We start from the raw sequence: 56,579 nt of genomic DNA, 5'->3' as shown, positions 1-56,579 counted from the left end.
GACAGGATGCGGCCGCCTTGCTTGGTGTGGGTCACTTCCGGGTGGAACTGCACGCCGTAGTAGCGACGCTCGTCGCTGAACATGCCGGCGATCGGGCAGCTCGGGGTGCTGGCCAGGATGTGGAAGTCTTCCGGCATCTTGGTGACCTTGTCACCGTGGCTCATCCACACGTCGAGGCCGAACAGGCCGTCGGCGTCAACGTGGTCTTCGATGCCGTCCAGCAGGCGGCTCTTGCCGACCACGTCGACACGGGCATAACCGAATTCACGCAGCTCGGAACCTTCAACCTTGCCGCCCAGTTGCTCGGCCATGGTCTGCATGCCGTAGCAGATACCGAAGACGGGCACGCCCAGGTCGAACACGGCTTGCGGGCAACGCGGGCTGTTGGCTTCGTGCACGGACTCGGGGCCACCGGCGAGGATGACGCCTTTGGGTGCGAATTCGCGGATCGCTTCGTCGTCCATGTCGAACGGATGCAGTTCGCAGTACACGCCGATTTCACGCACGCGGCGGGCGATCAGCTGGGTGTACTGGGAACCGAAGTCGAGGATCAGGATGCGGTGGGCGTGAATGTCGAGGGCCATGAAGTCAGTCTCGTCTAATGAATCAGAAACAACTCGGGGCTGAAGAACAGCCCCGGTTACTTAACATTTTGCTGGAAGCATCAACCTACGCGGTAGTTTGGCGCTTCCTTGGTGATCTGCACGTCGTGGACATGGGATTCAGCCATGCCGGCGCCGGTGATCCTTACGAACTCTGGCTTGGTGCGCATTTCTTCGATGTCGGCGCTGCCGGTGTAACCCATCGAGGAACGCAGGCCGCCCATCAGTTGGTGGATGATCGCACTCAGGGTGCCTTTGTACGGCACACGGCCTTCGATGCCTTCCGGGACGAGTTTCTCGGCGCCTGCCGAGGAGTCCTGGAAGTAACGGTCGGAAGAACCTTGCGCCTGGGACATGGCGCCCAGCGAACCCATGCCGCGGTAAGCCTTGTAGGAACGGCCCTGGAACAGTTCGATCTCACCTGGCGCTTCTTCAGTACCGGCAAACATCGAGCCCATCATCACGCAGGAAGCACCGGCAACGATGGCCTTGGACAGGTCACCGGAGAAACGGATGCCGCCGTCGGCGATCAACGGAACGCCAGTGCCTTCAAGGGCAGCGGCAACGTTGGCGATGGCGCTGATCTGCGGCACGCCCACACCGGCAACGATACGGGTGGTGCAGATCGAGCCAGGGCCGATACCGACCTTGACCGCATCCGCGCCCGCTTCGGCCAGGGCCTTGGCGGCAGCGCCGGTGGCAATGTTGCCGCCGATCACTTGCACTTCAGGGAAGTTCTGCTTGACCCAACGCACGCGGTCGATCACGCCTTTGGAGTGACCGTGGGCAGTGTCGACCACCACCACGTCAACGCCAGCAGCGACCAGCGCGGCAACGCGGTCACCGGTGTCTTTACCGGTGCCGACCGCAGCGCCAACGCGCAGACGACCTTGGTCATCCTTGCTGGCCAGCGGGTAAGCCTTGGCTTTTTCGATGTCGTTGACGGTCATCATGCCTTTGAGGGCAAATTTGTCGTCGACGATCAGCACGCGCTCGATGCGGTGCTTGTGCAGCAGTTCGCGCACGTCGTTCTTGTCGGCGCCTTCCTTGACAGTGACCAGACGCTCTTTGGGCGTCATCACTTCACGGACGGTGACTTCAAGACGGTTTTCGAAACGCACGTCACGGGAAGTGACGATGCCGACCAGGTCGCCATCATGCAGCACCGGAACACCGGAGATGTTGTGCAGGCGGGTCAGGTCGAACAGGTCACGCACGGTGGCGTCGGCTTCGATAGTGATGGGGTCTTTGACCACACCGGCTTCGTAACGCTTGACCTTGCGCACTTCGGCAGCTTGCTGCTCGATGGTCATGTTCTTGTGGATGATGCCAATGCCGCCTTCCTGAGCCATGGCGATTGCCAAACGGGCTTCGGTGACGGTGTCCATGGCAGCGGAAACCAGAGGAATATTCAGCTCGATGCCACGGGTTAGGCGGGTCTTGAGACTGACTTCGTTAGGAAGCACCTCGGAATAACCGGGCACTAGGAGAATGTCGTCGAATGTCAGAGCTTCTTGGCTGATACGCAGCATCGCGGGGGCTCCCGAGCGGGAAAATGGAAGCGCGCCATTATATACATGCGCCCTGCCGGGCTCAATGTAAAACTCTGACAAACTTGGTAATACTGATAGATGGATTAAAGTTCGCCCTGTGATCGTTCCCACGCTCTGCGTGGGAACGCCGCTCTGGACGCTCCGCGTCCCGCATTTAAATGTAGTGACGCGGAGCGTCACAAGATGCGTTCCCACGCGGAGCGTGGGAACGATCAGGATTAGAGTTCGACTTTGACCCAACTCATCTTCTGGTCCAGCCAATCGGCAAATTCGTCGATAAAGCTCTGCTTGAACCCCGCCTCCGCCCAGTTGTTGAAGATGAAGCCCAGGTTGGAAAACCCGCATTCCTGCAGGAACAGGAAACCGTTGATGTCGTCTTCATGCCCACACAGCGGGCAGGTGAAGTTGTCGGTGTGGCCGGGCATCCAGTCTTCGAGGCTTTCGAACAGCGCCTCGCCGACCTCCTTGCGGCATTCCGGGCAGCCGGCTTCTTCGAGAAAGCCCTTGGCCGGCGTATAGATGCAGCGTTTGTAGATGATCTCCAGGCCGTTGATCGGCTCGTTGAACGGCAGCGCCTGCGGATGCAGCACTACGGCGCGGGCACCGTCGGCCAGGGCATAGCCCATGCGGTTGCCGGTGCGCCCGCACGTGGTGAGTTCTTCCTTGATGATGTTCTTGCGCACCAGCCACCGCACGATCGCCCGGGCGCGGGGTTCGTGGACGGGCAAGGTGGAGATTTTCGGGACAAGGATGCTTTGGGAGTTCATGGGGCCTGAGAGTCCTGCGGTGTGCCGTCTGGCGCCTTCGCGAGCAAGCCCGCTCCCACATTCGACCGTATTCCTACAGGAAGAATGCGGCCGAATGTGGGAGCGGGCTTGCTCGCGAAGAGGCCCTGAAGGCTGGCAGCTTAATCCCTGAAGAAATCAGGTCAAGCGCTCAAGTACCGCCCGATCAATGCGATGCCGCTGGCCAACACTAACCAGGTCACCAATCGCACAAAAGTTTCACGCGACAGCCGCATCGTCAACCGGCGCCCACACCACAACCCCAACCCCATCGCCGGCAACAGGCACAGCGCCAACATCAACAGCGGCAAATCCGCATACACCCCCGCAATCAGGAACAAACTCAAGCGCACCACCGTGCTGCAACTGATCAGCGCACTTTGGGTGGCGCGCGCCGCATCCTTGGGCAAACGGCTGTTCAGGTAGATCGCATATAAAAAGCCACCACTGCCAAACAGTGCGCCAAACAGCCCACCCACGGTGCCCATCGGGATCGACCACCCCGCCGCCAACTGCGCCGGCCGTGCGTTTACCAGCAGGCTGTAGAGCGCATAGGCACTGATAAACAGCCCCATCAGCAGTAACAACACATCCGAATGCAGGTTAAGCAAAAACACCACGCCCAGGGTGCAACCGATGGCCATGCACGGCAGCAATCTCAGCAGCTCGGGCTTGTTCACATCGCGCCGCGATTGCAGCAGGTTGCCAAAGGCCGCGACAAAATCCAGCAACACCAACAGCGGGATGATTTTTGACAGCGGCATAAACAGAATCAGGATCGGCCCCGCCACCAACGCCGTGCCAAAACCGGCAATGCCAAACACGATGTAGGCCACCACCACGCTCACGGCAATCACCAGCCAATCCACACCGCCAAACGACCACTGGCTTAACAGCTCAACCGCGCCCATGGGTTATTCCTTGAAAGAGATGACCTTCACTTTAGCCATCGGCGAGAGTTGCGACTAATATCTTCAAAGCCATCCACCTATCTCGAAAAGGCATGACGCGTGATCTCCACCCGCCAACTGCGCTACTTTGTCGAAATCGCCGACAGTGGCAGCTTCAGCGCCGCCGCCGAGCGTTTGTTTGTCGCCCAATCGGCGTTGAGCCGGCAGATCAAGGAACTGGAAGCCCAGCTGCAAACCCCACTGTTCGAACGCACCGCGCGCCAGCCCCGGCTCACTGCGGCGGGCGAAGCGTTCTACCCGCGGGCGCGCACCCTGCTGAGCGAGCTGCTCAAGGCCAGCGAGATGGCCACACAAGTGGGCAACGGCCAACTCGGCACGCTGCGCTTGAGCCATTCGAGCACCGTGCCAATGAGCGGCGCGTTGCTGCAAGGGATCAGCACCTGGCTGGAACGCTGCCCCGGCGTGTCGATGGACATCGTCAAATTGTCCTCGGAAGCGCAGCTGGAGGAAATCGCCGACGGACGCCTGGACGTAGGATTGTTGCGCCTGCCCGTGCTGCGCCAGCGTGAAGGCGTGCGTGTAACGCCTTTATATAGCGAGCAAGTTTTGCTGGCCGTGCCGCCGGATCATGCGCTGGCTCGCAGCAATACGCCGGTGGAGTTGGCGCAGCTCAGGGACGAAGCGTTTATTTCGATCCCCCACCCTCAGCGCGGCGGCTTGAGTTATCTGTCAGCCGAGTTGTGCATGCGCGCAGGATTTTTCCCCAAGGCCGCGCGGGTGATGTCACGCAAGACCACCCAGTTGCAGCTGATCCAGGCCGGCTTTGGTATTGCCTTGTTACCAAAATCCATGCAGGACATCGCTCCCGCCAGCGTGCGTTTTTTGCCGCTGGCCGACCCGGACTGCCTGAGCACCGTGGCCCTGGCCTGCGCGCAAGCGCCCAGCGCACTGGTGGAGCAATTCTGCCAAACCTTGCAGGAATGCCTATAAACTGCCGCCCATGATTAAAGATCCCTTTGCCCGCCTGGGCCTCGACCGCGAAGTCCTCACTGTCAGCCAACTCAACGGCCGCGCGCGGGTGTTGCTGGAAGACGTGTTCACCAATATCTGGGTCGAAGGCGAGATCTCCAACCTCGCCCGCCCGGCCTCCGGCCATGTGTATTTCACCCTCAAGGACAGCGGCGCCCAAGTGCGTTGCGCGTTGTTTCGCAATAACGCCGCGCGGGTGCGCCAGGCCTTGAAAGATGGCCTGGCGGTGAAGGTGCGCGGCAAGGTCTCGCTGTTCGAGGGCCGTGGCGACTACCAGTTGATCCTCGACACGGTGGAACCGGCCGGTGACGGCGCGCTGCGCCTGGCCTTCGATGCGTTGAAGGAAAAGCTCAGCGCCGAAGGCCTGTTCAGCGCCGAGCGCAAGGTGCCGCTGCCGGCCCATCCTCGGCGCATTGGCATTATCAGTTCGCCGACCGGTGCGGTGATCCGCGACATCATCAGCGTGTTCCGCCGCCGTGCGCCGAACGTTGAACTGACGCTGATCCCCACTGCCGTGCAAGGCCGCGAAGCGATACCTCAGATTGTGCGGGCGTTGAAACTGGCGGATGCCCGTGGCTTTGATGCGCTGATCCTGGCGCGTGGCGGCGGCTCACTGGAAGACCTCTGGTGCTTCAACGAAGAAGCCGTAGCCCGTGCCGTGGATGCCTGCGTTACGCCCATCGTCAGCGCCATCGGCCATGAAACCGATGTGTCCATCAGCGACTTTGTCGCCGACGTACGCGCACCTACTCCGTCCGCCGCCGCCGAATTACTTGCGCCAGACGCCAGCCATCTGGTGCGCCAGGTTGAAAACCTGCATCGCCGCCTGGTGATGCTGATGCGCAACCGCCTGAGCCACGACCGCCTGCGCCTGGAAGGCATGGCCCGGCGCCTGCGCCATCCCGGCGAACGCCTGCGCCAGCAAGCCCAGCGCCTGGACGACCTGGACATGCGCCTGCGCCGCGCCTTCGAGCGCAGCCTCAATACCCGTCGCGAGCGCCTGATCCGTCTGGAAACCCGCCTTGCCGGCCAGCACCCCGGCCGCCAACTGGCCCTGCTGCGCCAGCGCCTCGACAGCCTTGCCGAACGCCTGCCCCGCGCCATGCGCGAAGGCCTCAAGGCGCGCCGCCTGCAACTGCAAAGCCAGGTGCAGACGCTGCACGTGGTGAGCCCGCTGGCGACCTTGGGTCGTGGCTACAGCATCCTGCTGGACGAACGCGGCCAGGCGATTCGCAATGCCGCACAAACCCACACCGGCCAGCGCCTGACCGCACGCCTCGGTGAAGGCCAACTGCAAGTGCGGGTGGAAGACAACCACCTCACCCCCGTCACCCTTTCGTTATTGGATTGATTGATGCCACGTTTATTCAGCCTGTTGATGTTGTTGTGCCTTGCCGTTAACGCCCACGCCGACAGCTACATCACCCGCACCTTGAACAAGCCGGTGCCCGGCGGCGTTGCCGTCGTCGATCTGGGCCCGGCGGCAACTGCACCGAAGGCCAGCTACCAAGGCAAACCGGTGTTGGTGGTAAAGGAACAGGACAACTGGCTGGCAATTGTCGGCATCCCGCTGACGGTCAAGCCGGGCAACGAGCGCATCAGCAGTGGCGGGCGCAACCTGCCGTTTATCGTCGGCTACAAGAAGTACCCGGAACAACGCATCACCTTGAAAAACAAAAGCCAGGTAAACCCCGAGCCGGCACAGCTCAAGCGCATCGAGGCGGAGTTGGCGGTGCAGATCAAGGCTTACCGCAGTTTCAGCCCCAACCTGCCAAGCAACCTGGTACTGGATAAACCGGTGAACGGGCCGTTGTCGAGCAAGTTCGGTGTGCGCCGGTTCTTCAACGGTGAAGAGCGCAATCCCCACTCCGGCCTGGACTTCGCGGTGCCGGCCGGCACGCCGATCAAGACCCCGGCGAATGGCAAGGTGATCCTGGTGGGCAACTACTTCTTCAACGGCAACACCGTGTTCGTCGATCACGGCCAGGGCTTTATCAGCATGTTCTGCCACATGTCGAAGATCGATGTGAAAGTCGGTGATCAACTGACCCGCGGCGCCGTGGTGGGCAAAGTCGGCGCGACCGGCCGTGCGACGGGGCCGCATATGCACTGGAACGTCAGCCTCAACGATGCGCGGGTCGACCCGGCGATCTTTATCGGCGCCTTCCAGCCCTGATTGATTCGATTGCGCGCCAGCCAAATGGCGCGCAATAAAAAATAGACGTGCGACAATTCCCAACCATAAAATCTTGTTTTCTGCGCCAATAGCAGAACTTATCTCAATTTTCCCCGACTGCTTGCCATCTTTCACCCCGGCGGTTAGGGTTGAGCTTATGAAAACCTCTCACACCCTCATTCAGCTCCGCCAGCACCGCAGCCTGTGCCTTGTCAGCGCACGACTGCCAAGCTGAATCGATCTGCCTCGTCCCGCGTTTTGTCCCCAATAACAGTTCCACGGCAGGCCGCCTTTTCTCGGCCCCTACAACAAAGGATTTCCCGATGAGCATGCTCAAAGACCCGTCTTCGAAGTACCGCGCGTTCCCGACCATCGACATCCCGGACCGCACCTGGCCTTCGAAAACCATCACCACTGCGCCGATCTGGTGCAGCTCCGACCTGCGTGATGGCAACCAGTCGCTGATCGAGCCGATGGACGCCGCGAAGAAGTTGCGTTTCTGGAAGACCCTGGTGTCGGTAGGCGTGAAGGAAATCGAAGCGTCGTTCCCGGCCGCGTCGCAAACCGACTTTGACTTCGTGCGCACCCTGATCGAAGACAACCACATCCCCGCGGACACCACCATCCAGGTGCTGACCCAGGGCCGTGAAGACTTGATCGCGCGCACCTTTGAATCCCTGCGCGGTGCCAAAAAGGCCATCGTGCACTTGTACAACGCCACTTCGCCGTCCTTCCGCCGCATCGTGTTCAACCAGGACAAGGACGGCATCAAGGCCATCGCGGTCAACGCGGCCAAGCTGTTCGTCAAATACGCCGCCCAGCAGCCGGAAACCCAGTGGACGTTCGAGTACTCCCCGGAGACCTTCAGCGCCACTGAGCTGGAGTTCGCAAAGGAAGTCTGTGACGCGGTGATCGAGGTGTGGAACCCGACGCCTGAGCACAAGATGATCCTCAACCTGCCAGCCACCGTTGAGTGCGCCACACCGAACATCTATGCCGACCAGATCGAGTGGTTCGGTCGCCACATCAACCGTCGTGACAGCGTGATCATCAGCCTGCACACCCACAACGACCGTGGCACCGGCGTAGCCGCCACCGAGCTGGGCCTGATGGCCGGCGCCGACCGTGTCGAAGGTTGCCTGTTCGGCAACGGCGAGCGTACCGGTAACGTCGATCTGGTCACCGTGGCATTGAACATGTACACCCAGGGCCTCGACCCGCAGCTGGACTTCTCCGACATCGACGGCGTGCGCAAAGTCGTCGAAGAGTGCAACCAGATCCAGGTACACCCACGTCACCCGTACGTTGGCGACCTGGTGCACACCGCGTTCTCCGGCTCCCACCAGGACGCGATCCGCAAGGGCTTCGCCCAGCAGAAAGACGACGCCCTGTGGGAGGTGCCGTACTTGCCGATCGACCCGGCCGACATCGGCCGCAGCTACGAAGCCGTGATCCGCGTGAACAGCCAGTCGGGCAAAGGCGGCATCGCCTACCTGCTGGAGCAGGAATACGACATCAGCTTGCCACGTCGCATGCAGATCGAGTTCAGCCAGGTGGTACAGGCCGAAACCGACCGCGTGGGCCTGGAGATGACGGCACCACAGATCTACGCCTTGCTGCAGCGTGAATACCTGCAAGCCAATACCCCGTACGCGTTGGTCAGCCATCGCTTGCAGGAAGAGAACGGCAACAGCAGCGTGGAAGTGGAAGTGTCGGGCAAGGGCCAGGGCGAAACCAACCTGCGCTGGCAGGGCAAGGGCTACGGCACCCTGGAAGCCTTGGTCGCCGCGCTGCCGATCAAGGTGGAGATCATGGACTACAACGAACACGCAATCGGCGCGGGCACCAATGCCAAGGCTGCGGCCTACATCGAACTGCGTGTGAATGGTGAGCGTCCGGTGCATGGCGTGGGTATTGATGAAAACATCACCACGGCCAGCTTCAAGGCGGTGTTCAGTGCGCTGAATCGCTCGTTGAGCCAGTTGGAAGCGAAAGCGGCGTAATCGGCTGCTGAAATGTGGAAGGCCCCTGGGTGTGAGTCCAGGGGCCTTTTTTGTTGGTTGTGAGGGTCTCATCGCGGGCAAGCCCGCTCCCACATTTGACTGTGTTCACAAGTTGAAATGTGCAAACCCAATCCAGTGTGGGAGCGGGCTTGCTCGCGAAAGCGGTCTATCAGACAAACTCAAAAGTATCGGCGTCCAGGTTCGCCGGAAATCGTGTGCGATACGCCGCCAGCTCCGACGCACTCAGGCATACCTGAAACACCCCATCCGCCTCCCCCGCACTGAGCAGGGTCTCACCCTGGAAATCCAGCACCTGGCTGTCCCCGGTGTAGGCAAAACCCTTGCCGTCCGTGCCCACCCGATTCACCGCCGCCACGTAGCACAGGTTCTCGATGGCCCGCGCCGGCAATAGGCGGTTCCAATGCAAACGCCGTGCTCCGGGCCAGTTCGCGGTGTACAGCAGCAGGTCCGTATCCTGGGCATCGCGACTCCACACCGGGAAGCGCAGGTCGTAGCAAATCAGCGGGCGAATGCGCCAACCCTTCAACTCGAACTGCACCTGGCGCTCGCCGGGGGTGTAGTGATTGTGCTCGCCGGCCATGCGGAACAGGTGGCGCTTGTCGTAGTGCCACACCTCGCCGTCCGGGCGCGCCCACAGCAAGCGGTTGCGGTGGCTGCCATCGGCGGCCTCGATAATCACGCTGCCGGTAATCACGGCGTTGTACTTTTTCGCCTGGGCCTGGAGCCAGTGATGGGTCGGACCGTGTTCCGGCTCGGCCAGGGTGGCCGACTCCATCGAGAAACCGGTGGTGAACATCTCCGGCAAGACGATCAGGTCGGCGCCCTTGGCCTGCTCCAGCAACAGCTCGAAGTGATCCAGGTTGGCCTGGCGGTCATGCCAGGCCAGGGTGGTCTGGATCAGGGCGATGCTCAGGTCCGGCAGTGCACTTAGATCACGCATAGTTTTTCAGCTGCTTGGCGCAGCGTCTCCTCGCGTTTGGCAAAGCACAGGCGCACCAGGCGCTGGCCTTGCGGTGGGTTCTGGTAGAACACCGAGACCGGGATCGTCGCCACGCCGTGCTCGCGGGTCATCCACAAGGACATGGCGACGTCATCCAGGTCCGGGCGGATCTGTGAGTAATCCACTAGTTGGAAGTAGGTGCCAGCTACTCGGCTAAAGCTGAAACGCGACGGCGCCAGCAGGTCGCAGAACAGGTCGCGCTTGGCCTGATAGAACGCCGGCAGTTCCTCGACATGTTCCGGGTGATCGGCCATAAAGTCAGCCAGGGCGAACTGCAACGGCGTCACGCCGCAGAAGTTGACGTACTGGTGCACCTTGCGCAACTCGGCAGTGAGGGCCGGTGGTGCAACCACGTAGCCGGTTTTCCAGCCGGTGACGTGATAGGTCTTGCCGAAGGAGCTGACCACGAATGCACGCTGATACAGCTCTTCGTGGGCCAGCACGCTCACGTGAGGCACGCCGTCGAACACCAAGTGTTCGTAGACCTCATCGCTGACCAGGTAGATATCACGGTCGCGGATCAATTCGGCCAACTGGTCCAGCTCGGCGCGGCTGATCAGCGCACCTGTGGGGTTGTGTGGGGTGTTGAGGATGATCATGCGTGTACGCGGCGACAGCGCCGCCTTGATCCGCTCAAAATCCAGCGCAAAGCCTTGCAGGCTCAACTGCACATGCACACAGCGACCACCGGCCAGCTCGACCGAGGGCTCATAGCTGTCGTAGCAAGGATCGAACACAATAACTTCGTCGCCGCTGCGGATCACCGCCTGGATGGCGCAGAAGATCGCGGCAGTGGCGCCCGGGGTGATGGTCACTTCGCTGTCGGCATTGACGGTGGCGCCATAACTGCGGGCGATCTTGGCCGCCACTTGCTGGCGCAGGGCCGGCAGGCCGGTCATTGGGGAATATTGGTTGTGCCCGCTGGCAACGTGCTTGCCCACTGCATCGAGCAAGCCTTGGGGGCCGTTGAAGTCGGGGAAGCCCTGGGACAGGTTGAGCGCGCCCGTTTCGGCAGCGAGTTGCGACATGGTGGTGAAAATGGTCGTGCCGACATTCGGCAGCTTGCTGGTGATCATCGAAAGGCCCCTGCAGGTGAGCCCCAAGTTTTAAGCTGCCAACTGCACCGGGTCAAGGCACAAACCACCGCGCACAAAAAAGGGCTCCAAAGGAGCCCTCTCTCACAACGTGAAGCTGCCGTTATTTCTTGTCACGGCGCTTCTTGTCGGCTTTCTTGTGGTGAGTCATCAAACGACGCTTCTTGTTCACCTGACGGTCGGTCAAGGTGTTCTTGTTGCCTTCGTACGGGTTATCGCCACCCTTGAACTCGATGCGGATCGGCGTACCGACCAGCTTCAAGACACGACGGTAGGTGTTTTCCAGATAACGCACGTAGGACTTTGGCACCTTCTCGATCTGGTTACCGTGGATCACGATAATCGGCGGGTTGGCACCACCCAAGTGGGCGTAACGCAGTTTGATCCGGCGGTTGTTGACCATCGGCGGCGCGTGCTCGCCTACCGCGTCTTCCAGGATCTGGGTGAGGCGGTTGGTCGGCCAGCGGGTGACCGCAGACTTGAACGAGTTCTGTACGGATGCGTAGAGGTTGCCCACGCCAGTACCGTGCAGTGCCGAGATAAAGTGGATATCGGCGAACTCGACGAAGAACAACCGGCGTTGCAGCTCGATCTTGACGAAATCGCGCTCGCTCGGCGTCATGCCGTCCCACTTGTTGATCGCAATCACCAGTGCCCGACCGGCCTCCAGGGCAAAGCCCAGCAGGTTGAGGTCGTGGTCCACCACACCTTCGCGGGCGTCCATCACAAAGATCACCACGTTGGCGTCTTTGATCGCTTGCAGGGTTTTCACCACCGAGAACTTTTCAACTTCCTCGTGGATCTTGCCGCGCTTGCGCACACCGGCGGTGTCGATCAGCGTGTACTTCTCGTCGTTACGCTCAAACGGGATGTAGATACTGTCGCGGGTGGTGCCAGGTTGGTCATAGACGATGACTCGGTCTTCACCGAGCATGCGGTTGACCAGCGTGGACTTGCCCACGTTAGGACGGCCGATGATGGCGATCTTGATACCGTCTTTTTCGCTCGGGCCAGGAATGCGCTTGGCTTCCTCGCCTTCGGCGACGATCTCTTCTTCGCCCTCTTCTTCCTCGGCGTCATCCTTAGGGAAATCGCGCAGGGCGATTTCCAGCATCTGGGTGATACCACGACCGTGGGCGCCGGCGACCGGAATCGCATCGCCCAGGCCCATCGGGCTGAATTCGGCACGGGCTGCTTCAGGATCGATGTTGTCGATCTTGTTCGCGACCAGATAGGAACGCTTGTTGCGCTTGCGCAGGTGCTCGCCAATCATTTGGTCAGCAGCGGTGTAGCCCGCACGGGCGTCCACCAGGAACAACACGACATCGGCTTCTTCAATGGCGAGCAGCGACTGCTCGGCCATTTTTTCGTCCATGCCATGTTCGTCACCGGAGATACCACCGGTGTCGACAATAATGTAGGAGCGCCCTTGCCACTTTGCCTCACCGTATTGGCGATCACGGGTCAGACCGGACAAGTCGCCGACGATGGCGTCACGAGTCCTGGTCAGGCGGTTGAACAAGGTGGACTTGCCGACGTTAGGTCGGCCCACCAGGGCGATTACGGGAACCATGCGGCTCTCCACTTCGTTATTTCAGAAAATACAAAAGCCGCTGCAAGGCAGCGGCTGGTGCTCGGGGCAGCATCGTCAGATGCCGCATGCCCCGCCGAAGCGGGGCCGCCTGGGTGTTACCCCAAGCATAGTTCTTACTTGATGGTCAGGGCTTCCAGCTTGCCGCTGTTGCCAAACACATAAAGCATGTTACCCACGACCAGCGGACGAGCACGCAGGCCGTCGCTGTCGATACGCTCGCGACCAACAAAGCGACCGTCAACCTGGCTCAGCAGGTGCAGGTAGCCTTCGAAGTCGCCAACCGCTACGTAGCTGGAGAAGACTTCCGGTGCCGACAGTTGACGGCGGGCCAGGGAGTCGTTGCTCCACAGTGCAGTGGTGGAACGCTCGTCGACACTTTCAACGGTGCCAGACGCCAGGCTTACGTAGACGCTGCCAAACCCTTGGGCGACACCGGCGTAGCTGGAAGCATCACGCTGCCAGTTCACACGACCGCTCTGCAGGTCCAGTGCCGCAACGCGGCCCTGGTAAGTGGCGACGTAGAGGGTTTCACCCGACAGCAGCAAGCCGCCGTCGATGTCCACTACGCGATCCAGTTCGGAACGACCTTGCGGGATAGCCACACGGGTTTCCCAGGCCGGCACGCCGTTCTGGGTATCAAGGGCGACTACTTTACCGGTGGACAACCCTGCAACGGCCAGATTGTTGGTCACAACCGGACCACTGGTACCGCGCAGCGTCAGCACCGCAGGGGTGCTGTCGTATAACCAGCGCTGCTCGCCGGTGCTGGCGTCGAGGCCGATCACACGGTCGTCCTGGGTTTGCACCACGACGATATCGCCGTTGGTGGCAGGCGGTGCGAGCACTTCACTGGTCACGCGAGCGCGCCATTTCTCTTCACCGGTGCTGGAATCCAGGGCCACGACTTCGCCTTTCAGCGTGCCGAGCATCACCAGGCCATAACCTACGCCAACGGCGCCGGAGACGGGCAGTTCAAGGTCTTTCTTCCACTTCACGTCGCCGTTCATGCGATCCATCGAGATCACAACGCCGGTGACGTCAGCGGCCACAATATTGTCACCGTCAATTGCCGGTACCAACATGTTGTAGGTGTCACCCTGGCCGTCACCGATGGAGCGGCTCCACTGCTTTTGCAGGACCACTTCTTCCTTGAAGCTGGTCAGCTCCGCAGGCGGCAGTTCTTTTTTACTGTTGCTGCTGCAACCCGCGGCCAGAACGGCCAGAGCCAGCAATGCTGCATGTTTCCAACGGATCACGTCACGCATCCCCTTTGGCCAAGTCGTCCAGCTTGATTTGTAAGCCACCGACCGCCGCTTCATCAGACAGCGCCGCCTTGGCTTTTTGGTACGCAGCATTGGCTTCGTCGGTACGACCCAATTGGACCAACAGGTCGCCCTTGAGCTCTTCGCGAGTGGCTACAAATGCCTTGTCAGCATCGCCTTCGAGCAGTTTGAGTGCTTCGTCGGCCTTGTTCTGTGCCGCCAGTACCTGAGCCAGGCGCTGACGTGCGATTTCACCCAGGGTCGGGTTGGTCGGCTTGTCAGCGATGGCCTTCAGCTCTGCAGCCGCGTCATCCAGCTTGCCGGTATCGACCGCGACTTTCGCGACGAACAGGCTGCCGTATTGGGCGTAGGTGCTACCGCCAAATTCGTTTTTCAGCTTGCCGGCCAAGTCTGCAACCTGCGCTGGGTCGGGCTTGCCGTCCGGCGTCAGGGTGGTTTCCAGCAATTGCTGATAGAGGATCGAGGCGCCCTGGGATTGGTTGGCCTGATACTTGTGCCAGGCTTGCCAGCCGAACACCACCACTAAAGCCAGCAGGCCGCCAGTAACCAGGGGCTTGCCGTTACGCTGCCACCAGTCCTTGAACTCGGCCAGTTGATCATCATCAGAACTCGACACCCCAATACTCCTTAATCGCTAAATTCGGCTGTTCGACAGCTTCAACCCTGCACGACGCAGGTGGCCAAGTGCGCAGCGAGCGCATCAAAGGCAATGTTCTGTTGCTCGCCCTGGCCACGCAGGGGTTTGAAACCTATCACTTGCTGGGCCAGTTCGTCATCGCCGAGGATCAGTGCATACAGCGCACCGCTCTTGTCGGCCTTCTTGAACTGGCTCTTGAAGCTGCCGGCGCCGGCATTGACCTGCAGGCGCAGGTTCGGCAGTTGGTCGCGGACCTTTTCGCTCAAGGCCAGGGCGGCCAGTTCGGCGGCCTCGCCAAAGGCGCAGAGGTACACATCCACCTGACGGGAGATTTCTTCCGGGACCTTTTCCAGGGTTTCCAGCAGCAGGATCAGCCGCTCGATGCCCATGGCAAAGCCCACGCCAGTGGTCGGCTTGCCGCCCATCTGCTCGACCAGGCCGTCGTAGCGGCCACCGGCACACACGGTGCCCTGGGCGCCGAGTTTGTCGGTGACCCACTCGAACACGGTCTTGCTGTAGTAGTCGAGGCCACGCACCAGCTTGGTGTTGATCACGAACGGGATACCGGCCGCATCCAGGCGAGCCTTGAGGCCCTCGAAGTGGATGCGTGACTCGTCGTCCAGGTAGTCGGCCATTTTTGGCGCGTCCACCAATACGGCTTGGGTATCGGCGTTCTTGGTATCGAGGACGCGCAACGGGTTGGTTTTCAGACGGCGCTGGCTGTCTTCGTCCAACTTGTCCAGGTGGGCCGACAGGTATTCGACCAGGGCCACTTTATAGCGGCCGCGGGATTCGCTGGTGCCCAGGCTGTTGAGTTCAAGCTTGACGGCGTCGCGGATACCCAGCAGGCCCCACAGGCGCCAGGTCAGCACGATCAGCTCGGCGTCGATGTCCGGGCCGTCGATATTGAAGACTTCCAGACCGATCTGGTGGAACTGGCGATAACGGCCTTTCTGTGGACGCTCGTGGCGGAACATCGGGCCGATGTACCACAACTTCTGCGGCTGGCCAGCACCGGTGAGACCATGCTCAAGCACGGCGCGCACGCATGCGGCAGTACCTTCCGGGCGCAGGGTCAGGGAATCGCCGTTGCGGTCTTCAAAGGTGTACATTTCTTTTTCGACGATGTCGGTCACTTCACCGATGGAGCGCTTGAACAGCTCGGTGAACTCGACGATCGGCATGCGGATCTGCTTGTAACCGTAGTTATCCAGCAGGCGCGCGACGGTGCTTTCGAAGTAGCGCCACAGCGGCGTCTGCTCCGGCAGGATGTCGTTCATGCCGCGAATGGCTTGCAGAGACTTGCTCACATCAAATCCTTAAATTCGTTCAATCAGCCGCGCGCGATCAGCGCTGCGTCAGCCGCGACCTTTTCGGCCGCTTTCTCGCGGATCAGTCTTTCGAGCTCATCCACCAGATTGTCATTCGTTAACTTCTGCGCCGGCTTGCCGTCGATGTAGATCAGGTTCGGTGTACCGCCGGTCAAGCCCACGTGGGCTTCCTTGGCTTCGCCCGGCCCGTTGACCACACAACCGATCACCGCGACATCCAGTGGCACCAGCAGGTCTTCGAGGCGCAATTCCAGGTCGTTCATGGTTTTCACCACGTCGAAGTTCTGCCGCGAGCAGCTCGGGCAGGCAATGAAATTGATACCACGGGAACGCAAACGCAGGGATTTGAGAATGTCGTAACCGACTTTCACTTCCTCAACAGGGTCTGCCGCCAGCGAGATGCGGATAGTATCGCCAATCCCTTCGGCGAGCAGCATACCGAGACCCACCGCAGATTTCACTGTGCCTGAGCGTAAACCGCCGGCTTCGGTGATACCCAGGTGCAGCGGTTGCACGATTTCCTTGGCCAGCAGGCGGTAGGCTTCCACCGCCATGAACACGTCGGAGGCCTTTACGCTGACCTTGAAGTCCTGGAAATTCAGGCGTTCGAGGTGTTCAACGTGACGCAGCGCGGACTCAACCAGCGCCGCCGGGGTAGGCTCGCCGTATTTCTTTTGCAGGTCTTTTTCCAGGGAACCGGCGTTCACGCCGATGCGGATTGGAATGCCACGGTCGCGGGCGGCATCAACCACAGCGCGCACACGGTCTTCGCGACCGATGTTGCCCGGGTTGATCCGCAGGCAATCCACGCCCAGTTCGGCTACGCGCAATGCGATTTTATAGTCGAAGTGAATGTCGGCAACCAACGGCACCTTGACCAGTTGCTTGATGCGGCCGAAGGCTTCGGCGGCGTCCATGTCCGGCACGGAGACGCGCACGATGTCGACGCCGGCCGCTTCCAGACGGTTGATCTGGGCAACAGTGGCAGCCACGTCATTGGTGTCGCTGTTGGTCATGCTCTGCACGGCGATGGGGGCATCGCCACCCACCGGCACGGAGCCGACCCAGATTTTGCGCGATACGCGACGTTTGATTGGAGATTCGCCGTGCATGACTATTGTCCCAACTTCAGGCGAGCGGTCTCGCCACTGGTGAACGGCGCCACGTCCACAGGCTGGCCGTTGTAGGCCACTTGCGCGCCACGGGCAAAGCCCAGACGCAGCGTCAAAGGAGGCTTGCCGCCCTGGTCGAGCGTATCTCCCTTACGCTTCAGACCGCTAAACAGCACTTTGCCGTTGCCATCGGTGACTTGCGTCCAGCAGTCAGCGATGAAGGTAATCTGTACGCGGCCATCACCGGCGATCAGCGCTGGGGTGGTCGGCGGGAAAATGGCTGGAGCGGCCGGAGTAGCTGGAGCAGGCGCTTGTACCGGTGCGGCTGGCGTAGGTGCCTGGGCAACGGCGGCAGCCGGGGTGTGAGCGGCTGCGGCCGGCGTCACTGGGGCTGGCACGGCAGCAGTGGCGGCAGGCGCCACTTCCGGTGCCGGTTGCTCGGCAGTGACCGGCGTTTCAGGTGCAGCCTGGCCTTGCGCGACGGCCTGGTCTTCCGGCTCGTCCAACGGATGAATCTGCGTGGTGCCGTCGGCGCTTTCGACTTCGACGTGCTCCATGGCGTTGCTGGTCAGGTCCTTGGTGCGCTGGGAGGTCTGGTCTTGCCACCAGACAAAACCGCCGCCAACCACAGCGATCAGCAGCAACAGGCTGACAATGCGCAAAATCGTGTGGGAAACCCGTACAGGCTCCTCGATACGGCCCAGGCCATGAACGTTGCTGCCCTGGGAGTCGGTACCGGTGAACTGGTCGAACTCCTGGACCAGTACGGCCTGGTCGATGCCCAGCAACTTGGCATAGGCGCGGATGTAGCCACGGGCGAAGGTATGCCCAGGCAACTTGTCGAACGCGCCGGCTTCCAGGTTGCTCAGGGACGTGGTGGTCAAATTGAGCTTGAGGGCCACTTCTGCCAGCGACCAACCATTGCTTTCGCGGGCCTGACGCAAGGTGTCGCCTGGGTTTACGCGATTAGCTGCTACAACTTCCGGGTGCGCCGCTTTCATCATTGCTCCGACAGGTATTGCTGATATTCCGGCGTACCGGGATAGAGTCGTTCGAGTTGCTGGCCAAAACGTGCGGCCGTGTCGTGTTCTTCATGAACCGTCGCCAGGCGCACGCCGAGCAATAGACTACGTGCATTTTGCCCGCTGAGCAGGCTAAAACGCTCGTAATAGTCACGTGCCGGCACATAATGCCTGTCATCAAAGGATATCTCAGCCATTTCGAGCAGTGCCCGAGGCTGACGACCATTCAAATGCAGGGCTTTTTCCAACTGTTGGCGAGCACTGTCGCGCTGACCGAGGCGCATCGAGGTCACCCCAAGGTTCTCGAATACACGGGAACGCTCAGGATAAAGGGTATCGGCGCTGGCTTGCTGGAAATAAAGGGCGGCCTGGTCAAAACGTTTCTGCTCGAACAGGAAGCTGCCGTAGTTGTTCAGCAGCCGTGGGTCGGCAGGTCGGGAGGCCAGCGCCTTGCGGAAATAGTGGTGGGCCAGATCAGGCTCGGCCTGGGCCTGGAACACCAGGGCCAGCGCCGCATTGGCGTCGGCATCGTCGCTGTCGAGCTCAAGGGCCTTCTTCAGCGGCACCTTGGCCTGCTCGCTCATGCCTTGTTGCAGGTAACCCAAGCCCAGTTGCACATAGGCAACCCGCGCCTCATCACGGCCTTTACCGGTTTGCATAGGGCTGTCATGGCCCGATGAAACACAACCGGCCGCGAGACCGGTAACAAGCAAAAGCAGCGCAAGGCGCAAGGGCATAGAGATCCTCTCTCAGATTCGATTCACAGCAATCAGCGGCAAATCGTCGGCGGCATTCGCTTCGCGCCCGGCGATGTAACGCTCACTGCGGCGGGTGCGGTCCATCACCTGCCCGACCAATTGGCCACAGGCGGCGTCGATGTCTTCACCACGGGTGGTGCGGACGGTGACGTTGTAGCCAGCCTGGTGCAGTTGATCCTGGAAACGGCGGATGGCGTTGTTGCTCGGCCGCTCGTAGCCAGAATGGGGAAACGGGTTGAACGGGATCAGGTTGATCTTGCACGGGGTGTTCTTGAGCAACTCGATCATCTCGACAGCGTGCTCAACCTTGTCATTGATGTCCTTGAGCATTGTGTACTCAATGGTCAACACGCGTTTCTCGCCCAAGGTCGCCATGTAACGCTGGCAGGATTCGAGCAGCATCTTAAGCGGATACTTCTTGTTGATCGGCACCAATTGGTTACGCAATGCGTCATTGGGTGCGTGCAGCGACAACGCCAGGGAGACGTCGATGTGCTTGGCCAGCTCATCGATCATCGGTACCACGCCGGAGGTCGACAGGGTCACGCGGCGCTTGGAGATGCCGTAGCCCAGGTCGTCCATCATCAGGTGCATGGCCGCGATGACGTTGTCGAAGTTCAGCAGCGGCTCACCCATACCCATCATCACCACGTTGGTGATGGCACGGTCGACGGTTGCCGGGACGCTGCCAAAGGATTTGTTGGCAATCCACACCTGGCCGATGACTTCGGCTGCGGTGAGGTTGCTATTGAAGCCTTGCTTGCCGGTGGAGCAGAAACTGCAATCCAGGGCACAGCCTGCCTGGGACGAAACGCACAAGGTGCCACGTTTGCCCTGGGGAATGTACACGGTCTCGACGCAGCTGCCGGACGCCACGCGCACCACCCACTTACGGGTGCCGTCGCTGGAGATGTCCTCGCTGACCACTTCAGGACCACGGACCTCGGCAATGGCCTTGAGCTTGTCGCGCAAGGCCTTGCTGACGTTCGTCATGGCATCGAAATCGTCGACGCCAAAGTGGTGAATCCATTTCATTACCTGACCGGCACGGAAACGCTTCTCCCCGATTGAGTCGAAGAATTTCTCCATTTCCGGCTGGGTCAGACCCAGCAGGTTGGTTTTAACAGTCGATGTAGTCATGGATTCACCCTCACTCTTTAAGCCAATGCTTAGCGAGCGGTTACTTCAGTAGCAGCGAAAAAGTACGAGATTTCGCGAGCAGCGGCGGCTTCGGAGTCCGAACCGTGTACAGCGTTGGCGTCGATGGATTCAGCGAAGTCAGCACGGATGGTGCCGGCAGCAGCTTCTTTAGGGTTGGTAGCGCCCATCAGCTCACGGTTCAGAGCGATAGCGTTTTCGCCTTCCAGAACCTGAACAACAACAGGACCGGAGATCATGAAGGCAACCAGGTCGCCGAAGAAACCACGAGCGCTGTGCTCAGCGTAGAAGCCTTCAGCTTCAGCTTTGGACAGTTGCTTGAGTTTCGAAGCTACAACCTTCAGGCCGGCTTTTTCGAAACGAGTGGTGATCTCGCCGATGACGTTTTTTGCAACAGCGTCAGGCTTGATGATGGAGAAAGTACGTTGAACAGCCATGGTGTAACTCCAGAAACGGTAATTTACGAAAAATTAAACCCGCGAATTATACGCGGGTTATTGGGTATTGCCTAACCTGCGGGGACGATCAGTCGATTTCTTCGATCCAGAGCGCCTGGACCGCTTCCAAGACCTTCTCGCCACAGCGACCAGAAGTATTGTCGAAATCCGGCAGCTCCATGATCCAGCGCTGCAGATCAACGAAGTTGACCGTCAGCGGGCTCACGTCCGGCTTGGCTTCAGCGAGTTCTTCAGCAATACGCTGTACATCATTCCAACCATAACTCATGACAGTTCTACCAATCAGTGCGGCGCTTCGGCCGCATGGTTGAGCGAATATTTCGGAATTTCGACGGTGATGTCTTCGGTCCCGACCTTTGCCTGACAGCTTAGGCGCGAATGTGCCTCCAGGCCCCATGCGCGATCAAGAAAGTCCTCTTCCAGCTCGTCAGCTTCTTCCAGGGAGTTGAAGCCCTCGCGGATGATGCAGTGACACGTGGTGCAGGCGCAGACGCCGCCGCAGGCACTTTCGATCTCTATGTGGTTGTCATGGGCGACTTCGAGGATGGACTTGCCGGTCTCAGCCTCCACGACCATACCGTCCGGGCAATGCTCGGCGTGTGGCAGAAAAATGACCTGCGGCATTAATTATTCCTCGATTTCATTCAGGTTGCGTCCCGCCAGGGCGGCTTTCACCGTCTGGTCCATGCGGCGGGCAGCGAAGGCATCGGTCACTTGCGACAGGCGCTTGGTCTGTTGCTCGATGGCATAACCATCGGTGCCTTTCATCAATTCGGCCAGTTCCTGCATCTGCAGGTCGATGACCATGCGCTCTTCAGCGTCCAGCAGGCGCTCGCCATCGACTTCAAGGGCGCCCTGCACCGCTTCGAGCAGGCGCTGGGCATCCACTTGTTGCTCACGCAGAACGCGGGCGACCTTGTCGTCACCGGCGTACTGGAACGAGTCCTTGAGCATCTTGGCGATCTCGCCATCGGTAAGACCGTAGGACGGCTTGACCTGGATGCTGGCTTCAACGCCCGAAGCCAGCTCACGCGCCGCAACGCTGAGCAGGCCATCGGCGTCGACCTGGAAGGTCACGCGAATCTTCGCCGCACCGGCCACCATGGCCGGAATGCCGCGCAATTCAAAGCGCGCTAGGGAGCGGCAGTCGCTGATCAGCTCGCGTTCGCCTTGCAGCACATGAATCATCATGGCCGTCTGGCCATCTTTGTAAGTGGTGAAGTCCTGGGCGCGGGCGACGGGGATGGTGGTGTTGCGTGGAATCACCTTCTCCATCAGGCCACCCATGGTTTCCAGGCCCAGGGACAACGGAATCACGTCGAGCAGCAGCAGCTCGCCACCGTCGCGCTTGTTGCCGGCCAGGGTGTCGGCCTGGATCGCGGCGCCGATGGCGACCACTTGATCCGGGTCGATTTCCGTCAGCGGCTGGCGACCAAAGGCCTCGGCCACGGCGTCACGAACCCGCGGCACGCGGGTGGAACCGCCGACCATGACCACGGCACCGACATCTTCCAGCTCGATACCGGAATCACGTACGGCGCGGCGACAGGCTTTCAGGCTGCGGGCGACCATCGGCTCGATCAACGCATCGAAGGCTTCGCGGGTCAGTTGGGCCGACCAGTTGCCGTAGGAAACTTCAACGGACGCAGCATCGGTCAGCGCTTCTTTGGCGGCGCAGGCGGTTTGCAGCAGGTTGCGCTGCGCGCCCGGATCCAGGTCAGCGGACAGACCGGCACTGGTGATGATCCAGCCAGCGATGGCGTGGTCGAAGTCATCGCCACCCAGGGCGCTGTCGCCGCCGGTGGCCAGCACCTCGAAGACACCGCCGGTGAGGCGCAGGATCGAAATATCAAAGGTGCCGCCGCCGAGGTCGTAGATCGCGACCAGGCCTTCGGCGTGCTGATCCAGGCCGTAAGCCACTGCAGCAGCCGTCGGCTCGTTGAGCAGGCGCAGCACGTTCAGGCCGGCGAGTTTTGCCGCATCCTTGGTAGCTTGGCGCTGGGCATCATCGAAATAGGCTGGAACCGTAATCACCGCCCCTACCAGCTCGCCGCCCAAGGTGGATTCCGCACGCTGGCGCAGCACCTTGAGGATATCGGCCGACACTTCCACCGGACTTTTCGGGCCCTGGACGGTGTCGATGAACGGCATATGGGATTCGCCGCCGACAAAGCGGTACGGCAGCTGCTCGCCCAATTGCTTGACGTCGGACAAACCACGACCCATCAAGCGCTTGACCGACAGCACGGTGTTCAAGGGATCGGTAGACGCGGCCAATTTGGCCGACTCACCGACTTCGGTGCGATCCGCGTGATAACGCACGGCGGACGGCAGGATCACCTGGCCATCGGCGTCGGGCAGCGGCTCGGACAGGCCGCTGCGCAAGGCAGCAACCAGGGAATTGGTGGTGCCCAGGTCAATCCCGACCGCCAGGCGACGCTGGTGCGGTTGTGGGCTTTGGCCGGGTTCGGCGATTTGCAGTAGGGCCATGGTAATCAGGTCTTATCTGTCTATCAGGCGTGCATCACGGGCAGCACACTGGGTTAATCGTCGAGGCGCTCTTCTAGCTGGCGCACTTCGTAGGTGAGCTTGTCGAGGAACTGCATGCGCCGCATCAGGCGTTCGGCCTGTTCACGTTGCGCTGCATCATCCCAACAGGCTGCGAAGCTTTCGTTGAGCTCATCCTGGGCCGTTTTCAGACGACGCTTGAAGACTGCGACACCGGCCAGGTCGGCTTCGTCCTGCAAGTCTTCGAGTTCTTCGCGCCACTGCATCTGCTGCATCAGGAAGTCTGGATCGTGAACCGTGACTTCCAAAGGCAACTCTCCACCGTTCATCGCGAGCAGATAACGCGCGCGCTTGGGCGGATTTTTCAGGGTCTGATAAGCCTCGTTGAGGCTGGCCGACTTCTCCAGAGCAACACGTTGCTCGCGCTCGGAGGCGTCAGCAAAGCGGTCTGGATGCACCCCACGCGCCAACTCTCGGTAGCGCGTGGCAAGCTGCTCAAGGTCCAGCCGAAAGCTCGGCTGCAGCTCGAATAAAGCGAAATGACAAGGAGTACCCACGAATAGCCTCAGATGTTGAAGCTTTCGCCGCAGCCACACTCACCGCGTACGTTGGGGTTGTTGAACTTGAAGCCTTCGTTCAACCCTTCCTTGACGAAATCGAGCTCGGTGCCGTCCAGGTAGGTCAGGCTTTTAGGGTCGATGATCACTTTCTCGCCGTGACTTTCGAACACCTGGTCTTCCGCAACCACCTCGTCGACGAACTCCAGCACATAGGCAAGGCCGGAACAGCCCGTGGTGCGTACACCCAGACGAATCCCCTCACCTTTACCGCGCCCATTCAGGGAGCGGCGAATGTGCTGCGCAGCCGCTTCTGTCATGCTGATAGCCATCGTTGACTCCTTACTCGTCGCCAAATGCTTAGATCAAGCCTTTCTTCTGCTTGTAGTCGCGAACGGCCGCCTTGATGGCGTCTTCAGCGAGTACGGAGCAGTGGATTTTCACTGGCGGCAGGGCCAGTTCTTCGGCCAGCTGGGTGTTGCTGATGGTGACAGCCTCATCCAGGGTCTTGCCTTTCATCCATTCGGTCGCCAGGGAGCTGGAGGCGATGGCCGAACCGCAGCCGTAGGTCTTGAACTTGGCGTCTTCGATAACGCCCGCTTCGTTGACCTTGATCTGCAGGCGCATCACATCGCCGCACGCCGGGGCGCCGACCATGCCGGTGCCGACATCTGGGTCTTCCGCGTCCATCTTGCCGACGTTACGCGGGTTTTCGTAGTGGTCGATGACCTTTTCGCTGTAAGCCATGGTACTGAATCCTCACTCATCAGGGCCGCTCTGGAACCCTGTAGACACGCCTGCGTTTTCCGCCACGTGCCTACAGAGCTGGGGTGGCGGCTTCTATATTTAGTGTGCCGCCCACTCGATCTTGGAAATATCGACACCGTCTTTGTACATGTCCCACAGTGGCGACAGAACGCGCAGCTTGTTAACGGCTTCGCAGACTTTCTGCGCGGCGTAGTCAACTTGCTCTTCGGTGGTGAAACGGCCGAACGTAAAGCGGATCGAGCTGTGTGCCAGTTCGTCGTTGCGGCCCAGGGCGCGCAGCACGTAGGACGGCTCAAGGGACGCCGAGGTGCAGGCCGAACCAGACGAAACCGCCAGGTCCTTGAGCGCCATGATCAGCGACTCGCCTTCGACGTAGTTGAAGCTCAAATTCAGGTTGTGCGGTACACGGGCGGTCATGCTGCCGTTGATGTACAGCTCTTCAAGGTTCTCGACCTGCTTGTAGAAGCGGTCGCTCAGAGCCTTGATACGAATATTTTCGGCAGCCATGTCTTCCTTGGCTACGCGGAAGGCTTCGCCCATGCCCACGATCTGGTGGGTCGCCAGGGTGCCCGAACGCATGCCGCGCTCGTGACCGCCGCCGTGCATGGTGGCTTCGATGCGCACGCGCGGCTTGCGGCTCACGTACAGCGCGCCGATGCCTTTAGGGCCGTAGGTCTTGTGGGCAGAGAACGACATCAGGTCGACTTTCAGCTTCGACAGGTCGATATCGACCTTGCCAGTGGACTGAGCAGCGTCGACATGCAGCAGGATGCCCTTGGAACGGGTCAGCTCGCCGATGGCCGCGATGTCGTTGATGGTGCCGATTTCGTTGTTCACGTGGATCACGGAAACCAGGATGGTGTCTTCACGCAGCGCGGCTTCGATCATGGCCGGGGTGACGATACCGTCGGTGGTCGGCTCGAGGTAGGTCACCTCGAAACCTTCACGCTCCAGTTGGCGCATGGTGTCGAGGACAGCCTTGTGCTCAATCTTGGTGGTGATCAGGTGCTTGCCTTTGGTCGCATAGAAATGCGCCGCGCCCTTGATTGCCAGGTTGTCGGATTCGGTAGCACCGGAGGTCCAGACGATTTCGCGTGGATCGGCGTTAACCAGATCGGCGACTTGGCGACGAGCGTTCTCGACCGCTTCCTCGGCTTTCCAGCCAAACACGTGGGAACGGGAGGCCGGGTTGCCGAAGTTTCCGTCAACCAGCAGGCATTCGCTCATCTTTTGCGCGACACGCGGATCAACCGGGGTGGTCGCAGAGTAATCAAGGTAAATCGGCAATTTCATGGACTTTCTCCTAAATCAGGCTGGCTGGCGTGCCGTTAGCTCTTCGGCTGTCACTCGACGGCGGACGCTTCAATCTTGTCCAGACGCGGCGCCTTGGTGTTGCAACGGCGCTGGTCCTGACGCTGGGCTACTTCTTGCACCTCACGGCGAGTCACAAGATCAGCCAAGCTGATACCACTCAAAAACTCATGGATCTGCAGGCTCAAGTCACACCACAGGTGGTGTGTCAGGCAGGTGTCGCCGGCGTGGCAATCACCCAGGCCCTGGCACTTGGTGGCATCGACGGATTCGTTGACCGCATCGATCACCTGGGCGACCTGGATGCCTTGCATGTCGCGGGACAGCTGATAGCCACCCCCTGGCCCACGCACGCTGGAAACCAAATTGCTGCGGCGCAGCTTGGCGAACAGTTGCTCAAGGTAGGACAGGGAAATGCCTTGGCGCTCGGAGATATCGGCCAGGGACACCGGCCCAGTTTGCGCGTGCAAAGCCAAGTCGAGCATGGCAGTCACCGCGTATCGGCCTTTTGTAGTCAGTCTCATGGACAAGTACCAAGGTGTTTCAGAATGGGAGCGAGTATGCGATTCCCGAGTATTTAAGTCAACTATAAGACCTAGTACTTTAGTCAGGATTACCCGTAAAAAGGGCGCGCGAATCATAGCAGGATGGGGTGGGGAGGAACAGCGGGAAGGCTGCAGGATTGGGACAGGGAGACCAATGGAGATCAAATGTGGGAGCTGGCTTGCCTGCGATAGCAGTCTGCCAGCCACCTCTTGGGTTACTGGCCTACCGCCATCGCAGGCAAGCCAGCTCCCACAGGGTTATGTATCGGCCTTTGGAACTAACCAGCCTTGGTAGCCGCTTCGTCCTTGATTTCGGCGAAGTCTTCTTCGCGCAACTCAGGCAGATCTTTCGCACAGTAAGGACTACCCAGGTCTTTCAACGCGCCGCACATACCATCCAGCTTGCCGTCGACCGCTTGCAGATGATCGAGCAACTGGCCAATGGCACGCGCCACAGGGTCGGGCATGTCTTCGCTGACGCCGTAGGCATCGAAGCCGATCTTCTCGGCCATGGCCTTGCGCTTGGCTTCCTGCTCGTCGCCGACTTCGGGCTTGACGATAATCCGCCCAGGAATGCCGACCACCGTTGCGCCAGGCGGCACGGCCTTGGTCACCACGGCATTGGACCCCACCTTGGCACCTGCACCGACCGTGAACGGACCGAGCACCTTGGCGCCCGCCCCCACCACCACGCCATCCCCCAGCGTCGGGTGGCGCTTGCCTTTGTTCCAGCTGGTACCGCCAAGGGTTACGCCCTGATAGAGCGTTACGTCGTCGCCAATTTCGGCAGTCTCGCCGATCACGATGCCCATGCCATGGTCGATAAAGAAGCGGCGCCCGACTTTGGCGCCCGGATGGATCTCGATCCCGGTCATCCAGCGGCCAAAGTTCGACACCAGCCGCGCCAGCCATTTCCAGCCCATGCCCCACAGGGCGCCAGACAGGCGGTGAATCCAGATGGCGTGCATGCCCGGGTAGCAGGTCAGCACTTCAAAGGCGTTGCGCGCCGCCGGGTCACGATGGAAAACACTCTGGATATCTTCTCGCAGACGCTCGAACATTTTTAATCCTTCCGCTTTAGAAGCTCGCCACGGGCCGCTTTCTGGGTTTCCGTGAGGATGCCACGCAATATATTCATTTCAGCCCGGCTGACCGAGCTACGCCCGTACAAGCGACGCAGGCGCGCCATCAAGTGCCGTGGTTTTTCAGGATCGAGGAACTCGATGGCCACCAGGGTTTGCTCCAGGTGCTCATAGAAGCGCTCCAGCTCGTCCATGGTGGCCAGCTCGCCACTTTTGGTCGAAGCCACTTCGTCCTTTTCCACTTTGCTTGGCTGGCCTTCGGCGGCCAGCCAGGCCATGCGCACTTCGTACGTCAATACCTGCACCGCTGCCCCGAGGTTCAGCGAGCTGAACTCAGGGTCTGATGGAATGTGCACGTGGTAATGACATCGCTGCAGCTCGTCGTTGGTGAGGCCGGAGTCTTCACGGCCGAACACCAAGGCGATTTCAGCGCCACCAGCGGCTTCCTCCACCACTTTGGTGCCGCACTCACGCGGATCCAGCAGCGGCCAGGGAATGCGACGGTCGCGGGCGCTGGTGCCCAGCACCAGGTTGCAGCCGACCAACGCATCTTCCAAGGTGGCAACAACTTGGGCTTTTTCCAGGATGTCATTGGCGCCGGACGCGCGGGCATCGGCCTCGTGATGCGGGAACACGCGTGGTTCGACCAGCACCAGGCGCGTCAGCCCCATGTTTTTCATGGCTCGCGCCACCCCACCGATATTGCCGGGATGACTGGTATTGACCAAGACGACACGAATGTTTTGCAGCAAGGGAGGCGCTCTCGGACACGGGAAAGGGGAGCAAATCTTACAGAACCGCCTAAGGTTATGCCATGAAAGCTAACGTCGTCCTTCACCTGAAGAAAGTTTCTGCTAGAATGCTCGGCTTTCTTTAACAACCTTAGGTGACACATCCATGCAGCCCATGCTGAATATCGCGCTGCGCGCCGCCCGCAGCGCCAGTGAATTGATCTTCCGCTCCATCGAGCGCCTGGATACCATCAAGGTCGACGAAAAAGACGCCAAGGATTATGTATCCGAGGTGGATCGCGCCGCCGAACAGAAAATCATCGACGCGCTGCGCAAGGCCTACCCGACCCACGGCATCCTCGGCGAGGAAACCGGCCTGCACAAAGGCAGCGGCGAAGGCGAAGACTACCTGTGGATCATCGACCCACTGGATGGCACCACCAACTTCCTGCGCGGCATCCCGCACTTTGCCGTGAGCATCGCGTGCAAATACCGCGGTCGCCTGGAACACGCCGTTGTTCTGGACCCGGTTCGCCAGGAAGAATTCACCGCCAGCCGTGGCCGTGGCGCCCAGCTGAATGGTCGCCGCCTGCGCGTGAGCGGTCGCACCAGCCTGGACGGCGCCCTGCTGGGTACTGGCTTCCCGTTCCGTGACGACCAGATGGACAATCTGGAAAACTACCTGGGCATGTTCCGCGCCCTGGTTGGCCAGACTGCTGGCATCCGTCGCGCTGGCGCAGCTAGCCTGGACCTGGCTTACGTTGCCGCCGGTCGGTTTGATGCGTTCTGGGAATCGGGCCTGTCCGAGTGGGACATGGCTGCAGGCGCCCTGCTGATCCAGGAAGCAGGCGGTTTGGTGAGCGACTTCACCGGCGGTCACGACTTCCTTGAAAAAGGCCACGTGGTTGCCGGCAACACCAAATGCTTCAAGGCAGTACTGACGGCGATCCAGCCGCACCTGCCGGCTTCGCTGAAGCGTTAAGCGAGCGAGCACAAAAAAAGCACCCTTCGGGGTGCTTTTTTTATGCCTGGGATTTGGGTTATGCCGCATTTTCCGCCACAGCACATACCGAATGCGGGAGCGGGCTTGCTCGCGAAAGCGCTGGGCCAGCCGCCTAATACATTGACTGTCACACCGCCTTCGCGAGCAAGCCCGCTCCCACATTTTGAATTGCGTCTGCCTGCGATTATTGCGGCTGGTTCTGACCGAGAATCAGGCGACCTTCTTTATCGACCGGAATCTGGCTACCAGGGTCACGCTCCATACGCACGGAGCCTTCCTTGCCATCCAGGTTGTAACGCACGTCATAACCGACAACCTTATCGCTGATGTCGTTCACAGTGTTACAACGGGTTTGCGTGGTGGTGTAGGTATCACGGTTCTGCATGCCTTCCTGAACCTTGTTACCAGCATAACCACCACCCACCGCACCGGCTACCGTCGCCAGCTTCTTGCCATTACCGCCACCCACCTGGTTGCCCAGCAGGCCACCGGCCAGCGCACCGACCACGGTACCGACGATTTGATGCTGATCCTGCACCGGCTTCTGCCGGGTCACGGCGACGTCCTTGCAGACTTCCCGTGGCGTCTTGATCTGGGTTTTCACCGGCTGTACTGCCAGCACTTGCGCATACTCAGGGCCGCTTTTTACCAGGCTATAGGTGGCAAAAGCACCCCCGGCAGTCACACCGACAGCACCCAATACCGCACCCACCAGCAACGACTTGTTCACATGAACCTCCTGACCATCACAAACGGGCGGAAACGTCCGCGCTATACCCAGCCTTGGAGCAAAAAAAAAGGCACGAGTTCAATACTCGTGCCTTTCTTGTAACAGCCGATCAACAACGCCCCATCAAGGGCGGTCGTCGACCTCCTTGCCGGTAGCAGCAGGAGGGATCAGGTCTTCGCCGTTGAGGTTCAGCCAGATCAGCACCACGTTGGCGATGTAGATCGACGAGTAGGTACCCGCCAGAACACCAATGAACAGCGCCAGGGAGAAGCCCCACAGGTTGTCGCCACCAAAGATCATCAGCGCAGCAATCGCCAGCAAGGTGGAGATCGACGTCGCCATGGTCCGCAGCAAGGTCTGGGTGGTGGAGATATTGATGTTCTCGATCAACGACGCCTTGCGCAGTACACGGAAGTTCTCACGAACCCGGTCGAATACCACGATGGTGTCGTTGAGCGAGTAACCAATGATCGCCAGCACGGCCGCCAATACGGTCAGGTCGAAGGTGATCTGGAAGTACGCCAGGATACCCACGGTGACGATCACGTCGTGGATCAGCGAAACAATCGCGCCGACGCCGAACTTCCACTGAAAGCGGAACGCCAGGTAGATCATGATGCCAACCAGCGCCATCAGCATGCCAAGGCCGCCTTGGTCGCGCAGCTCTTCACCCACTTGCGGGCCCACGAACTCGACACGCTTGACCGACGCCGGGTTGTCGCCGCCGACCTTCTGCAAGGCCTCGGCTACCTGGTGACCCAGTTGCGGGTCTTCGCCCGGCATACGCACCAGCAGGTCGGTGGTTGCACCGAAGCTCTGCACGATGGCTTCGTGATAGCCGGCCTTGACCAGCTCGTTGCGCACCAGGGTAACGTCGGCAGGCTTCTCGTAGGTCAGCTCGATGAGCGTACCGCCGGTGAAATCCAGACCGTAGTTCAAGCCCTTATGGAACCAGCTGAACAACGCCAGAACGGTAAGGAGCACAGTGACGCCGAACGCAACGTTGCGAACGCCCATGAAGTTGATTGTACGTAACATGGCAGCCCCTTAAATCCACAACTTCTTGAAGTCACGCCCGCCATAAATCAGGTTGACCATTGCGCGGGTCACCATGATGGCCGTGAACATCGAGGTAAAGATACCGAGGGACATGGTTACCGCAAAACCCTTAACCGGGCCGGTACCCATGGCGAAGAGAATCCCGCCGACCAGCAAGGTGGTCAGGTTGGAGTCGAGAATCGCGGTAAATGCCCGGCCGAAGCCTTCGTTGATTGCACGCTGTACGGTCATGCCGTTGGCGATCTCTTCACGGATCCGCGAGAAGATCAGTACGTTGGCGTCTACGGCCATACCCATGGTGAGTACGATACCGGCGATACCTGGCAGGGTCAGCGTAGCACCGAGCAGCGACATCAGAGCCAGCAGCATCACCATGTTGCCCGCGAGGGCCACGGTGGCGATGATGCCGAAGAAGCGGTAGATGGCGATGATGAACAGGGACACGAACAGCATGCCCCACAAAGCTGCGTCGATACCTTTGGTGATGTTGTCAGCACCCAGACTCGGGCCGATGGTGCGTTCTTCAGCGAAGTACATGGGAGCGGCCAGGCCACCAGCACGCAGCAGCAGTGCCAACTCGGACGACTCGCCCTGGCCGTTCAGGCCAGTGATGCGGAATTGAGCACCCAGCGGCGACTGGATGGTCGCCAGGCTGATGATCTTTTTCTCTTCCTTGAAGGACTGCACCGGCACGTCTTTCTCGACGCCGTTGACGATCTGCTTGGTGTAGGTGGTCACCGGGCGTTGCTCGATGAAGATCACCGCCATGCTGCGACCGACGTTGCTGCGCGTGGCGCGGCTCATCAGTTCGCCGCCATGGCCATCCAGACGGATGTTCACTTCAGGGGTACCGTGCTCGCCAAAACCGGCCTTGGCATCGGTCACCTGGTCACCCGTGATGATCAAGCTGCGCTCGATCAGTGCAGGCGGACGGTTGCCTTCGCGGAATTCGAATTCCTCAGAGGTCGCCTTGGAAGCACCCGGCTCAGCCGCGAGGCGGAACTCCAGGTTGGCAGTCTTGCCCAGGATACGCTTGGCTTCAGCGGTGTCCTGCACACCCGGCAGCTCAACCACGATGCGGTTGGCACCCTGGCGCTGAACGATCGGTTCGGCCACACCCAGCTCGTTGACGCGGTTACGTACCGTGGTCAAGTTCTGCTTGATCGAGTATTCGCGGATTTCCGCCAGCTTGGCCGGGGTCATCGCCAGACGCAGTACAGGTTGACCGTTGAGGTCGGCCGGTACGATGTCGAAATCGGTGAAGTTCTTGCGGATCAGCGCACGAGCCTGTTCGCGGGAAGCTTCATCAGAGAAGCCCAGCTGAATGGCACCGTTGAGCTGCGGCAGGCTGCGATAACGCAACTTCTCTTTGCGCAGCAGGCTCTTCACGTCGCCTTCGTAGACTTTCAGGCGCGCGTCGAGGGCTTTGTCCATGTCGACTTCCAGCAGGAAGTGCACACCACCGGACAAGTCCAGACCCAGCTTCATCGGGTGCGCGCCAATGCTGCGCAGCCATTTTGGCGTGGTCTGTGCCAGGTTGAGCGCGACAACGTAGTCGTCACCCATGGCCTTGCGCACGACATCCTTGGCCGGCAGTTGGTCTTCTTGCTTGGTCAGGCGCAACAAGCCGCCCTTCGCATCAGCCGCCAACGTTGCCGCCTTGACCTGGATACCCGCGTCGGTGAGCGCTTTGCTCGCGCGTTCCAGATCAGCCTGATTGACCTGCAGCGAAGTGCTGGCGCCAGTGATCTGGATCGCCGGGTCATCAGGATAGAGATTGGGAGCGGAATAAATAAAACCGATCGCCAGCACCGCCAGGATCAGTACGTATTTCCACAGAGGGTATTTGTTCAGCATCACGCCGCCCGCTTATGACGCGGGGCGCCTTGCGCGCCCCGTCGATTGGTAAAGGTTGTTGCTCAGATCGCTTTCAGCGTGCCTTTTGGCAGCGTGGCGGCGATGGCGCCCTTCTGGAACTTCATTTCTACGGTGTCGGAGACTTCCAGCACGACGAAAGCGTCGGAAACCTTGGTGATCTTGCCGGCGATGCCGCCAGTGGTCACGACTTCGTCACCTTTCTGCAGGCTGCCCAGCAGGTTTTTCTGCTCTTTGGCGCGCTTGGCCTGTGGACGCCAGATCATCAGGTAGAAGATGACCAGGAAGCCGACCAGGAAAATCCACTCGAAACCACCGCCCATAGGACCGGCAGCAGCAGGCGCAGCGGCGTCAGCCATGGCGTTAGAGATAAAAAAGCTCATTTAGCACTCCAGTTGCAAATAGTGAATCTTAGGGTCGGAAAACTCAGTCCAAGGGCGGCACAGGAAGCCCGCGCTTGGCATAGAAGGCATCGACGAAGGCGGCCAATGTACCCTGTTGAATAGCCTCGCGCAAACCAGCCATCAGGACTTGGTAGTGACGCAAATTGTGGATGGTATTCAACATGCTACCCAGCATTTCCCCACACTTGTCCAGATGGTGCAGATAAGCACGGGAGAAGTTCTGGCAGGTGTAGCAATCACAGGTGGGATCCAGCGGCGAATCATCATGGCGATGGAACGCGTTACGGATCTTCAGCACGCCTGTATCAATGAACAGATGCCCATTGCGGGCATTACGGGTTGGCATCACGCAATCGAACATGTCCACACCGCGGCGCACACCCTCTACGAGATCTTCCGGTTTGCCAACGCCCATAAGGTAACGAGGTTTGTCAGCCGGCATCAGGCCCGGCAGGTAATCCAGCACCTTGATCATCTCGTGCTTGGGCTCACCCACCGACAAACCGCCGATGGCCAGGCCGTCAAAGCCGATTTTGTCGAGACCTTCCAGCGAACGTTTGCGCAGGCTTTCATGCATGCCGCCCTGGACGATGCCGAACAGCGCCGCGGTGTTGTCGCCGTGGGCGTTCTTCGAGCGCTGGGCCCAACGCAGGGACAACTCCATGGAGATCCGCGCGACGTCTTCATCGGCCGGGTACGGCGTGCATTCGTCGAAGATCATCACGATGTCGGAACCCAGGTCGCGCTGCACCTGCATCGATTCTTCCGGGCCCATGAACACTTTGGAACCGTCCACCGGCGAGGCGAAGGTCACGCCCTCTTCCTTGATCTTGCGCATGGCGCCCAGGCTGAACACCTGGAAACCACCGGAGTCGGTGAGGATCGGGCCTTGCCACTTCATGAAGTCATGCAGGTCGCCATGCTTCTTGATGACTTCCGTGCCCGGGCGCAGCCACAGGTGAAAGGTGTTGCCGAGGATGATTTCGGCGCCGGTAGCGACGATATCACGTGGCAGCATGCCCTTGACGGTACCGTAGGTGCCAACCGGCATGAACGCCGGGGTCTCCACGGTGCCGCGCGGGAAGGTCAAGCGGCCGCGACGGGCTTTACCGTCAGTGGCGAGCAATTCAAACGACATACGACTCATAGTTATTCCTCTGGGCCGCGTGGCGCCGGGTTACGGGTGATGAACATCGCATCACCGTAGCTGAAAAAACGGTACTCGTTGGCGATGGCGGCTTGGTAGGCGGCCATAGTTTCCGGGTAACCGGCAAATGCCGAGACCAGCATCAACAGCGTGGATTCGGGCAAATGGAAGTTGGTGACCAGGCAGTCCACCACATGGAATGGACGGCCCGGGAAGATAAAGATGTCGGTGTCGCCACTGAACGGCTTGAGCACGCCATCACGTGCTGCACTCTCCAGGGAGCGTACGCTGGTGGTACCTACAGCGACGACTCGTCCGCCACGGGCCTTGCAGGCCGCCACGGCATCGACGACTTCCTGGCTGACTTCCAGCCACTCGCTGTGCATGTGGTGGTCTTCAATGTTATCCACACGCACCGGCTGAAACGTGCCGGCCCCCACGTGCAGGGTGACATAGGCGGTCTCGACGCCCTTGGCGGCGATCGCATCCAGCAGCGGCTGGTCGAAATGCAGGCCGGCCGTTGGTGCTGCTACTGCACCGAGGCGCTGGGAGTAAACCGTCTGATAGCGCTCGCGGTCCGAGTCTTCGTCGGGACGGTCGATGTAGGGCGGCAACGGCATATGGCCGACACGCTCCAGCAGCGGCAGGACCTCTTCAGCGAACTTGAGCACGAACAGTGCGTCATGGCGAGCGACCATCTCGGCTTCACCACCGCCATCGATCAAGATCGAGGAACCCGGCTTCGGCGATTTGCTGGAGCGTACATGGGCCAGCACGCGATGGCTGTCCAGCACGCGCTCCACCAGGATTTCCAGCTTGCCGCCGGAAGCTTTCTGGCCAAACAGCCGCGCCGGAATCACCCGGGTATTGTTGAACACCATCAGATCGCCAGGGCGCAAATGCTCAAGCAAATCAGTGAATTGACGGTGTGCGAGGGCACCGCTGGGCCCGTCCAGGGTCAGCAGTCGACTGGCGCGACGCTCGGCCAAAGGGTGGCGAGCGATCAGCGAATCAGGGAGCTCAAAAGTAAAGTCAGCAACGCGCATGATGGAGTTCGTCTAGCAGGGCCGGGAAGTCTAGCGGAAATAGTGAAAATTGACCATGAAAGGTGATTGACCAACGGTAATCTCATCTCTATACTTCGCCGCCATTGAGCCCTGATGGCGGAATTGGTAGACGCGGCGGATTCAAAATCCGTTTTCGAAAGGAGTGGGAGTTCGAGTCTCCCTCGGGGCACCAAGATTTTCCTTTAAAATCAAGCACTTACCAGCTTACGGTTTTAAAGTTTTGGAAGTGATATTTGGAAGTGTTTTTGGAACTTCCAAATCAAAGAACCCGGCCTACGCGCCGGGTTTTTTATTGCTCAAAAATCGCTCAAAGCCACAGCCTGCAAGGGTTCCTCTGGTCCATGCCCCTCCCCTCAAAATTATCAGGCTGAAAACGCCTTTTCTGCTTTTCCAGAGCTTCCACTCCTAGCAACCCCTGAAGGCACATCTTCCCGCGCAGCGGAATGCATCAAATGCTAGATTCTCGAATCGTCCGAGGATTTCTACCAACATGCTCATGCAGCTCCTGACCAGCCTCTTGCCTACCCTCACACCCGATAACACCAAGATCCATTTGGCACAGCACAACGGGATCGAACACCCAATGGACGTGTACCTGGCTGGGGACTTTGATGAGTGGCAGTCGTGGCAGTCGAGGAAGAATTTCGAGTGCCGATACGTCATCGGCCTTGTTGAGATTCCAGAGTCCAAGAAATGGCTCCTAGCTGGGATCTACGATTCGTTGAAGGTGAAAGAGGTACGCCAAGGCAAGGTCAATCGTGACTACGTTTACGAATACCGCCGTGTGACAGAGTTCGAAGAGCTGGCGGGGCGACTGGTCCTGGAGTACAAAAAACCAAGGGCCAACTACCTGTACCTCAAGACATGCATGTCCACGATGAAGCTGTCCGAAATCCTAGAAAAGAAAATGACCGTGGGGGGATTCCCCGGCTTCAAGGATGTAGACATTAGCTTCCAAGAATTGAAAATCATCGCCAGGGAAGGGATCGTGTCGTGGCAGACTGCTTTGAGCAGCGTTGCAGGCGTTTACCTGATATCCGACCGCACCGAGGGTGAACACCAGCTATATGTAGGCTCTGCCACGGGCACAGGTGGCTTGTGGGATCGTTGGGTGACTTACTCAAAGAATGGGCATGGCGGTAACACCCGAATACGTGACCTTCACCTGAAACGGGGTGAGTCGTTTTCTGAACATTTCAGGTTCAGCATCTTAGAAATTGCCGATAAGCACACTGGCGCTGACGAGATGAAGGATAAGGAAATTCACTGGAAAAAGAGATTATTGACTCGTGACAGTGGATTGAATGGCAACTGACTAGAATACAAAACCTTAAAAAATCATTCATTACTATTGTGAAAGCAATACTTATAAGGAAATATACATGGCAGTTAAAAGCAAGGTAATCCAGGCAGAACCTCAATTTCTTCTACGACCGGAAAACGCCGTCAAAAAATATGAAGCGCTTTTCCTTGAAATTGATTCTGGCCAAATTAAACTGCCAATGTTTCAACGTGAATTTGTTTGGGATAAAGAACAAAGTGCCAAACTAATCGACAGCATTCTCAAAGGCTATCCAATCGGCACGTTCATCTTATGGAAGACCAAGGATACCTTGCGGTCCGTAAAAGACATTGGCAACCATAAATTACCAGATACGCCTAAAGGCGACTACGCGCAATACATACTGGACGGTCAGCAACGCATCACCTCCCTATATGCTATTCGCAAGGGCATTCGCATAACCAAAGACAAAAAGGAAATTGATTACAAAGATATTTATGTAAATCTTGATTACGATCCTTTGACCGACGAACAGATAGTAACGAGCCAGCAAGAGGAGGACAAGATTTATGTTTCTGTACATGACCTCCTAACCTCGGACGCATTAGACTTCATTGAAGATATCGGAAAAGAAAAAGCTAAGAAATTTCAAGAGTACAAAACTAATTTAACAACATATGACTTTGCAACGATCACTATCAAAGACTATCCAATTGAAATTGCTTGTGACGTATTTGCCCGGATAAATACAGGCGGTAAACCGCTGACCTTATTTGAAATCATGGTAGCTATAACCTACGATGAAGCTAGGGGGTTTGACCTTGCTTTGAAGTATGAAGAGTTAATTTATGGTAGCGATGAGGTTTCAAAGAGTTTAGTCAGAGCAAAATTTGAAACGATTCCTGCAGCTACAGTGCTTCAGGCTGTCGCAGCCATTGCAGTAGGTAGTATCCGCGCTAAAGATATTTTAAAAATTGGACGTGAGAAGTTCATTACGAATTGGGACCCAATGGTTTCGTCAATGTTTTCAGCGGTTGATTTCATCAGAACAACTCTACATGTTCCAGTATCCCAACTTCTCCCCTATTCCTCATTACTAGTTCCGCTAACTTATTTCTTTTACAAAAATGACAACAAGCGTCCAACTGAAACACAGTCAAAGTTACTGAAGCAATTTTTCTACTGGGTCGGATTGAACTGGCGTTATAGTGGCTCAACCGAAACCAAAATAGCGGAAGACCTGAAAAAAATTGCTCAAATATTAAAGGAGCGCAAACCTAAATACCCAGGGGATGAGCTTACAGTATCTGCTGAAGACATTGCTGAAACCTGGTTCTCTGCGGGTAATTCATACATTAAAACTATACTTTGTTTACTCGCCTCTCAAAAGCCGAAAAACCTTGACGATAACAGCGACGTGATATTGGATAACTCAAACCTGAAAATTGCGTCCAGTAGAAACTACCATCACTTTTTCCCCAAGGCTTTCGTTAATAAAAATTTCAAAGAGAGCGAGCCAAATTTGGTTGCCAACATCACTCTGATTGATTCGGCTTCAAATAATAAGATTCGTGCAAAGGCACCAAGCTTGTATGTGGGAGAATTCGAAGGTACTAATTCAAAACTATCAGCAACATTGAAGTCGCACTTTATTGGTAGCCCAAAAACCTACGGCGTGCTTGATGATGACTATGACAAGTTTATTGACAAACGATCTGCCGCGATTGCTGCTGCTCTCAATGAAGCGCTAAATCCAGAGCTATAGAGCACATAAGGAAGCTGATGCTGGCAGTTGCAAACTGCAAGCACAGCTTCCTAATACCTTTTGGCTCTTTCATCACCATTACGTTCAACATACTGAGTACCTTCACTAAGCAATATCAGATGCATCGATGTTGAACAATTCAACTCTCAATTTTTTTGCCATTTCGGTAGCAGCATTAGTAAAGCCGTTAACTGAAAAAACCGCAAAACGGGTGCATTCATAGTATGCGGCACCAGAATACACTTGCATGACCGCATCAGGTCCAACGGGAGTAGCGTATTTCTTACATTGGATTGCAATTTTTTCTGTGTTTGAAATAGCTATTAAATCGACTCCAAAATCACCCGAAGCGGGCGTGGTGGAAACGGAGTATCCAAAACCTCTATAAAGTTTCTCTACGTGGCTTTCAAAACCCATGCCAACTTGAAGCGTGGAGGGTTGATAGGTTTCCAGAGTTTCCGTCGTATTCATCGCGGTATAAACAACTGCCCCCCACCATATCAAGCTATGCGGATAGTCATAACCAAAATTCTTTTTGAGAATTCTATATATTTTTGCGTAATCAATCTCGCCATTGATGTATGTTATTTTCTGCGAAGAAAAAGCGTTTCTTATCAAGTCAATTTGATTGTATATTTTTACAAAAGCGGACTCAAACCTACTGACCTCAAGACTTAAAGTGGTGAGTCTAGATATAAATTCATTGACTGCTTCTAAACCACCACTAAATCGAAGTCCATTTGCGATTTCAGCAAAAAGCTCCAGCGCATTCGGCTGGATGAGACGCAAACCGGGTCCATTCTCAACAAATTTTAAAAACCCGTGGATTTCGACCGATGCTAAATCCTGATATCGTTCCTGATTAAGTGGTTCGCCTACGTTCCGATCTTTTGCGTTCTCAGCAACTAAATGCGCAGACCACCATTTATTATTAAGATTACTGTCATCAGACCTACCCTCTTCGGTGAGAAGGTCGATTTCATGCTTAAGATCATCTGCTATTTTTTGGTAGTGAGCTTGCTCATGATAAATATCCGAATCACGAAGCCCTTTAATTTGAATGTCTAATGAATCACGGACAGAATTTAGATAGCTACCAATCCCTTTTAAATGATGAAGCTGTATTTCTCCCGTCCTTTTAAATTCCTCATCCATGAGTTTAGATAAATAAAATGGATCAAGAATCACTGCACATGAATTTCTGTTGCCTAGCCCGGTTTCATACGCCATTTTATTTTCCTTCGAATTCATGGTCATTTCGATATCTACAACAGGTGACGATACGTTGCCGTTCAAATATCAAATTCACCTAAAAGCCAGATCCTGAAGGTGGTGCTGAACCCGCCACTTCTTTAGCTAGGGATTTATGCGTGTATGTCAGGCATAGGTACTTGACGTTCCCACACGGGGCCTCAAGCGTGATAGCGGAATCCGGCTTGTTCCAGCTCAGAGTAGTAGCCTTGATTTCTTGCCCTAGTCCGTTGGTTGCAGTTGAAACGACCGATTTGCCAGCTCCCCATTTTTGGGTAAGCCCCGACTCAGCAATAGGATAATTTCTACGGTCGGCCATGAGCATAATCATGTAAAGGCGAAGCTCCCCGCTTTTGTCTTTGTCGAAGTGGTAGTCGCCCAATGCAGGACCATAGATTTGCCCAAATGGATCATCACCAACGCGGTGACAAACAAGCTTGCCCGCTCTCTGGTCGCACCAACCGGCTTTGCCGTCAGGGGTCAACTTTCCATTGATTACGGGAAGAGCTTGAAACTCAGTGAGCTTCATTCCCAACACAGCACCATTGAAGTCGTATTCTTGGGCTTGAGAGGCAGCGCAGAAAAAAATCCATAGAAAAGCCGCTGTGGCCTTGTTCATCCTTGTCGTACCCCTGTTCAAACGCAATAAGAATGGGATAGTACACCCATTTACGCCATCATAGATTTAGGGGCAGAAGGAGAACAGGTGAAGCACATGCCGCCGTTGCGGCGGCATGATAGCTGGTGTTACTTACTCAACCACGACTCAACGGTGTCAGCCCCAAACTCGCTTTTCCACTCTTTCAACTGCTTGTGGTTGCCACCTTTAGTTTCGATGGTTTCGCCAGTGTGAGGATTCTTGTAGACCTTCACAACTCGCTCACGGCGAGTAGCTTTGATAGGTGCCAGGGCTGCACCTTTACGGTTGAGCGAAGCTGGATCGAGGATTGCGATCACGTCGCGCAGGCTTTTGCCATATTGGCCAAGAAGGTTGCGCAGCTTCTCTTCAAATTTTATCTCTTCAGCTAGACCAGCATCACCTTTCAGTGCTTCCAACTGAGCCATTTGTTCGGCTAGGTGTTTTTCTAGCTGACGGAATTCTGCAAGCTTCGACATTGTGCATACCTAATAAATTGGTTGTGATTTGATGATACATGAAATCATTCAAATCGGAAAATTGGTCAATCCATCTTCACAAGAAAAGGTTTGGATTTAGCCACAATATCAAATTTCTTAGCCTTTTCATTCCACAAGACAACGCCGTCATTCTGCATCATGTCAGGGCTACCAGCTTTGTAGTAACGCAAATCACTCATGAAAATTGCATTGCTGTTTTGCCTGTGAGCAACCCCACCATTAGCTGGGGCAAGAGCATCTGACTCGCTTGGAAACTGCATAGGTGCTTTGTATAGCTTCCCATCGTTCACATCAACGAAGACCGTGGCTTGGCATCCCGTGCCGCAACCATAAGTAGCGACCACAAAGTGCCCAGCAAAATCGGCTTTCTTGCCAACGGTGCCTTCGATGGATTCTTTGATACGCCATTGGCCTGCCAGGGCTTTGTTACTCGACCAATCGACTTTAGCTAGTGGCTTGGAAGAGACAGATGACGCCGGGTATTTTTCAAAGGTGAATCGGTCATCTGCGTGGCTTGCAGAAGCTACGCACATGGCAAGAACGACAGCAGTCAAAATCCTTTTCATTTGAATCACTCGATGTTGGTTAGAGGCAAAACCATAGCTCCAGTCTGCTGGATCAATCAAGATCGTTCCAAGAAATATTTTAGAACCTTACGAAACCCGGCAGATATAGCTTAAAAATTGCTTTTCCCTGCAATGCCCAACAGTTCGTCTAGACACAGTGCCCCTGCCTTTATTTCGCGTAGCGAATGCCTTCTAAAAATGAAATGGTAAAATCAGTCATATAACAACCAGAAACAAAATGGCAGTAGCTAAACGAAAATCATACAAAGAAAAAAAGGAGTACATCGACAACAGTAAAGAGAAGCTGGAAGGATTCCTTGCGGATAAGGTCGATAGCATCCACGCAATGCTCCAGACAGAAAATCCAGACGTGCCTGTTTGGAACTCCCCTTGCTTCAAAATCCGATACCTGAATCCCGTGTCAGGAACAGTCTACAACCTCGAAAACTCCATGCTTCTGTCCATGCTAGGGAAAGAGAAAGGCTTTGAACTGCCCTACTACCTCACAGCGAAACAGGGCTACGACGCTGGCCTGTCAAACAAGGGCGAGAAGGGAGACTTCGTTGTTCACCACTTCGGCATGCAGATCGGCTTTGTAAAAGACGGCGAAAAGCCAGGTACTGGGGGTAACGATGACCAGGAGCCCAATGGGGAAGGCAAAGCCATCTATAGACGTGCTTCAAAGCTATCCCCTGTCTTCAACCTGCAGCAATTTACAGGCGAGCTACCCGAGAAGATAAAAGCGCAGATGGCGCAACGCGCCAAGATCCCAACACCAGCCGAAGTACAGACGGTGCTTCAGTCAATCATGGATACGATGCCCACACCGCTCAAAAGGCACGCAGGGGCGGAACACAGCAATTACTTCTCACCAATTGAAGACACCATCTACATGGCCCCGTCTGGCTACTTCAAGAGCGACCTCCACGAGCTATCGACGCTTCTCCACGAAGTCAGCCACTCATACGGCGTAGTAAGCCGCAAAAACCGTGAAAGCCTCGCAAAATATGCAGAAAGCGATGAACACCGAGCTTATGAAGAATTGGTAGCAAATCTCTCAGCACAAGGTGTCATCAAGCACCTGAACTTCAACCTCACAGACGGTATGCGCGAACAGTTAGACGATGCCTTTTTCAAGAACCACCAGACCTACGATGTGGGTTGGGCCTTGAAGGGCTTGAGAGACAAGCCTGATCAGGTATTCAAAGCTGCCGCAGACGCAGACCGCACAGCGAACGAGATCATCTACAAGCTAGAGAACGACCTCAAAGCCAAGTACGACCTAGACCCTACCCTGCCTGTTTCTGACTTCATCAAACAGCGCCTATCGCGGGCTGATACGGATTCAACGCCACAGGTGAAGGCGCCGACCATAAGCCCTAGAGATTCAGCGGTAGAGACTCCTACACCCCAAGAACAACAACAAAAGAAGAGGACATTGAAAATATGAATAATTTCGAGAAAAACAGAAAACAAGCTATTGAAGATCTGATCGATGGAGACGAAGAGCTAACGGAGCTTTACGAGCAAGGAATGCTGGCAGAGGAATGTTTTGTAGAGGAATCCAAGCACGAAGCCGTTCTAGATTCATTACCAGAAAGGATTTACTAAGGAGATAAATTATGATCCTAGAATTAAAACAGGAAGAGATTCCTGTTTTTTTGGTTTTGATATCCGCAAATTAGTAAACGTAAGGTTTTGATATCCCTTCAGTCTAAAAACCATGGATCAATCATTTTACTGAAGCCAAAAATTAATTCATGATCCACCACGTTATTAAGCACTTCATAAACACTTATGAAGCACCTCATAAGTATTTCATAACTATTTATGAAATATTTCACACTAACGGCTTGTTTTCTTTTTTCAAATGTTATTATTTTAAAAACAAACCAAAACTAAAGGAATTTAATCATGAACCAACCAGCTAAAATTTTGGCCTTAATCAGTCATAAAAGCATTACTAAAACCACGACCATTTCAAATCTCAGCCACTCCTTGGCGCTTCAAGGTTATCGCACGCTGATTATCGACACTGATGGCGTTCCAGCTATTCAAATGCATATCGAGCAGAACAAAGAAGTAACAGAAAAACGCATTATCAAAAACAAAGCCAAGGTGGAATTGCTTAAAAATAAAGGTAGAGCTATAAACCAGTCCTTGCTGGATCAACTTGAGTACGATGAATTCGCACTTGAAAACCGTCCTATCGTTATTGCCCGCAGCCTTTATGAGCTTGACGCACAATTTGATGTGATCAAACGTGACTACGCTCACTTCGACTTTATTATTGTAGATGTTCCAGCCAAGGTTCTCGACTCGAAAAACAATCCAATCAAGGAAATTAAAAGGCTCATCAGCTTCAGTGATTTGGTGATTACACCTTACAAGGGCGACACGCAGAACGCAGTGACTGCTGTTACCGTGTCGGGAATCATTGAGGATTTGAAATACGACGCTGTGAGCCTAGGCGGAAAATTCACCACAAAGGTACGCTCTCTGTTGGCTTTCGATCCAGCACGCATCAAGGCAAACTCCAAAGAGGTCAGCGCTAACCTCACCTTGACGGATACATCCACGACTGCAGCAAGACTTGCCCGTAATGCAGAACGTAAAGCCTTGAAGGAAATCGACCGTAAGAACCAAATTGATGCAGACATTAGGGCATTCGGTGATGCGTTTGGTGAACACCAGAAGCCGTTGGAAGCACCTTTGATTTTCCGCTCGATATACCCTAACCAATTCAACAAAGGGCAGACCATTTATAACGCCACGACTGAATCGGCCAAAATTGCCCAAGCTGAATTCAATCTTGTGGTGAAAGCGATTCTTGAAGCCATTGATGAAACATCAGTGGTCGCCACTGCCCAAAACGAATCAATCACAAACTAACTCACAAACTAAAAGGAGATAACAATCATGACATTTGACTTACAAGCAGCAAAAGCCCGTGCAGAAGCTAAAAGAGCGGAAGCACCTACTACACCACCAGAATCTGAAATCACTTTGGTAGAGACAACTCCAAAATCACCAGAACAGATTCAAGCAGAAATCGAGCAAGCAGCCGCTGAAAAAGCTATCCACGATCAAAAGGTCTTGGCTTTCAAAATCGACCAAGCTTTGAAGGAACACAAAGCCCTGCCAGAAGGCAACAAATTGAGCGTGCGCAGCTTCGCGTTCACAGACAAGACCGATAGCGCTATCAAGGCTTTCGAGTCCATCACCAACAACAAGCGCTATGGCAAAGGGTACGTGAGCAGTTCAGTCAGCGTTGACGTTGAGCGCATGTGCATTCTGCGCTTGAAGGCTCTGACAGACCCTCTTCTGAAATCCTACCTGGATGACGTAGACGCAGAATTCAGACGCACCATCGACTGATAGAGACTCAAAAAACCCAAGCCCCTTAACCGGGGCTTTTTTTCGCCTGGACGTTCATAATCACCAATCTGAACTGGATCTGATCTACATCATAAGCACTTCATAAATACTTATGAAACAGCTCTAAAGTGGTTAATAAATCCTTATGAACCATTTCACATTGGTTTCATCAACAGCTCAGAAACAGCTCATAGCCATTTGCTCAATGCTTATGAAGAGCCTCATAGGGGTTTCACATCTACTTCATAAATGTATCAGAAACAGATTTTAGCGTTTACCGCTACCGTAACTCCCAGGTAGCCGCGCCCAGGAATCAAGCATGTCTATTTTCTTGGGGCTCTTCTTACCCTTCTCGACCGGCTTGGTGTCGTGGACTAGCTTTTTCGCGGGCAAAGCAATCTTGAATTTCCTTGCCGCGAACTCTTCAAGACTTACCTTCCAGCTCATGCGCTCGTTCGGCGGATTCCCACTGCGAGCAAAGACAGCTCCGTTCGGTCCCATCTTGCTCAACAACCCAAGCCGTTCACAAACCCAACCTGACACGAACAATTTGTAGTCGCGGGTATCGAAGACCTCAACCAAAGCTACGAATAGCGTGTAGTCACGGTGCTTGGTCGCGTGGTCAATGCAGTGCGCTATTGCCTGACTGTACAAACTAGATAGCAGGATCTTCTTCTCATCCAGCAAAGGGCGAAGCTCGTTTTTGTTGAGTGTCACCAACAGCTTGTACGACTCCTTCATCACCCACCCTCTCCTTTTCAACCGTGGAAACCGCCTATTAGCGCTCAAGCATAGGCGCTCTGTGTTGAATTCTGGTCTTTTTTGCGTGGCATTGCCCTGCCAATTTAAACACAGGACGTGTGCGGAATCCTAACCAAGCCGTATCCAACCCGTAAAAACCCAATAATTTAAGAACCACTTAATAAGTATTTCATAACCACTTATGAAGTAATTCATATCTACTTCATAAACATTTATTAAATAAATTCACTAACAGCAAATTTGGAGAAATCAAGATGATATAATTTCAATACAACAAACAATAATAAAATGTTAAACCTACACTACGAGAACAACACTTACATATGCAAAACAATTTATGACTTAAAAGATTATCCAAAATCGGCTGGATTCAACTGGAGCAAACCGCTTACCGCATGGGTTACGCCCAGCTTCGTAAACGTATTGAACCTTATAGAATCCCTAAACGAAAGCGAAGAAGGATACACAACAACCCCTGACTTTGATTACCAATCAGATATTGCAGAAACAGAATTAAACAAGAGACTCGCGGCTTCCAGTAAAACATCTTCCCAATTCGTAGTGCCCGCTCCAATTGGTCTACATTACCTTCCATACCAAAAGGCTGGTATTGAATATGCTGTCGCAAAAGGTAATGCATTAATCGCTGACGAAATGGGGCTAGGTAAAACGATACAAGCGATTGGAGTTATTAATTATCAAAATGCCAAAAAGATACTTATAGTTTGCCCAGCAACTTTGAAATCGAATTGGAAACGCGAATTACAAAAATGGTTAGTAAATCCTGAACTCTCAAAATCAGCATCTGTATTGACCAGCAAGTCAATAATAGATACCCACAGAGAATATGCTGCAGATGTAATCAACTACGATATTCTAGGAAAGCAGATTAATTCACTTACAGCTCAGAATTATGACTATATAATCTTTGATGAAAGCCACTACTTAAAAAACCCAAAAGCAAATAGAACCATTTCTGCCCTTTCTATACCATGCAAAAACTTTATAGCTCTTACAGGAACACCTTTCCTCAATAATCCTTATGAAATATTCACGATAGCCAACAAGCTAGCTCCAGAGTCATTCAAGTCTTATGGCTCATTTGGCTATAGATATTGTTCTGGCATATTTGACACGAAGATAGCACCTCACTTCTTAATAAACCTAAACGAATTACAAACCAAGCTTAAAGAAGCCGGAATGATTCGTCGCTTGAAAAAGGATGTGTTAGCGGAATTACCGGACAAGATACACAGTGTTGTGCCAATGCCTTGCGACCATGCTTCATTGAAGATTGCTATTAAAGGCGAAATGGCCGTAGTTGAAAAAGCTCACAAGCTGTACGAAGGCATCATCAAGACGATGAGTAAATATGACCCTTCGCACAAGGTCTACCGTGCAGCAGCAAAAGATTTAGCCGATCTCAGAGGTAATTTCCTTTCGCAGCTTATGCTTGTCAGGAAGATTAGCGCCGTTGCCAAGGCACCACTTGTTGCTGAGTACATCATTGAGGCTGTGGAATCCCAAGGCAAGGTGGTCTTTTTCGCTCATCACCAGGACGTGCTGGATCTCATTGAATCCACTTTGCATAAAGCTGGCTTGAAGACTGTAAGGATTGATGGAAAGGTGCCTACAGCACGCCGTCAGGAGCTTGTAGATGAATTCCAAAATGGTGATGCACAAGTCTTCATTGGTAGCATCAAGGCTTGTGCAGAAGGAATCACCCTTACCGCCGCTTCTACCGTTATGTTTGGAGAAATGGATTGGACCCCGGCTAAGATGGTTCAGTGTGAAGATAGATGCCATAGGATTGGGCAGAAGGACACTGTGAACGTGGTTAACCTTGTGATTGAGAATTCAATTGACGATTTTTTATCCAGCATCCTTCACAACAAAAATATAGTAATTAGTAAATTGTTGGATGAAGGTGACGATCAAGAAGCCGAGTATATTTCCTATGATTTGTTCGACTTATTCAAGCATTTCGGGTTATCCAAGTAATCTACAAGCATTTCAAAAGCCAGGTATTGGTAACAGCATCTGGCTTTTTTGCCTGCATTCATAGCTATATTTTTTAGACCACACTCGAAATATTAAATACTTCATAAGCACTTCATAACCATTTCATAAGTAATTATGAATATTTTCGCTAATGGCAAATAAGGCAAAACCAAAATGGTATAATTAGACTAAACAAACAATTACCATTATGAACAACTCATGCAAACTGATTCTACCCATCCAAAACGGATTAATATTACCAAGCCAAAATTTGATTATTCCCAATGAACAAGGTTTGATTCTGCCTAAACCGCCTATAAATGCTTTGTTGGATTTTTACTGTACTTCCCTGCCCACGAGCGCACTCAATAAATTACCAACGTTCAAAACCAGATAAGTCTCACCTCTACGGCAAAGCCGTAATGCACCTCGAAAAATCATCCCCAATAAAAAAGCCACTGAAGAGTGGCCTTTTCATATCACAACATTTGTATTCATGCAGTTCTTCTATTGTCATTGCGTAAGCTTCTATTCTTCATCAGCACCAAAGTGAACATTCCAACCAGGAGAGTAACCGGCCAAATTATTGTAAAAGCAAACATAGAGCCGAACATCGTTGATGGATCGCTCAATGAGAATTCTGCACGAGCATGGACAATTTCGCTTGTGTAATAACCATGGAGAAGGTACGTCACGGCAGAAAGCTCGCCAGTAAAATCCCAAAACCTAATACCGAAGAAGAAGACAACCATTGATCTGTAAATGAACACCCAAACAATGACACTCATGATGAGCTTAAACGTCTTGATGCGCTTGTCCCACACGTCAGGATTGAAGTAGTTAGGCTTGTAGTCCATCTGGTTGATCAGATAGAAAACAGGTAACGTCACGTAGAAGAAGATCATCGGCCCGAGACGTATCAGGGTAAGGTGATCATCGAAATAGGTAGAGTTTATTTTAGCCATGCCGCTGTAAAGCAAACCATTGAGCAATGGTAAAAAACCTATCACAGCATAAAAGAAGATAAATCTTTGTAAGAAATTTAACCTTATCTTTTCCTTCTTCATCCATTTCATGTCGTTCACCTTCTTCTAGTTATTGCCATTATAGCATTTACTCTCACAAAGAAAAGAGTTAGCCGACAAACAGATCTAACTCTTTAGAAATATATAAATTAAAGGATATAACCATTTACCTTGTTCGTTGTAACGGTAGCACACCTTTAAATTTCTCGCTCATTGAATTAACTTGAGTATTCGCTTGCTCACCCAGGGCTTTATCCGTAAATAAATCTTTTGCAACGAGCATATCTTTGAATGCAGCTGAGATAGATTTAATTCCACTGTATAAAACGATGAACATCATTATAGTAATAGTACAATGCAAGAAAAGCATCACGAACAATCTCATCACATCGAACATGAACCCTGTTCCGCCCGAGAAAAATATCGAAGACAAATAAACAACAAACTCGTTTACTATGACAATGACAACTGACACCAACGTCATCCCGACAAAGAATAAGGTGGCTACAATTGTTCCACTGAAACAAATCCAAACCAGTTGAAGCATAATATTTTTCAGTACGTCAAATGCTTCCTGTTCATTTCTATTAATAAAAATCGACTTAACCAGCCTGACGCTCATTGTCACTATTATTTCAAGCGCACTAGCAACCACCACGCCAATCTCACCCAAAAGCAATAGAAGAGGCAGCAGACCTATTAATATCTGGTTAGCCATGAAGAACGCATACATAAACATCGAAGCTGTCGATATATAGGAAAGAAGGTTTGTCATGTACCTTTCGTTTTTATTAAAGGTCAAAATTCCGTTTCTTATTATTTCAGAACCATAGTAAACAACCAATGAGACCTGTGTATATTCTGACGCATTGCTCCAAAGTGAAGCCGGGACGTTTAGAACCGGGGATACACAATTCGAATCTGTATTAAAGCAAGACTTAAATTGAAACCCCAAATTTTCGTAATAACGCGCCGTTAATTTATTTAGCAGTGCCTGAATCCCATCCAGTGCGAGAGCGCCAAGTTTATTTTCTGTCTGCGAAAAATAGACTTCATAAATAGACTTATTTATATCAAAGAGCTTTTGCACCTTCATAGTGTCTATCATTTCTTGATTCATTTGATTCTTATCATTTTCATTCAATGCTTCTGCTGAATCTGAAGCGTTGAAATTCTGATTAACGCTGATTTTGAAAATTGAGTATTGAGCATCAATGGCGTTAGTCATTTTCTTTTGATAGTTATTGAGATTCATCAAGCCAATGAATGAAGCGAAAATATCTGACGTGAATTTTTCTGGTGTGATTCCCTGCAAGAGGACTTGAACCACAGGATCAACAGTGGCTCTCACGACATTCAGCATTTGGTCACGCCCATTGTGAAGCTCTTCTATAGAAACGGAGTCTCTAAATTCATGGACGAACGAATCCTTGTCTGCCACGGTTCCATCTTCATTCATATCTAGGCAGTCATTAAGCAGCAATTCACTATCAGCGTATTTCATGCGATTATCAGCCTTATCAAGCCCTGTACTGCACATGAACATCTGCATTTTTCTAGCTTCTTTATAAGCCATGTCAAATATTTTAAGATTGGCATCTTTGATTACATCTAATTGACCTGATGAATTGATGCTACCAGCGCTATAAACATTCACTTGCAGCTTCGTTAGACACTGGGCTGTCTTAGTAATCTCACCAACCTTTAAAGAGCTTCCATCATATTTTGATGCTGGTGCTTGATTTTCTAGACAGCGAGAAAAATCAGTTTCTACGAATCTAAACTTGCCCGATTGAACGTCTTTTACCAAATTGTGCTTTACCAAAAGCTGTCTACGAAGCGCCAAGTCGTTTGACGCCATCTGAATGGCATTGATAATCTCCATTTTATAAATGCTTTCAGCCTGAACAACGCCTCTAGTGACGTAGGCCGATTCATCTTTAATAGAAGCGTTTATATAGAAAGGCATGAAAAACATAACGGTCGATTTCAATAAGACGAAATTGACTATCAAGGCCGCAAGAACTAAATGAATAATCCACCCGTTACCCACTAAAAACAAAACCGCACCCAAAGTTAAAAAGACCAGGAATTTATTCTCCTTTAGGCCATATTCAGCATTGGCAGCATTCTTGAACAATCTAGCCAATATGTTTAAACCACAAACGAATATAGAGACTATCCCAAATATCCCTACTGCGTCTTTCATGACTCCTTGTATTGCGACGCCCTCTTTTGACTTGTCAGCTACTATTGACAGTGTGTCGTTATCTCCAAGATATGGAGCAAGGACCAGCCCAGCTACCATGACTGATTGGGGTGTAATCATCTTTGCAATTGAGCTAAATGCGAAATCTCGCTTACTCTCATGACCTGCGCATTTGCCAACCATGTCAGAAGTGGCGTAGTAGCAGTCAGCTTGTTGGGCGTCTTGATACGTTTCTGCTTGCGATAATGGCGAAAGAAATGCCATAAGCAGAAATATCAAAGAAATTATCTTGTTGGAGTTCATTTATATAGAGTTCGTTTTACTTAATTATACCATTTGAAATCATTGCTTTAAGAAGCTAAATGGTATACTTCAAACATAACAGCAAACACCAACATGGATATAATAAAATGAAGCCTTAAAGCTTCAGCATTTAACCCTCTTGAGCTGATTCCAATCGGTGACGAAACTATCTGACAGATAATCCCTTTTCATTCCCCATTGGGGAATGGGTGGCTCCACAGCGAGCCTGATGCTACCCCGGCCATACCTGGCATTGATCCCATCCAACACTTTCATCAACGTCTCTGAATTTCGCCTAGGCTCTGGTGCAAACAGATCCGGCTGATAGCCGTCACCACTGACGAACTGGCTCAACACGATCCCTGCCTTCGCATAGCGATAGCCTGGCACGTAGATCTTCTGTAGTCCCTCAAGGGCCATAGCAACGAACTCCCGAGTGTCGTTACTCGGCACCTGCAAGCCACAGATCGAAGCGCGGCTGTAGGGCTTGTCATCGAAGCGGGACGTTTGGATGAAGACCTGAAGGCAGGAAGCAAGCTGCCCTTCCGACCGTAGCTTTGCACATGCCCTACTCGCATATGTGGCAACGGCTTCACGAAGCCCCTGAATGGAAGTAACACGCTCACCAAAGCTTCTGGTACTAGCTATGGTTTGCTTGGGTTCAGGGGAGTCCTCAAGCGCATAGCAGCTCACACCTTCCAGCTCCAAGGATGTTTTTTCGACGTTCACGTTGAACACCTTGCGCAAAGTTTTACGGTCATACCGTGCAAGGTCGATAGCCTTGTGGATTCCCATACCTTGAAGGCTCGCAGATAGCTTCCGGCCTATGCCCCAAATCTCATCAACCGGCATCCATTTGAGCAGCTTGTCACGACGCTCTGCATCCATCAGAACCACGACACCACCAGTTTCCTTGCGCCATTTCTTCGCGCTGAAATTGGCAGCTTTTGCCAAAGTCTTGGTAGGCCCAAACCCTACACCTACCCCTATGCCGGTCTGCTTCTTCACCGCCAATTGAATCTCACGCCCAAGCTTCTCCAAGTCGCCCTGGACGCCGGTGAGGTCTAGCCAACTTTCGTCAATCGAGTACACCTCGATCCGAGGCGCAAACGTCTCTAAAACGCGCATCACACGGTTACTGACTTCTTGGTACAAGGCGTAATTGGAGGACACCACACGAAGCCCATGGGACTTCATCAGGTGCTTAATTTCGAAGAACGGCGCGCCCATCTTGATCCCCAGCCCACCAGCAGAGGAATCCTTGCTTTTGGCTATTGGACAGCGGGAAACGACGCAGCCATCTGAGTTGGACAATGCAACGACAGGGACACCGTTCAATGTAGGGTCGAATAGACGCTCTGCGCTCACGTAGAAGCAATCACAATCGACCAGACAGAAGACGGCCATCAGTCACTGCCCTTCCGCACAAGGTCGGTCTGCTTCATCACAAAGACAGAGGCAACACCGGCAAGATGGTTGATGGTTTGGGCAAGGTCAGATGTTGGCGGAACGTAACCTTCGCTCTTGCCATGTGAGACGCTTCTATCGTTCCTAGAAGCCCCTACACACTGAAAAATCGTAGCGGCACCACGAAGCATCTGTGACGTGTTGTCATCAATAGCCCCGGATGCCCTTAACGCTTTCAAGGTCAGGGAGGAAAGCCGCTCTACGGTCTCTCTCTCATATCCACTTTCACCTAGAGATTTGAGACACGCTTTCAGTACTGTCTCAATGTGGCTGCAGCTCAACGTGATAGAAAGCTCTGGATCAGTCAGTACGCAACCCCTTGCCTTCATCCATGATTCCTGGAGCATGGTATTGCCGCTAAACAGCGTATCCAGATCGGCGTCAATTTCTGCCTTCTCGACCGTCACAAACTGAGAAAGCGACTGAACCACAGAGGCCGTTTTCAGGTACTCCCTATCCAGGTTCACCAGCAGATCTGCTACCAGTGAGTTCAGAACCTTGTGGTCACTGACGCGCCTCTGCATATCAGTGCCAGCTTCCTCCAACGTGCAGTAATTCCAGTAATCAAAATCACTTTGTCGAGGTGCCTCTTTCCAGCAGATGTTCAGCTCTCGGCCAGTGAATGTGAGATAGCACATGGTGTGTCCAATTGGCTCATCTTCATCGTCGAGAATTTCATCAAATACGATGGTTTCACTGTTGCCACCACAGCCAAGACCCTCAACCAAATCGAGAAGCTTTCGCTCGAAAGCTCTCAACCCAAGCAGCAGTTGCAGGTTCTCATTTTTGACCTTCGCTGATCGAGCTGCCAGCTCAGAAAATCCATCGTCACTCATGACTATCTGCAACCATATGCGCCTTGAGCTTTTCAAGAACGTAGATTGAAACCGCGCCTGCAAGGTTGTTAACCAAGCGTGCTTCATCTGCGTAGGCGACTTTCTTGCCTCCATGCGCAGTACCGTAATGTGTTCTGAAGAAACCGCACCCTTTGGAAACGGATTTAATACCGCCTATGAGGGCTTTCACATCGTCCACAAATTGAGCCTTTACCGCTTCGGGATCTTCAATTCCTTCCGGCAATTTCAAAGGGGGAAAGTCATCTGCAACAGCATTGATCAATTCGTTAATGGTCTTTTTATTAACCAAAGGTATGTCACGTTTTTCCAGGTAGTGGCGGCAAACCGACTCAAGGAACTGTGTTGTACGAGTCAACGAATCGCTAGGATCAGTCTCAATTTTTAATCTCGCATTAGCCCAATGATTTTCGAAATAATCGCCGCTCATCAAATCAGTTAAATCTTTATGAATGCTTTCGCTTTGAATGTCCGAGAATTCAGACAGAAGACGTGCAGAGCTTTTGGCCTCACCCAACATTTCAGAAACTGCTTCCTCAACGGCGATCCAGAGAGAATTAATTGAATCTCTTGAAGCTACTTTGGTTAATTTTTCATCGTCCTTGAAATCACCAATATAGCGGACAGTCATTTCTCCTTCACGAGCCGTCCCATAATTATGTCCGTCTTCATGAGTAGTAGAAGTTAAAATACGAAGATTGCTTCCATCAAAATTTAATTTGGCATATTCCCAATCATCTTCATCAACCATACCTAAAACGACTTTCATGCCACTGACATATAGGCTTAAACCATTCACAGCTTCGCGCAATTCTTTCTCAACTACTTCCAGTCCAGCACGAACCTCACTGCGGGTTTCAAGAACTCGTTGAGACATGCGTTGTAGAGCTTCCTTTCTTGTAGTCATGAGACACCAAATCAACGAGACACACGATGGAGGTTGTGAAGGACGATACCCCACAGCTCGATGTCTTCCCACTCTCCCACCTCAATGCTCGCGTTGAGTGGATTATGAGCCAGCAGAATGGGCGATTTCCCTAGGCGTTCTCTGTACTCCTTGCAGCAAAAATCAGCTCCAATGACCACGACCACAATGTCACCATCCAAAGGTTCCAGAGCCTTGTCCACGATCAGCACGTCACCGTCGTAAATCCCAATCCCCTGCAAGGAATCACCGTCAGCACGTAGCAGCCAGCGCGAAGGCTCACGCAGGCACACCAGTTCATCCAGGCTCAAAGGTGGTTCAGAGTACTCAAGCGCAGGGGATGGAAACCCACACGAAACCCTGCCCACGATGGGCTTTCGCAGAGGATCTACAGGGGGATTGATGGGACCGAGGATGGAAAACATAGGGGCTTGCTCACACTGTACATGCAAACAGTATGGCGCGACGTGCCAGTAGCCCACAAGCGACCTACAGATCCGTCCGACAGACGAGCTTCGAAAAAGCCTAACAGACGCATTCAGACGAAACGCAAACAGCGATACCAAAACTGAAATGAATTAATTGAAGATAGATTATTTCCTTAACACAAAAAATCAAAAAACCTAAATGGTATAATATGCCTACAAAAGGAATAAACCTTTTAACGACAAACCGGAGACAAGAATGATAGTTAGCATACAAGAATCATCAAAACACTTTAAAGCACCAAAGGAACTTGAACCGTATTTACATTTAGAAACGGACAAAAAAAGAAAAATAGGAATTACGATTTTAGATTCAAAAATACTTGAAGATAAATACACACTTGCATTCATGAGATTAGTTAAAGAGGCATCAATATTCAACTACCATTACAATCATAGAAGCATAGAGCTACGCGAATACGATAGCGAAGATTACAAACTGCAAAAGACCGCTTATCAGAAGTTTTACCAAAGCAAAATCAAATAAGCCCTACAGGGCTTTCTTATAATCAAACTCCTACCCAATACTATAATAATAATCTTGACAACCACATTTAATTCGATCTATATTTTCGCCGTCATTACTGAATAGGTGAAAAATGAATGAATTAAAAAACCAAATCGAAACTCTTAGAAAAACCATATTTAAGATTTACGAAAATCATCCTGAAAACGATAGAACAAACCAAGAAAACTCATTCAAGCTGTTCGTGAAAGGCGCACTGAATATTCAGCTAAAGCGCTTCATCGAACGGTACAAGCGATTGGGTTTGTCAGACGCAGAAACTATGCAATGCATAGTGATCCACCCTTCCCTTTACGAAATCTCTTCAAAACAGATCGATGATTGCGATACAGAAGCTCTCGGTTCTTCAGTGGAGCAGTACTTTGAAATCGTATCTAAAGTTCCTGCATACACTGACGTTCTGTCACTTCTCCTAGAAAGCATACTGCTCGTGGGCAAGCGCGGGAAAGGACTCGGCCAGTGTCTGACACCTCCAAGCCTCGCAAGCGGATGCTCTGAACTCATGCCTATGCAGACAGACCAGCCATTCAAGGTCATGGAAATGTGCTGCGGGGCAGGTGCATTAGTGTTGGCACCACTGCAGCAAATGATGAAGCGAAATCCCCATCACGCGAAAAATGCCACTGTCATAGCGAACGACATTGACCCTTTCATGTGCTGCACCACAACCCTTCAAATCATCGCCAACACTGTGATTAACGACATAGACCTTTGCGAGTTCACACAGCACTGCTCAAACGTGATTACAGAGTGGACTTCTGGAAATCCGTACCTCTTCAGGTTCATAACCCCTGCCAAGATTTACGAATCTCGCGCCAGGACTCGTGAAGAGAAGCTTCGTGCGTGTGGCTATTACGAGATATTTGGCTACCCGGTGAATGTCACACCTCTTAGTGATAGCGAAGCCAGGAGAGTACACAGCGCCACACAATTGGTAGGTGCAGCATGAGCCTCCCTATCGAACAACAAATCAAAGCCCTGAAAGCCTCAATCTTTCAGATCACAAGCCATCAAACCGGTGGCAAACGAGCAAAACGAGATTTGGCCTTATCCATCTTCATCAAATTCAACCTTGGAGTGATGCTGAATCAGCTTGTGGCGCGATACCGTCATTATGGAGCCACTGACCTGGAGCTAACCAAACACGTCTTCATTGACGATACCTACATCTGTCTAGACGCAAAGCTGTTCAGCTCAATCAACCTGGCAGCCTTGGCAACGTCAGCGCGTCTCTACAAAGAGGTTGTAGAAGCCCTACCGCCGTTCTCAGACGTGCTGCATTCGCTCATCGAAGACATATGGCTTGATGACCAGAAGGGCAATGGTTTA

57 protein-coding genes and 1 tRNA gene (2 of these 58 only partly in view) are annotated in these 56,579 nt (G+C 54.1%); 16 read left to right on the top strand and 42 right to left on the bottom strand.

Annotated elements, in window-relative coordinates; genetic code table 11:
* The 4 genes from guaA to ACZRMO_RS15335 form a co-directional block, all read right to left on the bottom strand.
* Window positions 1-584 carry the 5' end (the start) of a glutamine-hydrolyzing GMP synthase gene (guaA, locus tag ACZRMO_RS15350; protein ID WP_124525050.1) on the bottom strand. Its footprint begins 994 nt before the window's first position, so the window shows 584 of its 1,578 coding nt (coding positions 1-584); its start codon is at window positions 582-584; its stop codon lies beyond the left edge, outside the window.
* Window positions 585-664: 80 nt separating this feature from the next.
* Window positions 665-2,134 carry an IMP dehydrogenase gene (gene guaB, locus ACZRMO_RS15345; RefSeq protein WP_017478674.1) on the bottom strand — a complete coding sequence of 490 codons (1,470 nt, stop codon included), beginning with the start codon at window positions 2,132-2,134 and terminating at the stop codon, window positions 665-667.
* Window positions 2,135-2,373: 239 nt separating this feature from the next.
* Window positions 2,374-2,922 (bottom strand): sugar ABC transporter ATPase, encoded by a 549-nt coding sequence (locus tag ACZRMO_RS15340; RefSeq protein ID WP_207040554.1) that lies wholly within the window; start codon window positions 2,920-2,922, stop codon window positions 2,374-2,376.
* 161 nt (window positions 2,923-3,083) lie between these two features.
* On the bottom strand, window positions 3,084-3,851 hold the full coding sequence (locus ACZRMO_RS15335; protein WP_463973364.1) for a sulfite exporter TauE/SafE family protein: 768 nt from the start codon (window positions 3,849-3,851) through the stop codon (window positions 3,084-3,086).
* 99 nt (window positions 3,852-3,950) lie between these two features.
* Here ACZRMO_RS15335 and ACZRMO_RS15330 point away from each other — a divergent pair, with 99 nt between their 5' ends.
* The 4 genes from ACZRMO_RS15330 to leuA all read left to right on the top strand — a co-directional run bounded on the left by ACZRMO_RS15330 (window position 3,951) and on the right by leuA (window position 9,059).
* Window positions 3,951-4,841 carry a LysR family transcriptional regulator gene (locus tag ACZRMO_RS15330; protein WP_463973363.1) on the top strand — a complete coding sequence of 297 codons (891 nt, stop codon included), beginning with the start codon at window positions 3,951-3,953 and terminating at the stop codon, window positions 4,839-4,841.
* A 10-nt stretch (window positions 4,842-4,851) separates the two neighbouring features.
* Window positions 4,852-6,231, top strand: coding sequence for an exodeoxyribonuclease VII large subunit (xseA, locus tag ACZRMO_RS15325; protein ID WP_124525053.1), 1,380 nt, complete (start codon window positions 4,852-4,854; stop codon window positions 6,229-6,231).
* Between the two features lie 3 nt (window positions 6,232-6,234).
* Entirely contained in the window at window positions 6,235-7,056 is an 822-nt protein-coding gene (locus ACZRMO_RS15320; RefSeq protein WP_463973362.1) for a peptidoglycan DD-metalloendopeptidase family protein, read from the top strand.
* A gap of 323 nt (window positions 7,057-7,379) precedes the next feature.
* The gene (gene leuA, locus ACZRMO_RS15315) at window positions 7,380-9,059 is read left to right on the top strand and encodes a 2-isopropylmalate synthase (RefSeq protein WP_017736812.1); all 1,680 of its coding nucleotides are present in this window, start codon (window positions 7,380-7,382) and stop codon (window positions 9,057-9,059) included.
* 169 nt (window positions 9,060-9,228) lie between these two features.
* Here leuA and ACZRMO_RS15310 read toward each other — a convergent pair whose 3' ends face one another.
* From ACZRMO_RS15310 to trmJ, 21 genes are all read right to left on the bottom strand, one after another.
* Entirely contained in the window at window positions 9,229-10,020 is a 792-nt protein-coding gene (locus tag ACZRMO_RS15310; RefSeq protein WP_463973361.1) for an amidohydrolase, read from the bottom strand.
* Complete coding sequence (locus tag ACZRMO_RS15305) at window positions 10,008-11,156, bottom strand: pyridoxal phosphate-dependent aminotransferase (protein WP_463973360.1); 1,149 nt, start codon at window positions 11,154-11,156, stop codon at window positions 10,008-10,010. The genes ACZRMO_RS15310 and ACZRMO_RS15305 overlap by 13 nt, the downstream gene beginning before the upstream one ends.
* 121 nt (window positions 11,157-11,277) lie before the next feature.
* Window positions 11,278-12,747, bottom strand: a complete 1,470-nt coding sequence (der, locus tag ACZRMO_RS15300; protein ID WP_124525057.1) for a ribosome biogenesis GTPase Der — start codon at window positions 12,745-12,747, stop codon at window positions 11,278-11,280.
* A 134-nt stretch (window positions 12,748-12,881) separates the two neighbouring features.
* Window positions 12,882-14,033, bottom strand: a complete 1,152-nt coding sequence (gene bamB, locus ACZRMO_RS15295; protein WP_124525058.1) for an outer membrane protein assembly factor BamB — start codon at window positions 14,031-14,033, stop codon at window positions 12,882-12,884.
* Window positions 14,026-14,667: a YfgM family protein gene (locus ACZRMO_RS15290; RefSeq protein ID WP_124525059.1), complete on the bottom strand. Its 642-nt coding sequence runs from the start codon at window positions 14,665-14,667 to the stop codon at window positions 14,026-14,028. Before ACZRMO_RS15290 ends, bamB begins: the two co-directional genes overlap by 8 nt.
* A 41-nt stretch (window positions 14,668-14,708) precedes the next feature.
* A complete protein-coding gene (gene hisS / locus ACZRMO_RS15285) occupies window positions 14,709-15,998 on the bottom strand; it encodes a histidine--tRNA ligase (RefSeq protein WP_017736817.1) in 1,290 nt (429 codons plus the stop codon).
* Window positions 15,999-16,021: 23 nt separating this feature from the next.
* Window positions 16,022-17,131: a flavodoxin-dependent (E)-4-hydroxy-3-methylbut-2-enyl-diphosphate synthase gene (gene ispG, locus ACZRMO_RS15280; RefSeq protein ID WP_099585613.1), complete on the bottom strand. Its 1,110-nt coding sequence runs from the start codon at window positions 17,129-17,131 to the stop codon at window positions 16,022-16,024.
* 2 nt (window positions 17,132-17,133) lie between these two features.
* Window positions 17,134-18,132 carry a RodZ domain-containing protein gene (locus tag ACZRMO_RS15275; RefSeq protein WP_463973359.1) on the bottom strand — a complete coding sequence of 333 codons (999 nt, stop codon included), beginning with the start codon at window positions 18,130-18,132 and terminating at the stop codon, window positions 17,134-17,136.
* Window positions 18,132-18,890 carry a type IV pilus biogenesis/stability protein PilW gene (gene pilW / locus ACZRMO_RS15270; RefSeq protein ID WP_463973358.1) on the bottom strand — a complete coding sequence of 253 codons (759 nt, stop codon included), beginning with the start codon at window positions 18,888-18,890 and terminating at the stop codon, window positions 18,132-18,134. Before pilW ends, ACZRMO_RS15275 begins: the two co-directional genes overlap by 1 nt.
* 12 nt (window positions 18,891-18,902) lie before the next feature.
* On the bottom strand, window positions 18,903-20,051 hold the full coding sequence (rlmN, locus tag ACZRMO_RS15265; protein WP_017736821.1) for a dual-specificity RNA methyltransferase RlmN: 1,149 nt from the start codon (window positions 20,049-20,051) through the stop codon (window positions 18,903-18,905).
* A 29-nt stretch (window positions 20,052-20,080) separates the two neighbouring features.
* Window positions 20,081-20,506 (bottom strand): nucleoside-diphosphate kinase, encoded by a 426-nt coding sequence (ndk, locus tag ACZRMO_RS15260; protein WP_003175956.1) that lies wholly within the window; start codon window positions 20,504-20,506, stop codon window positions 20,081-20,083.
* Window positions 20,507-20,594: 88 nt separating this feature from the next.
* On the bottom strand, window positions 20,595-20,795 hold the full coding sequence (gene iscX / locus ACZRMO_RS15255; RefSeq protein WP_155581720.1) for a Fe-S cluster assembly protein IscX: 201 nt from the start codon (window positions 20,793-20,795) through the stop codon (window positions 20,595-20,597).
* 14 nt (window positions 20,796-20,809) lie between these two features.
* Window positions 20,810-21,151 carry an ISC system 2Fe-2S type ferredoxin gene (gene fdx / locus ACZRMO_RS15250; protein WP_015372914.1) on the bottom strand — a complete coding sequence of 114 codons (342 nt, stop codon included), beginning with the start codon at window positions 21,149-21,151 and terminating at the stop codon, window positions 20,810-20,812.
* 3 nt (window positions 21,152-21,154) lie between these two features.
* Window positions 21,155-23,017, bottom strand: coding sequence for a Fe-S protein assembly chaperone HscA (gene hscA / locus ACZRMO_RS15245; protein ID WP_463973357.1), 1,863 nt, complete (start codon window positions 23,015-23,017; stop codon window positions 21,155-21,157).
* A 53-nt stretch (window positions 23,018-23,070) separates the two neighbouring features.
* Window positions 23,071-23,592, bottom strand: a complete 522-nt coding sequence (gene hscB / locus ACZRMO_RS15240) for a co-chaperone HscB (RefSeq protein WP_038848811.1) — start codon at window positions 23,590-23,592, stop codon at window positions 23,071-23,073.
* An 8-nt stretch (window positions 23,593-23,600) separates the two neighbouring features.
* On the bottom strand, window positions 23,601-23,924 hold the full coding sequence (gene iscA, locus ACZRMO_RS15235) for an iron-sulfur cluster assembly protein IscA (protein ID WP_003175963.1): 324 nt from the start codon (window positions 23,922-23,924) through the stop codon (window positions 23,601-23,603).
* 28 nt (window positions 23,925-23,952) lie between these two features.
* Window positions 23,953-24,339 carry a Fe-S cluster assembly scaffold IscU gene (iscU, locus tag ACZRMO_RS15230; protein ID WP_010565229.1) on the bottom strand — a complete coding sequence of 129 codons (387 nt, stop codon included), beginning with the start codon at window positions 24,337-24,339 and terminating at the stop codon, window positions 23,953-23,955.
* A gap of 99 nt (window positions 24,340-24,438) precedes the next feature.
* Window positions 24,439-25,653, bottom strand: a complete 1,215-nt coding sequence (locus ACZRMO_RS15225) for an IscS subfamily cysteine desulfurase (RefSeq protein WP_017736827.1) — start codon at window positions 25,651-25,653, stop codon at window positions 24,439-24,441.
* 50 nt (window positions 25,654-25,703) lie between these two features.
* Window positions 25,704-26,195 (bottom strand): Fe-S cluster assembly transcriptional regulator IscR, encoded by a 492-nt coding sequence (iscR, locus tag ACZRMO_RS15220; protein WP_003194020.1) that lies wholly within the window; start codon window positions 26,193-26,195, stop codon window positions 25,704-25,706.
* A 299-nt stretch (window positions 26,196-26,494) separates the two neighbouring features.
* Complete coding sequence (gene cysE, locus ACZRMO_RS15215; protein ID WP_017736828.1) at window positions 26,495-27,277, bottom strand: serine O-acetyltransferase; 783 nt, start codon at window positions 27,275-27,277, stop codon at window positions 26,495-26,497.
* Between the two features lie 2 nt (window positions 27,278-27,279).
* A complete protein-coding gene (gene trmJ, locus ACZRMO_RS15210) occupies window positions 27,280-28,050 on the bottom strand; it encodes a tRNA (cytosine(32)/uridine(32)-2'-O)-methyltransferase TrmJ (protein WP_026136796.1) in 771 nt (256 codons plus the stop codon).
* A gap of 145 nt (window positions 28,051-28,195) precedes the next feature.
* On the opposite strand from trmJ, the gene suhB reads away from it, so the two are divergent.
* Window positions 28,196-29,011 carry a type III secretion system regulator SuhB gene (gene suhB / locus ACZRMO_RS15205; RefSeq protein ID WP_003175971.1) on the top strand — a complete coding sequence of 272 codons (816 nt, stop codon included), beginning with the start codon at window positions 28,196-28,198 and terminating at the stop codon, window positions 29,009-29,011.
* A 205-nt stretch (window positions 29,012-29,216) separates the two neighbouring features.
* Here the strand turns inward: suhB and ACZRMO_RS15200 are convergent, their stop codons facing one another.
* From ACZRMO_RS15200 to queA, 6 genes are all read right to left on the bottom strand, one after another.
* Entirely contained in the window at window positions 29,217-29,762 is a 546-nt protein-coding gene (locus tag ACZRMO_RS15200; RefSeq protein ID WP_463973356.1) for a glycine zipper 2TM domain-containing protein, read from the bottom strand.
* A gap of 123 nt (window positions 29,763-29,885) precedes the next feature.
* Window positions 29,886-30,800 carry a protein translocase subunit SecF gene (gene secF, locus ACZRMO_RS15195; RefSeq protein WP_463973355.1) on the bottom strand — a complete coding sequence of 305 codons (915 nt, stop codon included), beginning with the start codon at window positions 30,798-30,800 and terminating at the stop codon, window positions 29,886-29,888.
* 9 nt (window positions 30,801-30,809) lie between these two features.
* Window positions 30,810-32,678: a protein translocase subunit SecD gene (gene secD, locus ACZRMO_RS15190; RefSeq protein WP_207040540.1), complete on the bottom strand. Its 1,869-nt coding sequence runs from the start codon at window positions 32,676-32,678 to the stop codon at window positions 30,810-30,812.
* A 62-nt stretch (window positions 32,679-32,740) separates the two neighbouring features.
* Window positions 32,741-33,079, bottom strand: coding sequence for a preprotein translocase subunit YajC (yajC, locus tag ACZRMO_RS15185; protein ID WP_003175975.1), 339 nt, complete (start codon window positions 33,077-33,079; stop codon window positions 32,741-32,743).
* A gap of 43 nt (window positions 33,080-33,122) precedes the next feature.
* The gene (gene tgt, locus ACZRMO_RS15180) at window positions 33,123-34,238 is read right to left on the bottom strand and encodes a tRNA guanosine(34) transglycosylase Tgt (RefSeq protein WP_003175976.1); all 1,116 of its coding nucleotides are present in this window, start codon (window positions 34,236-34,238) and stop codon (window positions 33,123-33,125) included.
* Window positions 34,239-34,249: 11 nt separating this feature from the next.
* Window positions 34,250-35,293 carry a tRNA preQ1(34) S-adenosylmethionine ribosyltransferase-isomerase QueA gene (queA, locus tag ACZRMO_RS15175; protein WP_463973354.1) on the bottom strand — a complete coding sequence of 348 codons (1,044 nt, stop codon included), beginning with the start codon at window positions 35,291-35,293 and terminating at the stop codon, window positions 34,250-34,252.
* 108 nt (window positions 35,294-35,401) lie between these two features.
* Here queA and ACZRMO_RS15170 point away from each other — a divergent pair.
* From ACZRMO_RS15170 to ACZRMO_RS15160, 3 genes are all read left to right on the top strand, one after another.
* Window positions 35,402-35,486, top strand: a tRNA-Leu gene (locus tag ACZRMO_RS15170).
* A gap of 318 nt (window positions 35,487-35,804) precedes the next feature.
* Window positions 35,805-36,629 carry a GIY-YIG nuclease family protein gene (locus ACZRMO_RS15165; protein ID WP_463973353.1) on the top strand — a complete coding sequence of 275 codons (825 nt, stop codon included), beginning with the start codon at window positions 35,805-35,807 and terminating at the stop codon, window positions 36,627-36,629.
* A gap of 67 nt (window positions 36,630-36,696) precedes the next feature.
* Window positions 36,697-38,361 (top strand): GmrSD restriction endonuclease domain-containing protein, encoded by a 1,665-nt coding sequence (locus ACZRMO_RS15160; protein ID WP_463973352.1) that lies wholly within the window; start codon window positions 36,697-36,699, stop codon window positions 38,359-38,361.
* Window positions 38,362-38,466: 105 nt separating this feature from the next.
* Here the strand turns inward: ACZRMO_RS15160 and ACZRMO_RS15155 are convergent, their stop codons facing one another.
* The 4 genes from ACZRMO_RS15155 to ACZRMO_RS15140 all read right to left on the bottom strand — a co-directional run bounded on the left by ACZRMO_RS15155 (window position 38,467) and on the right by ACZRMO_RS15140 (window position 41,375).
* Complete coding sequence (locus ACZRMO_RS15155; protein ID WP_463973351.1) at window positions 38,467-39,591, bottom strand: restriction endonuclease; 1,125 nt, start codon at window positions 39,589-39,591, stop codon at window positions 38,467-38,469.
* A 79-nt stretch (window positions 39,592-39,670) separates the two neighbouring features.
* Window positions 39,671-40,231 (bottom strand): hypothetical protein, encoded by a 561-nt coding sequence (locus ACZRMO_RS15150; RefSeq protein ID WP_463973350.1) that lies wholly within the window; start codon window positions 40,229-40,231, stop codon window positions 39,671-39,673.
* Between the two features lie 128 nt (window positions 40,232-40,359).
* Window positions 40,360-40,728 carry a histone-like nucleoid-structuring protein, MvaT/MvaU family gene (locus ACZRMO_RS15145; protein WP_463973349.1) on the bottom strand — a complete coding sequence of 123 codons (369 nt, stop codon included), beginning with the start codon at window positions 40,726-40,728 and terminating at the stop codon, window positions 40,360-40,362.
* A 65-nt stretch (window positions 40,729-40,793) separates the two neighbouring features.
* Window positions 40,794-41,375, bottom strand: a complete 582-nt coding sequence (locus ACZRMO_RS15140) for a hypothetical protein (protein WP_238544265.1) — start codon at window positions 41,373-41,375, stop codon at window positions 40,794-40,796.
* A 178-nt stretch (window positions 41,376-41,553) separates the two neighbouring features.
* Between ACZRMO_RS15140 and ACZRMO_RS15135 the strand changes: the two genes are divergently transcribed.
* The 4 genes from ACZRMO_RS15135 to ACZRMO_RS15120 all read left to right on the top strand — a co-directional run bounded on the left by ACZRMO_RS15135 (window position 41,554) and on the right by ACZRMO_RS15120 (window position 44,693).
* Window positions 41,554-42,765 carry a zincin-like metallopeptidase domain-containing protein gene (locus ACZRMO_RS15135; RefSeq protein ID WP_463973348.1) on the top strand — a complete coding sequence of 404 codons (1,212 nt, stop codon included), beginning with the start codon at window positions 41,554-41,556 and terminating at the stop codon, window positions 42,763-42,765.
* Window positions 42,762-42,926, top strand: a complete 165-nt coding sequence (locus tag ACZRMO_RS15130) for a hypothetical protein (protein WP_463973347.1) — start codon at window positions 42,762-42,764, stop codon at window positions 42,924-42,926. Before ACZRMO_RS15135 ends, ACZRMO_RS15130 begins: the two co-directional genes overlap by 4 nt.
* Before the next feature lie 303 nt (window positions 42,927-43,229).
* Window positions 43,230-44,207, top strand: a complete 978-nt coding sequence (locus tag ACZRMO_RS15125) for an AAA family ATPase (RefSeq protein ID WP_160049620.1) — start codon at window positions 43,230-43,232, stop codon at window positions 44,205-44,207.
* 27 nt (window positions 44,208-44,234) lie between these two features.
* Window positions 44,235-44,693 carry a hypothetical protein gene (locus ACZRMO_RS15120; RefSeq protein ID WP_152641094.1) on the top strand — a complete coding sequence of 153 codons (459 nt, stop codon included), beginning with the start codon at window positions 44,235-44,237 and terminating at the stop codon, window positions 44,691-44,693.
* Between the two features lie 267 nt (window positions 44,694-44,960).
* On the opposite strand, the gene ACZRMO_RS15115 is transcribed toward ACZRMO_RS15120, so the two are convergent.
* Complete coding sequence (locus ACZRMO_RS15115) at window positions 44,961-45,434, bottom strand: hypothetical protein (protein WP_124399789.1); 474 nt, start codon at window positions 45,432-45,434, stop codon at window positions 44,961-44,963.
* Between the two features lie 309 nt (window positions 45,435-45,743).
* On the opposite strand from ACZRMO_RS15115, the gene ACZRMO_RS15110 reads away from it, so the two are divergent.
* Window positions 45,744-47,456, top strand: coding sequence for a DEAD/DEAH box helicase (locus tag ACZRMO_RS15110; protein ID WP_463973346.1), 1,713 nt, complete (start codon window positions 45,744-45,746; stop codon window positions 47,454-47,456).
* A gap of 494 nt (window positions 47,457-47,950) precedes the next feature.
* On the opposite strand, the gene ACZRMO_RS15105 is transcribed toward ACZRMO_RS15110, so the two are convergent.
* The 6 genes from ACZRMO_RS15105 to ACZRMO_RS15080 all read right to left on the bottom strand — a co-directional run bounded on the left by ACZRMO_RS15105 (window position 47,951) and on the right by ACZRMO_RS15080 (window position 54,664).
* Window positions 47,951-48,532, bottom strand: a complete 582-nt coding sequence (locus ACZRMO_RS15105) for a hypothetical protein (RefSeq protein ID WP_008438316.1) — start codon at window positions 48,530-48,532, stop codon at window positions 47,951-47,953.
* A gap of 115 nt (window positions 48,533-48,647) precedes the next feature.
* Window positions 48,648-50,993 carry a hypothetical protein gene (locus tag ACZRMO_RS15100; protein ID WP_340051346.1) on the bottom strand — a complete coding sequence of 782 codons (2,346 nt, stop codon included), beginning with the start codon at window positions 50,991-50,993 and terminating at the stop codon, window positions 48,648-48,650.
* Between the two features lie 123 nt (window positions 50,994-51,116).
* A complete protein-coding gene (locus ACZRMO_RS15095) occupies window positions 51,117-52,400 on the bottom strand; it encodes a Y-family DNA polymerase (protein WP_340051345.1) in 1,284 nt (427 codons plus the stop codon).
* Window positions 52,400-53,296 (bottom strand): abortive infection family protein, encoded by an 897-nt coding sequence (locus ACZRMO_RS15090; protein ID WP_301278835.1) that lies wholly within the window; start codon window positions 53,294-53,296, stop codon window positions 52,400-52,402. The genes ACZRMO_RS15095 and ACZRMO_RS15090 overlap by 1 nt, the downstream gene beginning before the upstream one ends.
* A complete protein-coding gene (locus ACZRMO_RS15085) occupies window positions 53,289-54,191 on the bottom strand; it encodes an abortive infection family protein (RefSeq protein WP_367236004.1) in 903 nt (300 codons plus the stop codon). The genes ACZRMO_RS15090 and ACZRMO_RS15085 overlap by 8 nt, the downstream gene beginning before the upstream one ends.
* A gap of 41 nt (window positions 54,192-54,232) precedes the next feature.
* A complete protein-coding gene (locus ACZRMO_RS15080) occupies window positions 54,233-54,664 on the bottom strand; it encodes a LexA family protein (RefSeq protein ID WP_078472297.1) in 432 nt (143 codons plus the stop codon).
* Between the two features lie 259 nt (window positions 54,665-54,923).
* Here ACZRMO_RS15080 and ACZRMO_RS15075 point away from each other — a divergent pair, with 259 nt between their 5' ends.
* The 3 genes from ACZRMO_RS15075 to ACZRMO_RS15065 form a co-directional block, all read left to right on the top strand.
* Complete coding sequence (locus ACZRMO_RS15075) at window positions 54,924-55,211, top strand: hypothetical protein (protein WP_138739347.1); 288 nt, start codon at window positions 54,924-54,926, stop codon at window positions 55,209-55,211.
* A 112-nt stretch (window positions 55,212-55,323) separates the two neighbouring features.
* Entirely contained in the window at window positions 55,324-56,199 is an 876-nt protein-coding gene (locus ACZRMO_RS15070; protein ID WP_078472298.1) for an N-6 DNA methylase, read from the top strand.
* Window positions 56,196-56,579, top strand: the start of a protein-coding gene (locus tag ACZRMO_RS15065; RefSeq protein WP_463973345.1) for an N-6 DNA methylase. 468 nt of this gene lie beyond the right edge of the window; only the first 384 of its 852 coding nucleotides appear in the window; its start codon is at window positions 56,196-56,198; its stop codon lies off the right edge, out of view. Before ACZRMO_RS15070 ends, ACZRMO_RS15065 begins: the two co-directional genes overlap by 4 nt.

The organism is Pseudomonas sp. B611, assembly GCF_055407965.1.
This window is presented reverse-complemented; position numbering and strand designations above follow the sequence as displayed.

Excerpts from the sequence above, each read along its gene's own strand:
- guaB (WP_017478674.1), bottom strand. The coding sequence starts at position 2,134 with ATGCTGCGTATCAGCCAAGAAGCTCTGACATTCGACGACATTCTCCTA.
- ACZRMO_RS15340 (WP_207040554.1), bottom strand. The coding sequence starts at position 2,922 with ATGAACTCCCAAAGCATCCTTGTCCCGAAAATCTCCACCTTGCCCGTC.
- ACZRMO_RS15335 (WP_463973364.1), bottom strand. The coding sequence starts at position 3,851 with ATGGGCGCGGTTGAGCTGTTAAGCCAGTGGTCGTTTGGCGGTGTGGAT.
- xseA (WP_124525053.1), top strand. The coding sequence starts at position 4,852 with ATGATTAAAGATCCCTTTGCCCGCCTGGGCCTCGACCGCGAAGTCCTC.
- ACZRMO_RS15320 (WP_463973362.1), top strand. The coding sequence starts at position 6,235 with ATGCCACGTTTATTCAGCCTGTTGATGTTGTTGTGCCTTGCCGTTAAC.
- leuA (WP_017736812.1), top strand. The coding sequence starts at position 7,380 with ATGAGCATGCTCAAAGACCCGTCTTCGAAGTACCGCGCGTTCCCGACC.
- ACZRMO_RS15310 (WP_463973361.1), bottom strand. The coding sequence starts at position 10,020 with ATGCGTGATCTAAGTGCACTGCCGGACCTGAGCATCGCCCTGATCCAG.
- ACZRMO_RS15305 (WP_463973360.1), bottom strand. The coding sequence starts at position 11,156 with ATGATCACCAGCAAGCTGCCGAATGTCGGCACGACCATTTTCACCACC.
- der (WP_124525057.1), bottom strand. The coding sequence starts at position 12,747 with ATGGTTCCCGTAATCGCCCTGGTGGGCCGACCTAACGTCGGCAAGTCC.
- bamB (WP_124525058.1), bottom strand. The coding sequence starts at position 14,033 with ATGCGTGACGTGATCCGTTGGAAACATGCAGCATTGCTGGCTCTGGCC.
- ispG (WP_099585613.1), bottom strand. The coding sequence starts at position 17,131 with ATGCACGGCGAATCTCCAATCAAACGTCGCGTATCGCGCAAAATCTGG.
- ACZRMO_RS15275 (WP_463973359.1), bottom strand. The coding sequence starts at position 18,132 with ATGAAAGCGGCGCACCCGGAAGTTGTAGCAGCTAATCGCGTAAACCCA.
- pilW (WP_463973358.1), bottom strand. The coding sequence starts at position 18,890 with ATGCCCTTGCGCCTTGCGCTGCTTTTGCTTGTTACCGGTCTCGCGGCC.
- rlmN (WP_017736821.1), bottom strand. The coding sequence starts at position 20,051 with ATGACTACATCGACTGTTAAAACCAACCTGCTGGGTCTGACCCAGCCG.
- ndk (WP_003175956.1), bottom strand. The coding sequence starts at position 20,506 with ATGGCTGTTCAACGTACTTTCTCCATCATCAAGCCTGACGCTGTTGCA.
- iscX (WP_155581720.1), bottom strand. The coding sequence starts at position 20,795 with ATGAGTTATGGTTGGAATGATGTACAGCGTATTGCTGAAGAACTCGCT.
- fdx (WP_015372914.1), bottom strand. The coding sequence starts at position 21,151 with ATGCCGCAGGTCATTTTTCTGCCACACGCCGAGCATTGCCCGGACGGT.
- hscA (WP_463973357.1), bottom strand. The coding sequence starts at position 23,017 with ATGGCCCTACTGCAAATCGCCGAACCCGGCCAAAGCCCACAACCGCAC.
- iscA (WP_003175963.1), bottom strand. The coding sequence starts at position 23,924 with ATGGCTATCAGCATGACAGAAGCGGCTGCGCAGCACATTCGCCGCTCC.
- iscU (WP_010565229.1), bottom strand. The coding sequence starts at position 24,339 with ATGGCTTACAGCGAAAAGGTCATCGACCACTACGAAAACCCGCGTAAC.
- ACZRMO_RS15225 (WP_017736827.1), bottom strand. The coding sequence starts at position 25,653 with ATGAAATTGCCGATTTACCTTGATTACTCTGCGACCACCCCGGTTGAT.
- iscR (WP_003194020.1), bottom strand. The coding sequence starts at position 26,195 with ATGAGACTGACTACAAAAGGCCGATACGCGGTGACTGCCATGCTCGAC.
- cysE (WP_017736828.1), bottom strand. The coding sequence starts at position 27,277 with ATGTTCGAGCGTCTGCGAGAAGATATCCAGAGTGTTTTCCATCGTGAC.
- suhB (WP_003175971.1), top strand. The coding sequence starts at position 28,196 with ATGCAGCCCATGCTGAATATCGCGCTGCGCGCCGCCCGCAGCGCCAGT.
- secF (WP_463973355.1), bottom strand. The coding sequence starts at position 30,800 with ATGTTACGTACAATCAACTTCATGGGCGTTCGCAACGTTGCGTTCGGC.
- secD (WP_207040540.1), bottom strand. The coding sequence starts at position 32,678 with ATGCTGAACAAATACCCTCTGTGGAAATACGTACTGATCCTGGCGGTG.
- yajC (WP_003175975.1), bottom strand. The coding sequence starts at position 33,079 with ATGAGCTTTTTTATCTCTAACGCCATGGCTGACGCCGCTGCGCCTGCT.
- tgt (WP_003175976.1), bottom strand. The coding sequence starts at position 34,238 with ATGTCGTTTGAATTGCTCGCCACTGACGGTAAAGCCCGTCGCGGCCGC.
- queA (WP_463973354.1), bottom strand. The coding sequence starts at position 35,293 with ATGCGCGTTGCTGACTTTACTTTTGAGCTCCCTGATTCGCTGATCGCT.
- ACZRMO_RS15165 (WP_463973353.1), top strand. The coding sequence starts at position 35,805 with ATGCTCATGCAGCTCCTGACCAGCCTCTTGCCTACCCTCACACCCGAT.
- ACZRMO_RS15160 (WP_463973352.1), top strand. The coding sequence starts at position 36,697 with ATGGCAGTTAAAAGCAAGGTAATCCAGGCAGAACCTCAATTTCTTCTA.
- ACZRMO_RS15155 (WP_463973351.1), bottom strand. The coding sequence starts at position 39,591 with ATGGCGTATGAAACCGGGCTAGGCAACAGAAATTCATGTGCAGTGATT.
- ACZRMO_RS15150 (WP_463973350.1), bottom strand. The coding sequence starts at position 40,231 with ATGAACAAGGCCACAGCGGCTTTTCTATGGATTTTTTTCTGCGCTGCC.
- ACZRMO_RS15145 (WP_463973349.1), bottom strand. The coding sequence starts at position 40,728 with ATGTCGAAGCTTGCAGAATTCCGTCAGCTAGAAAAACACCTAGCCGAA.
- ACZRMO_RS15135 (WP_463973348.1), top strand. The coding sequence starts at position 41,554 with ATGGCAGTAGCTAAACGAAAATCATACAAAGAAAAAAAGGAGTACATC.
- ACZRMO_RS15130 (WP_463973347.1), top strand. The coding sequence starts at position 42,762 with ATGAATAATTTCGAGAAAAACAGAAAACAAGCTATTGAAGATCTGATC.
- ACZRMO_RS15125 (WP_160049620.1), top strand. The coding sequence starts at position 43,230 with ATGAACCAACCAGCTAAAATTTTGGCCTTAATCAGTCATAAAAGCATT.
- ACZRMO_RS15120 (WP_152641094.1), top strand. The coding sequence starts at position 44,235 with ATGACATTTGACTTACAAGCAGCAAAAGCCCGTGCAGAAGCTAAAAGA.
- ACZRMO_RS15115 (WP_124399789.1), bottom strand. The coding sequence starts at position 45,434 with ATGAAGGAGTCGTACAAGCTGTTGGTGACACTCAACAAAAACGAGCTT.
- ACZRMO_RS15110 (WP_463973346.1), top strand. The coding sequence starts at position 45,744 with ATGTTAAACCTACACTACGAGAACAACACTTACATATGCAAAACAATT.
- ACZRMO_RS15105 (WP_008438316.1), bottom strand. The coding sequence starts at position 48,532 with ATGAAATGGATGAAGAAGGAAAAGATAAGGTTAAATTTCTTACAAAGA.
- ACZRMO_RS15100 (WP_340051346.1), bottom strand. The coding sequence starts at position 50,993 with ATGAACTCCAACAAGATAATTTCTTTGATATTTCTGCTTATGGCATTT.
- ACZRMO_RS15095 (WP_340051345.1), bottom strand. The coding sequence starts at position 52,400 with ATGGCCGTCTTCTGTCTGGTCGATTGTGATTGCTTCTACGTGAGCGCA.
- ACZRMO_RS15090 (WP_301278835.1), bottom strand. The coding sequence starts at position 53,296 with ATGAGTGACGATGGATTTTCTGAGCTGGCAGCTCGATCAGCGAAGGTC.
- ACZRMO_RS15085 (WP_367236004.1), bottom strand. The coding sequence starts at position 54,191 with ATGTCTCAACGAGTTCTTGAAACCCGCAGTGAGGTTCGTGCTGGACTG.
- ACZRMO_RS15080 (WP_078472297.1), bottom strand. The coding sequence starts at position 54,664 with ATGTTTTCCATCCTCGGTCCCATCAATCCCCCTGTAGATCCTCTGCGA.
- ACZRMO_RS15075 (WP_138739347.1), top strand. The coding sequence starts at position 54,924 with ATGATAGTTAGCATACAAGAATCATCAAAACACTTTAAAGCACCAAAG.
- ACZRMO_RS15070 (WP_078472298.1), top strand. The coding sequence starts at position 55,324 with ATGAATGAATTAAAAAACCAAATCGAAACTCTTAGAAAAACCATATTT.